This window comes from Amycolatopsis sp. VC5-11 (assembly GCF_037034185.1).
GTDB classification, from domain to species: Bacteria; Actinomycetota; Actinomycetes; order Mycobacteriales; family Pseudonocardiaceae; genus Amycolatopsis; species Amycolatopsis nivea.
The window spans coordinates 114,151-171,821 of record NZ_JBAGKF010000010.1; the positions used below are offsets into that span (position 1 = coordinate 114,151).

Here is a 57,671-nt window from a genome sequence, read left to right on the forward strand (position 1 = left end):
CGTCGCCACGGGCTCGGGCATCGGCCTCGCCTCCACCAAGCAGTTCGGCACCGACCAGGTCGGCCAGGAAACCGAGAACGGCCTGACCATCTCCAGCGACCAGTACCTCAAGCCGATCGGCGAGCGGCTGGTCCTGCCGAACGGCAAGATCATGTCCTCGACGGTCAGCCCGGACGGCAGTCACCTCGCCGCGCTGACCACCGACGGCGGCATCGCGCTGACCATCGTCGATCTGAAGTCCTGGAAGGTCCAGCAGCTCGTCGGCAAGGACAAGAAGGCCGACCTGCAGCTGCCGGGCAACGACGTCGGCCAGGAAGGCCCGTCGTACTCGCCGGACGGTAAAACGCTGTGGCTGGGCCAGATCGACGGCTACCGCAAGTTCGCCGTGAACCCGGACGGCACCGTCGCCAACCCCACGTGGGTCCCGATCCCGGCCGACGGTTCCAAGCATTCCCTTGCCGCGGGCGCGATCTTCTCCGCGGACGGGTCCACTGTGTACTCCGCGGTGAACGGCCAGAACCGCGTCGTCGCGATCGACGCGGCCAGCGGACAGATCAAGCAGAGCTGGACCGTCGGCAACGCACCGCGTGCACTGGTGCGGATCGGCAACCGGATCTACGTCAGCAACGAGGGCGGCCGCGCGGCCAAACCGGGTGACACCACGATCAACTCGTACGGCACCGACATCGTCGCCGACCCGAAGACCGGGGCCGCGACCACCGGCACGGTCAGCGTGATCGACCTGGCGAACCCGTCCGCTCCGGTCAAGAGCATCGACGTCGGCCTGCACCCGACCGCGTTGCGCGCCAAGAACAACACCCTGTTCGTGGCGAACACCGGCGGCGACAGCGTTTCGGTGATCGACGCCCAGCGCAACGTCGTGGTGCAGACCATCGCGACGCAGCCGTGGCCGGAAGCGCAGGTCGGCTACGAGCCGACCGACATCGCGCTCACCGACGATGGCCACCTCCTGGTGACCCTCGGCCGGGCCAACGCGGTCGCGGTCTACCGCTACTGGTTCCCGCAGGCCCCCGCCGCCTTCATCGGACTGCTGCCGACGGACTACTTCCCGTCTGGTATCTCAGCGTCGGGCAACAACATCCTGGTCGCCAACACCCGCGGCATCGACGCCCGCCGCCCGACCACCGCGGCCGGGCACGCCACGCACGACACCACGTCGAGCCTCCAGCGGTTCACCCTGCCGACCGACTGGCAGACCTGGGCGCAGACGCGTCAGGTGTTCAAGCAGAACGGCTGGACGCCCGGTTCGGTGCAGACGGGCAACCGCGACGTCAAGCCGGTCCCGGTGCCCCGTCGGCTCGGCGACCCGTCGACGATCAAGCACGTTTTCCTGCTGGTGAAGGAAAACCGGACGTACGACCAGCTCTTCGGCGACATGAAGAAGGGCAACGGCGACCCGGCGCTCGCGCAGTTCGGCCAGGCGGTCACGCCGAACCAGCACGCGCTGGCCACCCAGTTCGGCTTGTACGACAACACTTACGACATCGGCACGAACTCGGCCGAGGGTCACAACTGGCTGATGCAGGCCGACAACCCGGAGTACACCGAGTCGTCGGCAGGCGAGTACAAGCGCAGCTACGACACCGAGGACGACGCGCTGGGCCACCAGCGCAGCGGCTTCCTGTGGACCGGGGCGCAGGCGGCGGGCAAGACCGTGCGCGACTTCGGCGAGTTCCACCAGTTCCTGGCCAAGCCCGCGGACGCGAGCTGGCAGAACCTGTACTGCGACTCGAAGAACATGGCCGCGACCGGAGAGCCGACCGCGTACCCGCTGGTCTCGTCGTCGCCGATCCCGTCGCTGAACAGCGTTTCGGTGCCGGGCTTCCCGAAGTTCGACACCGCGGTGCCGGACCAGTACCGGTACGAGATCTGGAAGAACGACTTCGAGAAGAACGGCCCGGCGGACCTGAACATGTTCTGGCTGTCGAGCGACCACACCGGCGGGCCGCCGAGCCCGGCCGCGCAGGTCGCCGACAACGACCTGGCCGTCGGCAAGATCGTCGACAAGATCTCGCACAGCCAGTACTGGAAGGACTCGGCGATCTTCGTCGTCGAGGACGACTCCCAGGCCGGGCTGGACCACGTCGACGGGCACCGGGCCCCGGTCCAGATCATCAGCCCGTACGCGCAGCGCGGCGTGACCGACAGCCGGTACTACTCGCAGATCACCATGATCCGCACCATCGAGCAGATCCTCGGGGTCCACCCGATGAACCAGAAGGACAGCGCGGCCACCCCGATGGCGACCGCGTTCACGCCGAAGCCGGACAACACGCCGTTCACCGCGGTGCCGAACCAGACGTCGCTGACCGCGGGCCTGAAGACCCCGCCGTCGTGCGGCACGGACAACGTCCCGACGGCCTCCACTGCGGCGGCGTCGGCGGCGGTGCCCGCGGACAAGCAGCAGCTGGCTCAGCAGTGGCAGCAGTGGCAGTCCCAGCAGAAGCTGACCGGCCCGAACGCCACGGCGGACTACGCCAACCCCGCGCAGATGGACCACTTCACGTGGTACCAGGTGCACGGATGGACCCAGCCGTATCCGGGCGAGGACAAGATCTTCGCCCCGGACCAGGTGCCGGGCGCGTTCATCCCGTCGGCCGATTCGGACGGCTGATCCGTTAGCTGCCAAGGGAAGGCCCCTGCCCGCCGTTGAGCGGACAGGGGCTTTTCAGCGAGTGCGGACGGGCAGCGATCACCAGCCGATCGGCATCCGGCGCGGGCCGCGCACCGGCATGTCGACCTTCCACTCGATCTCTCCGGCGATCCGCAGCCCCGGCAGCTTGGTCAGCAGCGCGCGGAGGCCTTCCTGGAGTTCGACCCTGGCGAGGTTCGCGCCGAGGCAGTGGTGCACGCCGTGCCCGAAAGCCAGGTGCGAGTTCGCCTTCCGGTCGAAGCGCAGCACGTCGGGATTTTCGAACCGCCGGGGATCCCGGTTGGCCGAGGCGAAGTCGGTCACCACGGGCTCCCCCGCGCGCACCAGCGAACCGCCCACCTCGACGTCCTCCGTCGCGTAACGGGGAAAGCCCTCCCAATGGCTCAGCGGGACGAACCGCAGGAGTTCCTCGGCCGCGGCGGGCAACAGGCTGAGATCGGCCCGCAGCTCGGCCAGCCGCTCGGGGCGCTCCAGGAGGACGAAGACCGAGCTGGCGATCAGGGACGCGGAGGTTTCGTGGCCGGCCACCAGAAGCCCGTCGCACAAATCGATCAGCTCCGCCTCGGAGAGCCGGTCGTGCTCGTGGCGGGCCTCGACCAGCGCGGTCATCAGGTCGTCGGCGGGCTCCGCGCGCCGGGCGGCGATCAGCCCGCGCATGTACTCCTGGAGTTCCGCCTCGTTGGCCTCGTACTCCTCGGCAGTGGTCTCGCTCGTGGACAGGATCCCGTCGCTCCAGACCCGGAACTTGGGCCAGTCGGCCATGGGCACCCCGAGCAGCTCGCAGATCACCGACACCGGCAGCGGCAACGAGAAATTCTCCACCAGGTCCGCCGGCGCGCCGCCGGCCGCCATCGCGTCCACGAGGTCCTCAGCCAGCTGCCGGACCCGCCCGCGCAACCGCTGCACCCGGTTCTGGGTGAAGGCTTGGGCCACCAGCTTGCGCAGCCGGCTGTGTTCCGGCGGGTCCATCATGACGATCCCGCCGTCGAGCTTGTGCGGCGTCATCCTCGGCACGTCGGCATCGGCGGCCATGGCCCGGCTGAACCGCCGGTCGCCGAACACCATGCGAACGTCGTCGTAGCGAGTGGCCAGCCACGCCGGCTCGCCGTAGAGCAGCTTGATCCGGATCATCCCCGGCGCGTCGCGTGCCTCCGTGTAGGCCGGGTCGAGGTCGACCCCCTCCGCTGAGCCGAAGGGATATCTGATGGGCTCGATCTGCACATCACTGGTCATTCTTCGTGTGTATCGAGTCCCCCGGGAGGAGAGCACCCCTAACGCGACGCCCCTATGCACACTGGGCACGCCTGGGCAAGCCCCTTTCGGGCCCGCCCAGGCGTTGCGGCATCAGCCTCTCAAGACCCGGCGTGCTGCTCCGGCGCCAGCGAGTTCCCCGCCCCGATGTGCCCGCAGCTGGACGGCGCGGCCTTGCCCGCGAACCGGTCGTTGAGCCAGGCGATCGCGGTCGGCGCCCACACCGGGAGGGCGGTGGCGTGGCTGAGCGCGTCGTACTGCGTGTACTTGATCGAGGTGTTTCCGGTGTCGCAGTACTGATTCGCGAGCGCGCGGACGTCCCCGGCCACCATCACGCCGTCTCCGCCGCCGATGCCCGGTTCGTTGCTGACAGTGCCTTCGAGCGCGCCGTTGCTGGCCTGCCCGATGAACCCGGGGATCGAGGGCGTCGCCGCCGAGCCGATGTTCACCTTGTTGACCGCGTCGACGTACGGGGCCACCGAATTCGGGTTCGCGTACTCCGGTTTGACCAGCTTCTGCCAGGTCAGCCCGGGGTAGCGGCCGAGCGCGTTGGCGATCGACGCGTGCTCGAGCTCGGCGAGCACCTTGAGGCCGTACTCGCTGGCGTACGGCTTGAGGTCGATGCCGTAGCTGCGCGAGACGCCGATCAGCGCCATCGGGATCACGCCGGACCAGACCGGGCTGCCGCCGACGTATTTGAGGTTGTGCGCGGGGTCGACGAGCACCCCGCCCTCGGCGAACCCGACGAGGTTCTTCTCGACCTCGGGCGCGTAACTCCCGGCGATCGCCGACGCCCAGCCGGTCGCGATCGCCCCGCCGGAATAGCCGAGAAGGCCGAATTTCGTGGACTCCGTCATTCCGGTCCCGGACGCGTGCGTCGCGGCGCGAATCGAGTCCAAAGTGGTCTTGCCGTATTCCGGACCGGCCGCGAAATCGGCGGTCGGGCCTTCGGTGTCCGGGATGACGACGCTGTACCCGAGGGCGAGCGCCGGCGCGATGAGCACCGACTCGGCGTTCGGCAGCACGCCGCCGAGCCGGACGTCGCCCGCGATCGCGCGCGACGGTGCGTCCGCGGGATCGAGCGAGTCGTACGCGGACTGGTACGAGATGGCTTTCCCGTTGCCGCCCAACGGATTGCGGACGACCGAGGTGACGTTCGCGGTGGGATTTCCCTGTGCGTCGGTAGTCCGGTAGAGCAGCTGGGTAGCCTGCACTGGAGTCGGGAAGCCGAAGACGTGATAGCTCAACGTCCGGCTCTTGAGGACGGTGCCCGGAGCGTACGACGAGAGCGGCGTGCTGCCGTCGTAGCTGTAGAAGGAATCGGCCGAAGCCGCGGCGGGCAGCGCGACGGCGGACGTGATCGCGAGAGCGGCGGCGGCGATCAGCGCACGAACGGGTTTCCGGATCATGACTCCCCTTTGAACCATGAAGTGGATCACGACTGGCGGGTAACTTACCAGCGAGTAGGTATCCGCACAACTACGGAAGGTGCAGGCAGTGCCGGTGTCGGGGGCTCAGGCGGGCCCGGCGTAGGTCGCGGCGATCGCCGTGGCGCGCCGGTGCAAGGCGGTACGCAACGCTTGCGGCGCAAGGACTTCCGCGGCTGTGGCGAGCTGCCACAGCGCCCATTCGGCGTGCCGGGAATCCTGGAAAGCCGCCTCCAGCTGTAACCATCCGTTCGTCCTGATTTCTTCAGCGCGAATGGCGAGCGCGGTGCGGGCCAATTCTTCCCGCCGTTCCGGACGAATTCGGACTAGCGCGACGATCTGGTCGCCGCCGGTCCGGAACCGCGTGCTGCGTTCCTGTCAGGCCCGGCCCAGGTCCACGCGATCCGGCCGCTGCGCGGGTTCGTCGAGTTCCTCGGCGGCCAGCACCCGGGACAGCCGGTAAGTCCGGTCCTCGCCTTCGCGGGTCGCCAGCAAATATCCCAGCTCCCGCACGGTGACCAGTCCAATCGGGTGCACTGTGCGCCACTTCGGGGCTTGGCTGACCGCCTGGTAGCGGATGCGCACCTGGTGTCCGGCGAACACCGCGCGCCGGATCTCGGCGACCACGGCGTCGGGCGCCTCCTCGGTGACCGAGCGGCGCGAGAGGAGGTCGATCTCGGGGTCGATGAGCAACCGCTCGGCCACGCCCGCGGCCGTGGTCCGATGGCTTTCCGGCAGTGCGTCGACCACCTTGAGCATGGCCGAAGCGAGCGCCGAACCGAGACCGAACGCCTGCGCGCCGCGCCGCGATCCGGCGACCAGCAGAGCGAGCGCTTCGTCGTGGTTCAACCCGGTGAGTTCGGTCTGAAATCCGGGCAGCAGCGCGAAACCGCCGTTCCGTCCGCGCTCGGCGTAGACCGGGACGCCCGCCGCGGACAGCGCGTCGATGTCGCGCAACACGGTGCGCGTGGACACCTCGAGTTCGCGGGCGAGGGTGGCCGCGGACAGCCGGCCGCGCTGGCGCAGCAGCAGGACCAGCGAGACCAACCGGTCGGCGCGCATGCCGAAAACCCTACCGAATACACGACACAGGATGTCGCGTATTGCTTGCGAGGCTGCTCCGCGTACTGCTGAAAACGCGAACAGGAGCGAATGGTGGAGAGAACGACGGTCAACCCGTGGGCGTGGTCGACGGCGATGGGTTACCACCAGGGTGAACTGGTGTCCGGACCGGTCCGGACCCTGTACTGCTCGGGGCAGACCGCGATGAACGCTGACGGCGAACCCCAGCACGCCGGGGACATGGCGAAGCAGGTGGCGCTGAGCCTCGACAACCTGGAGGCAGTCCTCGCCGAAGCGGGCATGTCGCTGGAGAACCTGGTCCGGCTCAACGTCTACACGACCGACGTCGACCTGCTTTTCCGGCACTACGGCGTCCTCGCCGGCCGTCTGGCCGCGGCCGGCGCCGCCCCGTCGACCACGATGCTCGGCGTGACGCGGCTGGCGATCCCGACGCTGCTGGTCGAACTGGAGGGGACCGCGGTCGCTGACGAGTAGGTTCCTTGCTTCGGCCATCAGTATGTATCGCGACGTGATATATATGGACGGGTGACCGAACGAGGCATGTCGGAGCAGGTCTTCCTGATCCTCACCGCGCTCGCCGACGAGCCGAAGCACGGCTACGGCATCGTCCAGGCCGTCGAAAAACTGTCCGAAAACCGGGTCCGGCTGCGGGTCGGCACGTTGTACGGCGTGCTGGACCGGCTGGTCGCGGACGGATGGGCGGAGCGGGACAAGGAGGAGATCCACCAGGGGCGGCTCCGCCGGTACTACCGGCTGACCGACCTCGGCGGCCGCACTTTGGCCGAGCAGACCCGGCGGCTGGCCGCGAACGCCGCTGCCGCGGAGTCGGTGTTGCGTGCGCGGGGCTGGGCGCTCGGGGGTGGGGCATGAGCGCCCCTCGGTGGGCCAGGCAGTTGTTTGCGGAGGCCGCGGGATGACCGCGCCGGAGCTGCGATACCGCCGGATAGTGCGGATTCTTCCCCGCTGGTACCGCGCCGACCGCGAGGACGAGATGGTCGGCACCCTGCTGGACGCGCGGGAAGCCGGTCGTCTCGCGGAAGGGCGCGAACTGCTCGCGATGCTGGGGCTGGGCCTGCGCGCCCGGCTGGCTGCTGGTTCAGCCCCGGCTCGCGTGGTCGCTTTCGGCGACACTGTCCGGCTGGTTGCCCTGCTCGGACTCCTCTGGGGCGTGATGAAGGGCGCTTTCTCCCTCGGTCACGACTTGTGCGACGCGCTCGGCTACCCGCGAGCGACCGGTCTGTATTCCTCGACCGGCGAGGCCAGCCTGTCGCTTTACGCTGCCGCGTCGGCCCAGCAGTTGGGGCAGGACGTCGCGCTGGTCGCCGCCGCGGTCGTCCCTCTCGCGCTCCTTTTCGCCGGACGCCGCCGAGCCGCGCGTTGCGTCGCCGGGGTCGTGCTGGTCGCCGGATTCGCCACGTTCCTGTATCAGTATTCGTTCAGTTTCAGCCCTGATCTGCTCGGCTATTTCATCCCGCAATGGCTGCCGCTGCTGCTCCTGATCGCCGGATTCCACCTCGGCGCACCGCTTCCGTCCGCGCGAAAGTGGTGGATTGCCTTGACCGGGGTCGTGGCTGCCGCTTTTTACTTCGGCTCTTTCGTTGATTCGGATCTGCGCGGGCTTTCCTGGTTCACGTGGGCGGCCGCGCTTTTCATTCTCGCCTATTTCGCCTTACGGCGACGCACGCCTGCGTGGTCGTTCTCGCTCGCCGTGTGCTGTTCGCTGGTGTTGATTCAGCCGCTGGTCCTCCTCTCAACCATGGCCGCGGGCGTCGTCGAGCCGCTGGTTCTCGTGCAGGTCTTCCTGGTGGGCGCGGGCATCGCAGCGCTGACCGCGACCGGAATCGTTGATTACCGGCGGCAAACCGCTTAGCGCTCTTTCCGCAAGGAGTTTAATTGGACACCATGCCCAGGGCGCTTCCGCGCGCCTTAAATCAGCCTGATTTCACGCTTAAGAACAGACGAAGGAACAGCTGGATAATCGCGGTATCTGTCCTCCTGATCGCCATTCTCGGCTACGTCACCCGCTGGATCTGCGACGACGCCCTGATCTTCACCAGAATCGTCGAGCAAATCCTCGCCGGGAACGGTCCGGTCTACAATCTCGGCGAACGGGCCGAGGCTTCAACGAGCACGCTGTGGCAATGGCTGCTGGCGTTCGCCGGATTCGTGTTCGGCCAGTCGGACACCTCGACGCTGTCCTGGATGCTCGGCCTCCTCCTCACCGCCGCCGGGTTCGGCTTCGCGGTCAGCGCGACGATCCGGTTGCACGGCGGGCGCGTCGCGGCGATGGTGCCGTGCGGCGTCCTCGTGCTGCTGGGCGTGCGGCCGGTGTGGCAGTACGCGACGTCCGGGCTGGAGACCGGGCTGAACACGTTCTGGATGGCGCTCTGCTGGTGGCTGCTGGTCCGCTTCCGAGGCAGCACCTCGGCCAAACACGTTGTCACCGCGGCGTTCGTGATGGGATTGGGCCCGCTCGTCCGTCCAGAACAGGCACTGGTCGCAGCGGTATTCCTGGTCGCGTTGTGGCTGGTGACCAAGCCGAACTGGCGGGTCGTCTGCGCCGCGGTCGCGGCGGCCGGAGCGCTGCCGGTCGGGTACGAGATCTTCCGCATGGGTTTCTACGGCATCCTCGTGCCGATGCCCGCGCTCACCAAAAACGCGAGCGAATCCTTCTGGGGCCGCGGATTCGGGTACGTCGGCGATTTCGCGAACCCGTACCTGCTGTGGTTGCCGCTGGTGCTCTGCACGGTCCTGCTCGCCGGGGTCCTACGGCGGCAAAGCACCGATCGGATCGTCACCCTCACCCCGGTGGTCGCCGGTGTGCTGTCGCTGGGATATCTGCTGAAGGTCGGCGGCGACTACATGCACGCGCGCATGGCGCTGCCGATCTTCTTCCTGCTGATGCTGCCGGTGCTGGTGCTCCCGGCGGCGAAGAAGACGCGCGTGCTCGGCGCCGTCCTGCTGGCGTGGGCGGTTCTCTGCGCCTGCATCGGCCAGTTCGTCCCGCAAGACGGCAAGCTCATCGACGACGAGCGCGGCTACTACCACGCGTGGACCGGCCAGTCGTATCCCACCGAGTCGGCGGATTTCACCCCGAGGATGAAATATCTCAACGACGCCGTCAGTCCGCGCACCCTGACCTACGAAGGCCCGCGGCAGCAGATTCTGACGACACCACTGCGCGCGGACGTCCCGTCGAAGTCCATGATCATCGGGGTGTACCTGGGGACAGTCGGGGTCATGTCGCCGGTGGACGTCGGCATCGTCGACTTCTGGGGCCTCGCCAACCCGATCGGCGCGCGGTTCGACTTCCCCACGGTAAAACCTGGGCACTCGAAACCGCTGAGCAACGCCTGGCTGCTGGCGGATTACGCGGACCCGGCGGCCCCGGTCCTCAGCCCCGGCAACTTCGCCCTGCGCGCCGACATCACCGCCGACCAGGTCGCCGCCGCCCGGCACGCGCTGAGCTGCGGAGACCTGGCGGAGATCCAGCGGTCCACCCGCGAACCGATGTCGCCGGGCCGGTTCTGGGCCAACCTCACCGGAGCCGTGCACCGGACCGGGGTGACTGTCCCGCCGGACCCGTTCGAGGCGGAGCGAACGTTCTGCGGAAGCCCGTGATCCGTCCGGTGGAACTGCTCTTGCCCAGGTCAGAGCGGTAGCGCATGCTGGAGTCCGCAGCGACGCGGAGGTGAGGGGATGGCGGCAGAGCCGACCTTGATCGGGTCCGTGCAGCGCGCCCTGCACCTGCTCGACGCGGTCGGCGCGAGCGAGCGGCCGGTGCCCGCCAAGGTGCTCGCGCGGACGGTCGGGTTGCCGCTGCCCACGACGTATCACCTGCTGCGCACCCTCGTCCACGAGGGATACCTGTGCAAACTCGACGACGGCTACGCGCTCGGCAGCCAGGTGAGCGAACTGCGCCAGCACACGTCGCTGCACGCACTGCTGCCGAAGATCCGCCCGGTGCTGCGAGCCCTGCGAGACGAGGTGCACGGCGCGGCGTACCTCTCGCTGTACTCCGACGGCGACATCAAACTCATCGACATCGCCGACGGCCCGACCGCCCCGTCGGTCGACCTGTGGGTCGGCGTCCACGAATCGGCCCACGCGACGGCGTTCGGCAAGTGCATCCTGTCCGGCCTCGACACCGAAGGCCGCCGCGACTACCTGTCGCGGCACCAGCTGGCGGACCTCACCCCGCACACCATCACCGACAGCCGGGTTTTGGAGCAGCGGCTGTCGCAGAGCGGGGATGTGTTCAACGATCGTGAGGAGTATTTGCTGGGCACGGCATGCCTGGCGACGACGGTCCGCACGCCGGGCGCGTTGGGCGCGGTGGCGATCTCGTTGCCTGCGCGCCGACTGGGTTCGGCACCGTTGCAATCCCTGCGCCGAGCAGCCCAACGAGTGTCTCGCGCCCTAGCCATCACACCCTGAACCCGCCAGTTATCACCATCTGAAATCCCGCCCGTTGTCCGGCGGACCGCGCCCGGCGAAAGTGGCCTCCAGAGCGAATGGGAGGTCCCATGGAAGCGCAGGACAGGCTCGACCTGTACCGCACGATGGTCCTGATCCGCACCTACGAGGAGGCCATCCTCCGCGAGTACCACGCCGACAAGAAACCCGTCTTCGACATCGGGGCCGGTCTCGTCCCCGGCGAGATGCACCTGTCCGCGGGGCAGGAACCGGTGGCGGCGGGCGTCTGTGCGCATCTCACCGGTGACGACGCGGTCACCGCGACGCACCGGCCGCACCATTTCGCCATCGCGCACGGCGTCGACCTGAACCGGATGACCGCTGAGATCTTTGGCCGGACAACTGGACTGGGCAGAGGACGCGGCGGGCATATGCATCTGTTCGACCCCGCCGTGCACTTCTCCTGCTCCGGCATCATCGCCGAGGGCTACCCGCCCGCGCTCGGGCAGGCGCTCGCGTTCCAGCGGAGCGGGACCGACCGGGTCGCCGTCGCGGTCACCGGCGAGGGCGCGGCTAACCAAGGGGCGTTCCACGAATCGCTCAACCTCGCGGCGTTGTGGCAGCTCCCGGTGATATTCCTGGTGGAGGACAACGACTGGGGCATCTCGGTACCGCGCAGCGCGTCCACCTGCGTCACGTCGAACGCGGACCGCGCTGCCGGATACGGGATCCCGGGCGTGCGCGTCGAGGACAACTCGGTCGAGGCGGTCCACGAAGCGGCGGGCAAGGCGGTCGCGCGGGCTCGGGCCGGGGGAGGGCCCAGCCTGATCGAGGTGCACACGTTGCGGCTGTGGGGGCATTTCGAGGGCGACGCGCAGGGCTATCGGTCCGATTTGGACGGTGTGCCGGGCCGGGATCCGTTGCCCACCTACGAGAACCAGCTGCGCGCCGACGGAGATCTCGACGACGCGAAGGTCGCGGAATGCAAAACAGCGGCCAGCGAGCGGGTCGAAGCGGCGATCGCGTTCGCCAAAGAGAGCCCCGAGCCGGATCCCGCCACCGCGCTGGATTTCGTGTTCGCGCGAGCCTGACGACACAGCGAGGAGAAGCAGCAATGACGCTCACCGAACCCTCCGCGCCCGCCGGGCGGAAACTCAGCACCGCGAAGGCGATGGTCGAGGCCATCGCCCAGGAAATGGACCGCGACGAGCGGGTGTTCGTGCTCGGCGAGGACGTCGGGTCCTACGGCGGGATCTTCAGCTCCACCACCGGATTGCTCGACCGGTTCGGCCCGCGCCGGGTGCTCGACACACCGATTTCCGAGACCGCCTTCATCGGCACCGCGATCGGCGCGGCGGTCGAGGGCATGCGACCGGTGGTCGAGCTGATGTTCGTCGACTTCTTCGGCGTCTGCATGGACCAGATCTACAACCACATGGCGAAAATCCACTACGAATCCGGCGGCAACGTGTCGGTGCCGATGGTGCTGACCGCGGCGGTCGGCGGCGGGTACTCGGACGGGGCGCAGCATTCCCAGTGCCTGTGGGGAACGTTCGCGCATCTGCCGGGGATGAAGGTCGTCGTGCCGAGCAATCCCGCTGACGCCAAGGGATTGATGACCTCCGCGATCCGCGACGACAACCCGGTGGTGTACCTGTTCCACAAGGGAGTCATGGGCCTGCCGTGGATGGCGAAGAACCGCCGGTCGATCGGCCCGGTGCCGGAAGGCGACCACGAGGTCCCGATCGGCAAGGCGAACGTCGTGCGCCCGGGCAGCGACGTCACCGTCGTGACGCTGTCGCTGTCGGTGCACCACGCCCTCGACGTCGCCGACGATCTCGCCGGACAGGGCGTCGACTGCGAGGTCGTGGACCTGCGCAGCCTGGTGCCGCTGGACACCGACACGATCCTCGATTCGGTCGGCAAAACCGGCCGGTTGCTCGTGGTCGACGAGGACTACCTGTCGTTCGGCCTGTCCGGCGAGGTGATCGCCCGCGTGGTGGAGCGGGACCCGAGCCTGCTGCGCGCCCCGGCCGCGCGCGTAGCGGTGCCGGACGTGCCGATTCCGTACGCGCGTCCGCTGGAGTACGCGGTGCTGCCGACGCCGGCGCGGATCCGCCAAGCCGTCCTCACCCTGGTGGGCGCATGACCGACGTCCCGTTCCCCGTCCTGTCCGAGAACGACCCGGACGGCGAGGGAGTCCTCGCCACCTGGTTCGCGACGGACGGCGCGACCGTCCGCGAGGGCGAGCTGATCGCGGAGGTCGCCGTGGACAAGGTCGACGCGGAGGTCCCGGCCCCCGCGACCGGCGTGGTGAGGTTCCTGGTGGGGGAGGGCGACGTGGTGAAGCAGGGCGCGCCGATCGCCCGCATCGAGTAAGCGCACGGGTCGCCCCGTGCTGGAACGGGCCGCCGCCGGGTCCCACCGTTGCCCGGCGGCGGCCCGCGCTCGTGTCAGCTGACCGTCGCGAACTGCCCCGGCTGGTACAGCCCCGCCGGCATGCGGACGATGACGTTCATCCGGTTCGCCGCGTTGATCAGCCCGATCAGACATACCAACGCAGCGAGCTGGTCGTCGTCGTAGTGTTCGCGAGCCTGCGCCCACGTCTCGTCGGAAACGCCGCCGCCGTCCGCGATCCGGGTGCCTTCCTCGGCCAGCGCGAGCGCGGCCCGCTCGGCGGGGGTGAACACGGTCGCCTCGCGCCAGACGGCGACCAGGTGGAGCCGTTCCGCGGTCTCGCCGGCCGCGGTCGCGTCCTTGGTGTGCATGTCGACGCAGAAGCCGCAGCCGTTGATCTGGCTGGCCCGCAACGAAACCAGCTCCTGCGTCGCCTTCGGCAGCGCCGTGTTGTTCAGCAGCATCGCCAGCCCCGCGAACCGCTTGCCCAGCGACTTGCCGAGGTCGTTGTTCATCAGGTCGAACCGTGCGCTCATCAGATCCTCCAGTGGTGTGTAGCGGATGCCCATGAGATGCCGGCCGTCCGCCGGATGTGACAACCCTGGATGTGACCCGCGTCGCACCCGGCCAGCCCGCTGCGCGAGAGGTACGTGAGGGCGCTGCCGAGGCGGGGGCTGCGGAAAACCGGTGGCCCGGCCGCCGCGCCGGGCCGCAGAATGCGGAGATGGCCGACCAGGGCGGTACCGCGCGGGCGACCGGGCTGAGCCTGGTCTCCTGGGCGCTGTTCGCGAGTTCCGGTCCGCTCGCCAAGGCGGTGCTGGACGCGGGATGGAGCCCGGCCGCGGTCACCGCGGTGCGGATCGGTCTCGCCGCGGTTCTGCTGGCGCCCGGCGTCGCGCTGCTGCGGCCGCGGGCGCTGCGGTTCCGCCGCGCTGAACTGTGGCTGCCGCTCGGCTACGGACTGCTCGGCGTCGCGGGCGTGCAACTGTTCTTTTTCGTTGCGGTGTCCCGGATTCCGGTCGCGGTGGCGATGGTGCTGGTGAACCTGTCGCCGGTGCTGGTCGCACTGTGGGTGCGCGTCGTCCGGCGGACGCGGCTGCCCGCGGCGGTGTGGCTGGGCATCGCGCTGGCGATCGCCGGACTGGTGCTGATCGCCGGTCTCGGACCGGGGGCGCAGCTGGATTTCCTCGGCGTCGCAGCAGGATTGGCGTCGGCGGTCTGTTCCGCCGGATACTTCCTGCTCGGCGAACGCGGTGCGCGACGGCACGATCCGCTCGGAATGACCGCCGCGGGACTGGCGATCGGAGCGGTGGCGACCCTCGCGGTAAGTCCATTGTGGACTCTAGCGATCGCCGCGAATCCGGTATCGCTGGGCGGCGCGACGATCCCGGTCTGGCTGGCCCTACTGATTCTGGCCGTCTTCGGCACCGTGCTGCCGTACCTGGCCGGGCTGCACGCGTTAAGCGGTTTGCCGGTCGCCCTGGCCGGAGTCCTGGCGCTGGCCGAACCTCTGGTCGCCGCCCTGCTCGCGTGGTTGCTGCTGGGCCAGGCCTTGGGGCCGGTGCAGCTCATCGGAGTGGCAGTGCTGCTCGGCGGCGGAACGCTGGTACAGACGGGAAAACTTGCCCCGCAACCGGAATCGGCTGCGGGGCAAGCGAACCCGGTCACATCTTCGCGGCGCCGGCCTTGATCGCCTCGCGGATCCGCGAGTACGTGCCGCAGCGGCAGACGTTGCGGATCTCGTCCAGGTCGGCGTCGTTGATCTCGCGGCCCTTCGCCTTGGCCTCCTTGACCTTCGCGACCGCCGCCATGATCTGGCCGGGCTGGCAGTAGCCGCACTGCGCGACGTCGTTCTCCAGCCAGGCTTCCTGCATCGGGTGCAGGTCGGCCTTCACGGTGTCCGGCAGGCCCTCGATCGTGGTGATCTCGTCCGTGGCCTTGATGTCGGCCACCCGCACCGAACACGGGTTGAACGCCTTGCCGTTGAAGTGCGACGTGCAGGCCTTGCACACGTTGATGCCGCAGCCGTACTTCGGGCCGCGGACGCCGAGCACGTCGCGCAGGACCCACAGGAGCCGCACATTGTCGTCGACGTCGACGGACACCGGCTTCCCGTTGAGGATGAAGGTGTGCTTGCTCATCGTGCTCCTCAGTAGGTGTGGCTCAGGCCGTCGGTCGGCGATTCGGGAACGGGCGGGACGAACGACTTGACCTCGAAGGCGATCGGGTCGTCGTGGTTGATCGGGAACCGCTTCGGGACCTTCCCGGTCGCGCGGGCGTACGCGCACGCGACGGCCGCGACGGAGCAGGCGACGCCCGCCTCGCCGGCGCCGCCCGGCTGCTCCCCGTTGGACGGCATCGCGATCGCGGTGAAGTCCTGCGGGATGTTCCACTGCCGGGTGTAGAAGTAGTTGTCCCAGCTGGCTTCCAGGAAGTGCCCGTCCTTCAGGTGGACACTGCTGGTCAGCGCGAGCGCGAGCCCGTCGGCGAAACCGCCCATGATCTGCGCCTCGATGCCGCGCGGGTTGATCACGAGCCCGGCGTCGAGGGCGATGACCGCCTTGGTCACGCGCGGGCCGGCGACGCCGTCGCGGATCTTGCGGTTCACCGTCTCCGGGCGGCAGTCGATTTCCACCAGGCAGGCGCTCGCGCCCTTGTATTCCTTGTGGATCGCGATGCCCTGCGCGGTGCCCGGGGCCATCTTCTTGCCCCAGCCGCCGACCTCGGCGACCTTGCGCAGCACGCCCTTCACCTTGTCGTTCTTGAGGAACTCCATCCGGAAGTCGTACGGGTCCTTGCCCATCGCCTTGGCGAGCATGTCCACGACGAGCTCGTTGGCGCAGCCGACGTCGGGCGAGTAGACGTTGCGCATCGACCCGGTGTTGAACCGCTGGTCGGTCTCGGTGAGCGTCTGGTCGACGACCCCGAAGTTGTACGGCATTTCCTGGCTCAGCACGAAAACCGCCTCGGCGACGCCGAGGTTGCCCAGCCCGGTCGGGAGTTTCGTCGCGACCGAGGTCAGCATTTCGCCGAGCCCGTGCCGGAACGACGTTTCGACCGAGGTGTGCCGCTGCTCGAAGGTGAGCACGTTCCCGGCGAGCACGGTCGCCCGGATCCGCGACGTCGCCATCGGGTGCAGCCTGCCTTGCCGCGGCTCGTCGGCGCGGTGCCACATCAGGCGCACCGGCTTGCCGAACGCCTTCGACGCCTGCGCCGCTTCGACGGCGTGGTTGCCGAACAGCTTGTGGCCGAAGGAACCGCCGCCGGTGACGACGTGGACCTTCACCTTGCCCTGCGGCAATCCGATCGCCTGCGCGACCTCGCCCTGCGCCACGATCGGCGACTTCAGCCCGGCCCAGATCTCGGCGCTGCCGTCGCGGACGTCGGCGACCGCGCAGTACGGCTCCAGCGCGGCGCTCGAGCGGAACATGAACTCGAAGTCCGCCTCGACCGTCTTGGCCAGCACCGGAACCTTCGGCACCGCCAGCGGAAGCTCGGCGCGGCGCAGGTTGGCGAGCACGGATTCGTCGTTCTGGCCCTCGACGCTGCCGGGGCCCCAGTCGACCTGCAGCGCGCGCACGCCGTCGATGCACTGGCCGAACGTCTCCGCGCGGACCGCGACGCCGGTCGGGATGATCGCGATGTCGGTGACGCCGGGCAGCTTCATCACGTCGGCCTTGTTGCGGACGGCCTTCGGCGTGCCGTTGAGCGTCGGCGGACGGCAGATCATCGTCGGCAGCGCGCCGGGGATGTCCAGGTCCATCGCGAACTGCTTCTTGCCGGTCACGATGTCGTGGGCGTCGAGGCGGTTCTGCGGCTTGCCGAGCACCTTGAACTCGCTGGAGCCCTTGAGCTTGCTCGGGTCCAGCTGCACCTGCTTGGTGGTGCTGGACGCGGCCTTCGTCGCCAGTTCGCCGTACGTCGCGGTCTTGCCGTTCGGCGCGGTCACGACGCCGCCCTTGACGATGAACCGTTCCGCGGTCCCGCCGAGCAGGATGGCCGCCGCTTCGAGCAGCTGCTGCTTGGCGATCGCGGCGGCGACGCGGATCGGGGTGTAGGTCGAGACCGTGGTGTTCGACCCGCCGGTGAGCTGGTTGAACAGCAGTTCCGGACGCGCCGGCGCGAGCGTGACGTGCACCTTCTCGACCGGGAGGTCCAGTTCCTCGGCGATGATCATCGCGGTCGAGGTGGTGATGCCCTGGCCGACCTCGGCGCGCGGGATCTCGAACGAGGCGCTGCCGTCCTTGTTGATGGTGACGGTGATGAGCTGCGACGTCGGGAGCGCCGCGTCGGTGAGCGCGTCGTTGAGGTCGTACAGCTCGGGCGGCTGCGGAGCGGAGGGCACGGCGGCGGACGCGGAGGAGGCGAGCCCGACGTCCGCGGCCACGACGAGGGTCCCGGCCGCGACGACGTACCCGAGGAAACCGCGCCGGGAAACGCCCGGGCGCTCCTTCCCGGTGTCCGGCTCGGAGTGACTGAGAGTCACGCTGATTCCCCTTTCGAGGTAAGGACCGCGTGCCGGATGGCAACACGTGCACGCGGGTGGTGGTGATGGACCACCTTGCCGGGTGAATCGGGGCTTGAGTGTTCAAGTTCTGTACAGCGTCAGCGGAGAGCGATGGTTATCCTGCTGCGCGTCACCAACGAAGGTGGAGATCGCGTGAGCTCGATGACGTCCTCGCGCAGCGTGGTGCTGCGGGAACCGATCGCCCAGTCCTGGCGGCGCGCCTCGCTCGCCGGTGTGCGCCCCGAAACCGCGCTGCTCGACCTGCGGTTCGACGAGGTCGACCCGGCCAGCAGGCTCCTGTCGGCGGCGGCGCCGGTGCTGGAGGACCTCGACGAGCGTCTCGCCGGGACCGCGATGTCCACTGTGCTCGTCGACCACGACGGCAGGCTCGTGCACCGCTGGAGCGCCGACCGCGCCGTCGAAGACTGCCTGGACCAGCTGGGCATCGGCGTCGGCACCTGCCTGCTGGAGGACGAGGTCGGGACCACCGGCCCGGGCACCGCGCTGGAAACCCGGTCGAGCATCGTGGTGCACGGGGAGGAGCACTACGCCGAGGCGCTGCGCGGGTTCAGCTGTTACGGGCACCCGATTTTCCACCCGGTCACGCGCAGGCTGGAGGGCGCGCTCGACATCACGCTGCTGGCCGCCGAGGCGAATCCGCTGCTCGCGCCGCTGGTCGCGAAGGCGGTGGAGGAGATCGAACGGCAGCTGCTGGAAGGCAGCCGGGTGTCGGAGCGTTCGCTGCTCGCTGCGTTCCAGTCGGCGTCCCGCCCGACCCGGCCGGTGGTCGCGATCGGCCCGGACCTGTTGCTGTGCAACCAAGCCGCCGCGGACCTGCTGGAAGGCGCGGACGTCGCGCTGCTGTGGAACCTGGCGGGCGAGGCGGCCGGACCGTCCGAAATGGAGACCGAACTGCGCTCCGGCCAGCGCGCCAGGGTCCGGGCCGAACCGGTGCCCGGCGCCCGGGGCGGGATGCTGGTCGAGATCCGCCCGCTGAGCCCGTCCGAGGCCCGGCGGACGCGCCGCCGTGGTGCTGTCGCGCCCGGTCCGGTGGCCGGGCACGTGCACATCTCGGGCCCGCCCGGGACCGGCCGCACCACTGAAGCCCGGCTGCGGGTGCCCGAGGAACCGTGCACCACGTTGACCGGATCGGAAGCCGTGCTCGGCGGATCCGCAGCCTGGGCCGCGAGGTTCACTGCTGCGGTCGAGACCGGCTCCGGCAGCATTTGCGTGGACGGTGCGGATCTCTTGCCCGCTGAACTGGTCGACCTCGTCGCGAGGCATGCCGCCCGCGGCGTCGGCCCGCACCTCGTGCTGACGACCGGCCCGCGCGAGGGGCTGACCGGTCCGGAGCGGGCGCTGATCGCGTCGTGCGGGGAGAACGTCGAACTGCTGCCGCTGGCGCACCGGCCGGACTTTCCCGAGGTCGCGGCCCGGATGCTGGCCGAACTCGGCGCCGCGCGCACGCACAACATCACGCCGGGCGCGCTGCGCATCCTCGGCTCGTACGACTGGCCTGGGAACCTGCCTGAACTGCGCGGCGTGCTGAGCCAGGCGATCCGCAAACGGTCGGTGGGCGCGATCGGCCCGGGGGATTTGCCGCCCGCGCTGGTGGCGGACGCTTCGGGGCAGGAGCTGGCTCCGATCGAACGGGCGGAACGGAACGCGATCGTCGCGGCGTTGCGGTCGGCCGGCGGGAACAAGGTGCGGGCTGCCAGCACGCTCGGGATTTCGCGGACGACGTTGTACGCGCGGATGCGGGCGTTGAAGGTGCCGGGTTAGCGGAAGTCTCCGGGCGATCGCCCGGTCCACCGGCGAAACGCTCGCCGGAAGGCGCTGGCTTCGGAGAAACCCAGTCGCCGCGCCAATTTCTCGATGGGTTCGTCGCCGCGGCCGAGACTGGCTATCGCGGCGTCCCGGCGGACCGCGTCCCGGATTTCGCTGATGGACGTTTTCTCTGTGCGCAACAACCGCCGCAAGTGCTGGGCGCTGATCCCGAGCCGTCCGGCGATGTCGTCCGGCGCGGTAATGCCCTGCTCGACCACGGCGCGGACCTGGTCCGCGTGGGCCGAGCCGTAGTCGCGGGTGGCGAGCCAGACGTCCGGCTGGTCGTCCAGGAACGCGGCCAGTTCGGCTTCGCCGCGGATCACCGGGGCGGACAGGAGCCCGCGGTCGAAGACGAGGACCAGCGAGTCCGCGTCGAACCGCGGATGGCGGCCGAAAACCGCCTCGTAGTGCGGCGCGTGGTCCGGTTCCGGCCACGGCAGCCGAAGTTCGCGCAGGGCGATGCGCTGTCCGGTGAGCCAGCTCAGCAGCCGGTGGACGACGATGGCGACCAGTTCCGCCGCGACGTGCTCCGGGTCGTTGAGCTGGCGGACGTCGATGTCCACCTCGACCAGCGGATCTGCCGCCCGAACCGCCACCGCGGGCATCCCGGGCAGGACCTCGGCGGCTTCCTCCAGGCGACGCAGCGCGGTGCGCAGGTCGGGCGCGGGGGCGACCGATCGGATCACCAGCCGGAACAGTCCGCGCGGGGCTCGCGGGCCGAGAGCGAAGAGTTCGTCGTCGGTCTGAAGCCACAGCTCGCGGGTGAGTTCCGAGACCTGCCTGCGGGTGACGCCGGTGCGGTCCGGCCGGATCCCGAGGCGGTGCAGCAGCGCGGGGACGTCGAGGTTCCGGCGTTCGCCGATCCGCGCCAGCCGCCGGGCCAAGGTGTCCAGAACCGCCGGGTCGTCCACGGTTCAAGGCTAGCGGGCGGTTAACGGGCGATTTTCTACCCGATCGGGTGACGGGGCTCGGTCGTGAATCGCGCGCCGAGCAGCCGCTCGGTCTCCGTCCACAGCCACGCGCCCAGCTCCGGATCCCGGCTTGTCGGCACCGGCTGCTGCACCTCCGCGGCGGCGCTCCGATGCGGACCGAGGTACTCGCCGCCGCGCAGGCCCGGCGAAGCGACCGCGGCCACGACCGGTCGAGCCGCCTGATCTTTTCCCAGCACGATCCCTCGGGCCGCCGCACGCAGCACCCGCGCACCGGGCCGTCCCGGCGTGAGCGCGTCGATCGCCGAGCCGGGGTGGACCACAATCGACTGCGCTGAGATCTCAGCCAGCCGCCGCTGGGATTCGAAGCCGAAGATCTCCACCGCGTGCTTGGACATCGCGTACGCGACCCGCGCCCGGTAATCCCTTTCGGACAGCCAATTCTCGCGGTCGAAGGGGATCTTGCGGGTCAGCGCGCTCCCGAGACTGACCACTCGCCGGACCGCGGGCAGCGCGCGGCGCAGCAGTTCCGCGTGCGCGAGATGGTTGATCCCGACGATTTCCTCCACCCCGAACACCCCGATCCGGTGCGCTGGTCCCGGACCGAACGCTCCGGCGACGACACCCGCGTTCAGCACGAGCGCGTCCAGCCGCGGCAAGGCGCCGAGCCGGTCGCCGGCCCGGCCGATCGACGTGCGGTCAGCGAGATCCAGCGGGACGAACTCGTGCAGTTGCGGGTCGGGGAGCGCGGAAATCGCCGCGCGGCCCCGGGTTTCCGACCGCCCGAGCACCAGCACTCGCGCGCCCAGTTCGGCGAGCTGCGCGGCAGCGAAGAAACCGATCCCGGAGGTGGCCCCGGTGATCGCGACGACCTGGCCGTCGATCCGTTCGGGTTGAGCTATTTTCGACACAGCAGCGACGTTAGGTTCGCCGCTGGTGTCCGCACCAGGACCGGGGTTCGCAGGTTTCGGGACCGTTCCGCGCATTCCACGCTCGTCACGGCTTTCCGGCGAGCGCGGCCAGCCGGTCGGCGATGCGGTCGATGTCGGCTTCGGTGGTGCGGTAGTTCGCGACGCACGCGCGGATCGCGGTCTGCCCGCGCAACCGGGCCGGGCCCAGCAGTGCAGTGCCTTCGTCGGCGAGTTGGGCCAGCAGCGCCGGGTATTCCTCGCCGCGACGGCCATTGATACGCACGCAGACGGCGGTCAGCGCGACCGGGTTCAGCAGCTCCAAGCCGGGTTCGGCGGCGACGCGTTCCCCGAGTCGCGCGGCCAGTCGCAGGCAGCGTTCGGCGGCTTCGCGGAAGGCGTCCACGCCGAACGTCCGCAGTGCGGCCCACACCTTCAATGCCTTGAAACTACGGGAAAGCTGCGGGCCGTAGTCCATGAAGTCGAGCATCAGGTCGTCCTCGGCGACGGTGAGATACGACGACGAGAACGCGAAGGCCGCCCGCAGTTTCGCAGCGTCTTTCACCACCAGCGCCCCGGCTTCGAGCGGCGTGAACAGCATCTTGTGCGGATCCAGTGCGATGGAATCCGCGCGGGACAGCGGGGCGAACGTTTCCCGCGCGGAGTCGGCGAGGACGAACAGTGCGCCGTACGCGCCATCCACGTGCAGCCAAAGGTTTTCTCGCTCGCACAGGTCGGCAATGGGGACGATGGGATCGATCGAGCCGCTGGTGACCGTGCCAGCGGTGGCGACGACGCAGAACGGCTCGAGCCCAGCGGCCCGGTCCGCGGCGATCGCGTCGGCGAGGAGGTCGACTCGCAGCCGGAATTCGTCGTCAGTCGGGATGTGCCGGACGTGGTCCAGTCCGATGCCGAGAGTGGCGGCGGCCTTGTCGACGCACCGGTGTGCCTCCCCCGAGGTGTACAACACCAGCGGCGGAGCACCGGATTGCAAGCCGCGCTCACGGAAATCCGGCCGGCGGTCGGTGAGGGCGGTGGTGATCGCGTCCTTGGTCGCGCCGGAACCGCCGTTGGTGAGAATGCCGCCCGCGCTGGGGCCGAGGTGGAAAAGACCGGCGAGCCACTGCACCACCGACCGTTCGACAACACTCGCCGCGGGGGAGAGTTGCCAGAAGTTGCAGTTTTGGTTGAGCACCGCGGAAATCGCGTCGGCGTACGGCGCGATCCCGTTGGGCGGCCCCTGCACGTACGCGAGGAACCGCGGGTGCGCGATGGTGGTCGAGTTGGGCACGATGCGGTCGCGGAGGTCGGCGAAAAACCCTTCCACGCCAATGCCTTCCGCGGGAAACGGCTCGGCAAGAAGCTTGGCCAGCGTGTCGCGGTCGACGTCCGGCAGGATCGGCCTCGTGGGCAGGGATTCCTCGTAGCTGTCGACGAACCGGGCCAGTGCGTCGGCGGCTTGCGCGCGTTCCGCGGGGGAGAGGACGAGAGGGTGCACGGTGCTGCCTTCCGGGAGATCGAGTGCCGGAATCGACGGTAGTGCGGACGGCAGGGCAGCCGATGCTGAATATGGCGCTTTCTGGCGGCTTGATTAGCATCCTGTGCCATGGATAAGACTGATCACGCAATCGTCCGCCAGCTGATGGCCGACGGACGGCTACCGAACAACGAACTCGCCGACCGTGTCGGGCTGTCCCCGTCGCCGTGCCTCCGCCGGGTCCGCGCCCTCGAAGCGGCCGGGGTGATCACCGGGTACCACGCGTCAGTCGACCCAGCCGCGCTCGGCCGCGGGCTCGGAGTGCTGCTGCATGTCGAGATGGCGGATCAGCGCAGCGAGGTCATCGAGGCTTTCGAGAACACCGCTCTGGGGCTGGACGACGTGGTGTCGTGTCGCCGGATGTTCGGCGCTCCGGACTATCTAATGCAGATCGCGGTGCCTGATATGGCAGCGTATGAGCAGCTGTATATGACGGAGCTGACGCGGATGCCGGGCGTGGCAAGGACGAATTCGCAGTTCGCGATGAAGACAGTGAAGACGACGCCAGGTCATCATTGGTGATCCGCGGCCGACGCCGACCGCTCGGGCGCTGCTTTGGCGACCGCCACAATGCCCGGCCCGAACCTCCGGGCTCTCGTCCAGGGCCGCCGCGATCCGGCCGGAACCGGGCCGTGGCAGGAGACCGCCGTCCACCTCATCGCCGCGACCCGAGCCGTCCGCCGTCGGTGAACGCCGAGAAGTCGTTCACCAGCCGAGCTGGTCCCCGAGCCGCAACCGCAGCCACAGCACCAGCCGCTCGTCCGGATCCGCCAGATCGAATCCGAAGATCTCCTCCGCTCGCGAAAGCCGGTACCGGATCGTGTTCGGGTGCACCGACAACCGCGCCGACGCGGCTGCGATGTCGCCGTTCGTGTCGAGGTAAGCGAGGATCGTCGGCGCGTACGTCGTCCCGTGCTCGACGTCGTGCGCCCGCACCGCCGGGCCCAAACGCCGCGGCAAAGACGTGTCACCGGCCAGCAACTGCGCCAGAACGGACAACGTCGCCCCGGCCCACACCTCCTCAATGGCCGCCACCTGGCACGGTTCCGGCGAGGTGCGCTGTTCCGCCAGCGTCCGCAGGACGAGGTCCGCGTCGGCCCGCGAGGAAGCGATCGACCGGAGCCCGGGGACCGTCGACCCGAGCCCGGCCTGCACCGGCATCCGCAGCGCGGCGTGCGCTCGCCGGGCGATGTCGGCGACCAGTTCGCGGTGCGCGGGGCCCTCGGGGAGCAGCGCGTAGACCGTTCCGTCGATCAGCGCGCAGCCGTGCCTGCCGTAGTGCGCCTCGCAGTGCAGGCTCACCAAATCGGCCAGCCGCGTTGCCGCGTGGGCGGCCAGGACGTCTTCCGGATCGGCGACGGTGAACGCGGCGACCGCGACGGGCGCGTCCGGGTCCAAACCGAGCTGCGGGGCGACGGCGGTGACGCTGCTCGGGTCGGCGAGCAGGCGTTGCAGCAGGTCAGCGCGCCGCCGACGGACCACGTCGACCGCGGTGCGCGCGGCCAGCAGGTGCAGTGCGGCGATCTCGGCGGCGTCGAACAGGGCTTGCTCGGCGGTCTCGTCGAGGCTGTCGTCGGCGTCGACCACCCAGATCGACCCGAGCATCTCGCTGCCCGCCCGCACCGCGACGCCCAGCCGGGGCAGCCCGCCCGGCAGCGACGGGAACCGGCAGGTCCGCCGTGTCCGCGCGAGTTCGCGGTACTGGTCGTCGTAGAACACCGGCCCCTCCGGCACCTGCAGGCCGAGGATGCCCTGGCGGCGGCCGTCGTCGATGGGCTGGCCGGGCAGCGTCGAATACGCCAGGATCCGCCGGTTGAGGTCCTCGATCGTGGTCGCGCCGCCGACCATCCCGCCGATGGCGTTGGCCAGCGCGAACAGATCGCCGGCCGCGGGTGCGCCGGGCGTGCGGACGGCGGGTGCGAGCGCCGAGGAGATCATCGCTTCGAGGTGGTGCCACGGCACGGCTTCGTCGGCGGCGAGCAGCACCACCCCGGCGTCCTGCGCGGCGTCCGAAAGCTCGGTGAGGGGTTCGCCGAAGCTTTTCACCACCAGCGCCGCGTATCCCACCGCCGCGTTGATGAGATCTTTCGCCTCGGCCGGATCTGCCCCGACCGCGAGCAGGATCGTGTCCTGCCCCGGCGGCACACCGCCGCGGCGCTCGTGGATGAGCACGCCGGACACCGGCACCGGCCGGTCCGGCAGCGGGGTGACCGGCCGCAGCAGCGACGCGCCGAGCGCGGCGAGGACCTGCCCGAGATCGGGCGCCACCGGATCGAGCATCGTCACCTCTTTAGCCAGACGCACAAAACATCCGCGGAATCTCTGGACCAGCACTGCACGCACCCGGACGATCCGGCCGCGAGGCTGTCAGCATGCACGTTCCACCAGGCGCACCAGCGACCGTACTCCCTCCGGCCCAGGACACAGCCGTCTCGACCGCCCTGCGCGCCGCGAACCGGGCGGGCGTCCGGATCCGGCTCGCCGACGACGTCCGGACGCTCGAAGCGGTGTCGCGGTTCCTCGCCCAGGTCTGGCAGACGCCGGAATCCCACGCCCCGTTCGGCGCGGACGCCCTGCGCGCCGTCGTCCACGCGGGCGGCGCGGTGCATTACGCGGCGGACGACGACGGCATTGTCGCCGCCTCCGGCCTCATTTTCTGTCCGCCGGTGACCCGCGCGGTCTATTCGCTGATCGCCGCCGCGCGCGCGAGCGACCGCGGAGTGGGCTTCGCGCTGAAGCAGGCGCAGCGGGTGTGGGCACTGGATCAGGACGCGGAAACCATGGTCTGGACCTTCGATCCGCTGGTGAGCCGCAACGCGCATTTCAACCTGGCGAAACTAGGCGCGCGCGGAACCGAGTACACAGTGGACTTCTACGGCCAGATCGAAGACGGCGTCAACGGCGCGGACGAAACCGACCGCTTCACCGCGGTGTGGCCGCTCCGGGACCCGAATCCAGTCCAGCTTCCAGGTCCGGACTTGACCACTGTGGACGTCGACCCGCGCCGCGCCCCCGACGGCGAACCGTTCCTGGCCCGCGACGGTTCCGGCTATTGGTGCCGGGTCCCGTCCGACATCGTGGGCCTCCGCCGGTTGAACGCGCGCCTGGGCGCGGAGTGGCGCTACGCGATCCGCGACGTGCTCGTCCCATTGTTCGCCGACGGCTACACAGCCACCGGGTTCAGCCGGTCCGGGTGGTACCACCTGACCGAAGGGAAGCGGGCGTGAAAATCGAACGGATCGACCTGATCGAAGTCAGCCTCCCGCTTGTCCGTCCATTCCGGACTTCGTGCTCAGTGGACACCGAACGCAACACCCTTCTGTTGCACGTGGTGACCGACGTCAGCGAGGGCTGGGCAGAATTCGGCGGCGACCCGGAACCGGTGTACAGCCCGGAGTTCGCCGCCGGAGCCGAACGGATCCTGCGCGACCATCTCGTCCCGCGCGTCACCGCCTTGCCGCAGCTGACCGCATCCCGGGTCGCGGGCGCGATGGCTCCGGTCAAGGGAAACCCGCTGGCGAAAGCCCTGCTCGAAACCGCCATCCTCGACGCGGAATGCCGCGCCTATGCGATGCCGTTGTCGACCTACCTCGGCGGCGTGCGCGACCGGATCCCGGCCGGAGTTTCCGTCGGAATCACCGACACCGTACCGGAATTGATCGACACCGTTGCCGGTTATCTGGCCGAGGGATACGTCCGGATCAAGCTGAAGATCGAACCCGGCTGGGACCTAGAACCAGTACGCGCCGTGCGCGCCGAGTTCGGCCCAGACCTGCTGCTACAGGCCGACGCGAACACCGCCTACTCCCTGTCCGACGCCGACCATCTGCGCCGCCTGGACGAGTTCAGCCTGGTCCAGCTAGAACAACCACTCGCCGCGGACGACCTCGGCGGACACGTCGAACTCGCGAAACTCCTGCGGACCCCGATCTGCCTGGACGAGTCGATCTGCTCCGCCCGCGACGCCGCGTTCGCGATCCGGTTGGGCGCGTGCCGGATCATCAACATCAAACCCAGCCGCGTCGGCGGATACCTCGAAGCACGACGAATCCACGACGTGTGTGCCGCACACGGAATCCCGGTGTGGTGCGGCGGAATGCTGGAAACCGGCATCGGCCGCGCGCAGAACCTCGCCCTAGCCGCACTGCCGGGCTTTGTGCTGCCGAATGATATCTCAGCGTCGAGCCGTTACTATGCCACCGATCTCACCGCGCCGTTCGAGCTAGAAGACGGTTGCCTGTCCATTCCAGACGGACCGGGCGGCGGCGTCGCTGTCGATCCGCTCGCGCTGCGCAAGCACACCGTCGCTTCGCAAACCCTCTTCGCAGGCTGACGATTCCAGCAGACCGTCTAACAGGCCCTTTCCGTCGCCCCACCGGACCGCGCCCGGTCCGGTTTCACCGAACGGATCATCAACCCGCTCTGCCTGCACGAAACCTACTGACCCGGCGGGGAACCACCATCGAAGAACCGGATCTGCGGTCCTGCACCGACGGCGTCGACACAGCGGAATGGAACGTCGCCGAAGCCGATGCCTCCGGCGAACTGATCTCCACCGGCACGGACACACAAAGTTCTGGACTTCGTTGCTGAGCGGGAAACTGCTGCCACTCGCACTGATGACGGAAAAAGACCGTCCTGGATGACGGCGGTAAGGGATACGGCCTTGGCGTCCAACGATACGAACTGACCCCGAACTTCCCAACATGGGGCCACAGCGGCAGCGTGGCCAGCGGCCACGACTTCCGCAACGCGGTGACAGGGGACGGAAAACGCTCGGTCACCGTGTTCATCGACACGGCAGGCTATTCGAAGGCCCAGTCAGACCGGATAGACGCGATCGTGGGCGCACTGGTCCGCGACCTCCGCTAAAACCTCCGGGCGGTTGCGGCGTCCCCCAGCGCGGCAACCGCCCGGACCCCACGGGCAGCGTGTCGTGCTTACTCGCCTTCCGCGATCCTGCGGGCGAGTGGAGCGATCGAGTCGAAGAGCTCCTGCACCCGCTTCGTAAGGGTCTTCAACCCCAACTCGGCCAGGACTGCCCGGTAGAGAATCCGCTCGTCCCATCCTTCGCTTTCCGCTACCGCGGCGAGAAGAGAAGCGAGTTCGCGAGGAGGAACGTCGGAGAGCTGACGCGGCCCCAGCTCGCGGATCCGCACCCGCGGCTGGTCTGGCAGATGGTACGTCCGTTCCTTGATCCGGCCCTGTTCTGTCGGGTTGTCGACGAGCAGGTCGCCGCGGCGCACCGCTTGGGTCAGCACCGCATCGAGCTCGTTCGCGATCAGCCGGCCGACCCGGCTGCCCTTGGCAGCCTCCACGTAGGCCCGGTGGACTCGTTGTCCCAGTACCGGTCCTTCAGCCTGAACGATCGCGAGCACGCCCTCGGTCATTTGCTTCCGGGAGGCCTCGGAAGTCGGAATGAGCGCACCGGCGAAGGTCGTATAGGAAGACAAGTCGCCGGCCGTCGAGGCAACCCCCGGCTCGCTGGGCTCAGGTTCCAGCACCAGCTCGCCGGTTGCCGGACGGAACTCCTCTTCGACAGCGACGACGGCGGCGACAGCGGCCGTCTCCTGAGGCGAAGACGCGGGTTCCAGCGCAGGAGCCTCCGGCATCGGTGCCGGAGCTGTCCGCACCGGAGACCAGCCTGCCGGATAGATCTCCTCCTCGTTCAGGATCTCCCACAGCTGCGCGAGGGCCTCGTCCGGATCGACGTCGAACGAGGAGCCGCTGATCCGGAAGAACCGCCAGCCGCATCGTTCAAGGTCGCGCTGCCGGGCGAGATCGCGCTCGTAGACGTCCGGTCCGTGCCAGCGGTCGCCGTCGCATTCCACGGCAAGCCTGGCCCGGCCGCCGACTACCACGAGGTCGATCCGGTAACCAAGCGCTTCGAATTGCGGTTCGACGGTGTAGCCGCGTGCGACGACGCGGTTGTACACCCGTTGCTCGAAAAGGGAATCGAACGGTTCGACGCGCTCGTTGTCCGGTACCGCCGACGAGCGTCCGGTCGCGCCCGCGGGCCGGTCGCGCAGGCCATAGCAGTAATCGAGCAGCTGGTACCGCATGCACTCGCTGTTGGGCAATTCGTCTTGCCGGACCGAGTGGAACACCCACACCTGGTCTTTGGCCCGGGAGACCGCGACGTTGAACCGCTGCACGTACTGGTCCTGGGTCAGCGCGATCATGCGCCGCTCCGGGTCGGGCGCGGCGACCATGGACAGGAAAATGACGTCGCGCTCCGAACCCTGGAAGTCGGCGGCGTCGCCGCACCGGAGGTCGCGGCTCTGCCAGTCCTCCCGGGAGAGCCGGGCGAGCAACTCGTCTTCGATGCGTTTCGCCTGGGCCTTGCCGAGGAGGGACACGACGCCGAAGGTCTTCCCGTCGTAGGCAGGGTCCGAAAGGCATTTCTCGATCTGCTCGACGATCGCGTCGGCTTCGACGGGATTGATCTTGTTGGTGGCGCCCCGCTCGTAGCCGTCCTCGAGGTAGACGGCTTTGACCGGATCGAGCCGGTCCGCGCCGTACTGCCGGACCGGCAGCAGCCTGATGCCGTCCGGTTCGTAGGCGATCCGGTTGGAGAAACCGATGATCTCCGGGACGCAGCGGCGGTGTTCTACCAGGGTGATCGGCCGGCCGTAGCGCATCTTGGCCTCGTCGAACAAACTGCGCTTCGGGTCGTGCCACGAGTCGCGATAGCGGTCGTCGGCAAGGTACTGCCGGGCCAGGTCCCGCAGTTCCTGCTGGTCGGTGCCGACCGCGGACGGGGAGACCTGCTTGTCGTCGCCGATGACCACGATCTTGCGCGCCAGGTACTGGAGGAAGACCGCTTCGGTTCCGGCTTGTGATGCCTCGTCGATCACCACGACGTCGAACATGTCGGGACGGACCCGCAACTGCTCGGCGATCCGGTAGATCGGCATGATCCACACCGGAACCGACGGCCGGCACCGGTCCATCGCCTTGCGGATCTCGGCGCGCCGCTGGTTGCGGTAGATGCCGGTGTTCTTGCCCGCGCGCTGCACCAGTTGTGCGTACTGGGTGAGGTCTGCGCGAGCGGTCCCGGTGAGCCGGCTCGGGGACGCCGCGTGATCCCAAGCCCGGCGCGCGGCGACGGCCTCGGCTTCCTTGCGGATATCCGCTTCGATCCGGGAAATCCGGCGCTGGACGTCGTTGACGTCGATCGCCTCCTGATCGACCACCCACGCCCGGGTCGCCGCCCAGCTCCACGCTTCCTGAAACCGGTCGATCCGCTCCTGCCAGAACGCAGCTCCAGGGTCAGCCTCGACCGCCGCGCGGAAGCCCGGCGCCGCAGTGCCGAGCACGGAGCTGACGTGGTCTCGTCGAGAGATGCGCTGCCGGACCTCCCACAGCCGTTCGAGCCGCTGGCGTGCGCTCGCGTAGAGCTCGTGATCGCGGGTCTTCGCGCCGGACATCAGATTCGCGACACACGGTGCCGCGTCTGTCCATTGCGCAGTCTCGCGAAGGACGGCTTCGAGGTCGCTGAGCGGCTGCGTCGCCGTGACTCGCGCTTCCTCGGCGCCGCATGCGTCCGCCAAGTTGGCATACCTGCGGACGTCGCTGAGATCTTGCCAGTTCGGCACTGGAACCTGGAGCCAGCGCAGCTGGTTTTCTTCCTGGACCAACAGGTCCGCCAGCGTCAGCACATGTTGCAGTTGCGCGAGCTCGGTCGTGTGCCATTGGAGCCGTTCCTGCAGCGTGTCCTCGGGCGGGATCTCCACGTCCTCCGGCCAAGCCCGGTCGAGCGCGGCCAGCACCCGCATTCCCTCGGCCCACGCCAGGAATGTCTGGAGCTGCGCGGAGGAGGTCGGAGGGACGCCGTCGACCCGGACCCTCTCGAACAACGGCTGCGCCTGCTTCAGCACTTTGCCCGCGAACGCGCCGATCTTCGGGGTTCCGTCGGCCTGCGTCTTGATCACGCCGCCGTCGCCGAGATAGCGGGCGACCTCGCCGGCGAGCGTGGCCAAGGTTCCGAGATCGCCCTCGCGGACCACGACTTCCGTCAGCGCGCCAAGGTGGGCGACCGGACGGGCGCACGCTTCGACGAGACCGGCGATCGTGCCGGCACGGGCCCGCCACTGATCGGCTCGTCCGGACCGGACGTCGCGCAGCGCGGCGTCGAGCCACTGTTCCCGGCGGCTCACGAGCTGATCGGTCTCGTCGGCGATGTGCTGCAAGCGCTGCCGCAACTCTGCCCGTTGCTGCGGCGCGAGGCGGAGCACGGCCCCGAAAGCCGGGTGCTGCTTGAGCGGCGCGTATCGCGAGTCTGCCTCGAACGCGGCACGTTCCCTGGCGGCGAGGTTCGCGAAGGCCGCTGCGTCGCTCACCGAGTCAAGGGCGAGCAAACGCAGCCGGGACTCCGCCTCGTCGGCGAGGAGCTGGTCGTCAAGCAGGTCTCGGTGCCAGCTTCGCACCTCCGCGGCGGACAGCGGTACCGGTGCGTCGGGAGCGATAGTGTCCAACATGGACAGCCAGCTGAGCTCTTCCTCCGCGGCCAACTGCTGCGCAATGCGCGACAGCGTGCCGCGATAGCCCTGATGGGTTCGTTCCCGGACTTCGGCTTCCCGCGCCTCGATCAGGCGGCTGTGCAGGGCCGAGCGCTCCCGGCTCAACCGGTCGACCGCGTCGAGGTTGCGCTGGACGGCCCGGGCGTTCTCCGCTCCGTCGTGGTCTCCGGCCGCGGCGGCGATCTCCTGCACCGCGATCTTGAGATCGGCCATGTCCTCGCGCGAGGTGCCGACGACGGCGACCGCGAGCGGTTTGATCTGCTCCGGGAGCTTGTCCCGCACCTCGCGAAGCGCGCGGTCGGTCTGGGCGGTCACCAGAACCCGCTTGCCCTGGGCGAGCAGATGGGAGATCAGCGCGGCCGCGGTGTGGGTCTTGCCGGTGCCGGGCGGGCCTTGAACGAGCACCTGCGAGCTGGAGTCAACGCGCCGGATGACCTCGAGCTGTTTCTCGTTGACCGGCATGGGGAGGAACGGCTCGTCGTCGACGGCGAGAATCGCGCCTGCGTCGCCGGCCTGCTCCGCGACTGGGACGTAGTCGGGATCGAGCAGCGGCACCAGCCCGGCCGGGACCTCGCCGGTTTCCTCGATCTGGCGCAGGATCGCGTCGAAAATCTCGATCAGACCGTGAAAGGTGCGCTTCCGGAGGATCACGGCGGGGGCGAACGTCGCGACCGCGTTGCGGGCCGGCACCGCGGCTTCGTCCTCGTCGCGGTATTCACCGTCCGGGTCGATGCTGTGCACGATGCGCTGGACGAATTCTCGCGCCGCCGCGCGGTCCAGTGCGGACCCGTCGTGGGCTTTGACATCCTCCCGGACCTCGGTGACCTTGTCCGGTGTCGTGATCAGGCGGAGGTCCACCATGTCGAGTTCGAGCCGGGCTGGCTCGGCCGACTCGACGGTCCGCACCTCGATGACGCCGGTGCGGTCGTCGAAGTGGATGCTGACCTCGCTGGTGAGCGCGTGCCGCCGGATCCGGGGGCTGTTGACCGGCTGCCAGCTCAGGCATCCGGTTCCGGCGAGCAGTTCCAGCTCTTCCGGGCTTTCGGTCGCCCGGACGTACATGAGGTAGAGGCGTTGGTAAAGGTCTCGTGCCGGCCGGTCGACGAGTTCCTGGTCGGCCCAGCGCTGCCAGCGGGCGAGCCAGCTCGGGAACGCCGCTTCGACGGAGGGGAAGTCGTTCAGGGACAGGTACTCCGGCGCGCGCTCGGCACCGGGTCCTTCCTGGTCGAGGGCCCAGTCTTCGGCGGGTGTTTCGACTATCCGCTTGCGCAGCGCGGGCGCCTGCTCCGGGTCGTCGAGCGGGCTGCTCAGCCAGCGGGCCAGATCGGCGTCCGGTTCGGGCGCCGGGACGACCGGGACCCGTTCGATCGCGAGCACCGGGCCGTCCGGGTCGCCCGGCTCCGCCGTCCGCACGGAGACGGCGGGATGTCGGGGTGCTTGGCTCAGCCAGACCACGTCGCCGTCGCGCTGGTAGGTGTCGGTGGTGCGGACCGGACTGGCCTTGAGGTGCTGCGCACCTCGCAGAAACTCGAAAAGCCTGCGTGCGCGATCCACCAGTGACGTATCCATTCCACCTGCCAGCCGTACCCCGTGCGCAGTGATTCCGCGCCTCTCCTCAATCGGATTCCGGACTGAAACGTGACAGACGGTTACCGAATCGTGAGCTGCGGGACGGCGCCGGCCAGGCTGCGGGCAATCCGTGCAAATGGCCAGTAACGGCCCGATGCGGGACAGCGATCGTCAGGAGGACGCCGCGGGAAGGTCTCTCGCGCGCAGGGGGAAGGCATCGGAAGTGGCTCTGTTCGGCAACCGGGAGAACCCAGAGGTGATTGCGCTGCAGCAGCAGCTGGCCGCGGCGCACGCGACGATCACCGAACTGCGCGGATGGGTCGGCCACTTGCGCGGTGCGGGGACGGCTGGCCTCGAAGCGGAATTGCGAGACCTGCGGTCGGCGGTCGAGCGGACGAAGCGCGAGGCAGCGCAATTGGCCGCGACGCGCGATCAGGTCAGCGCGGAGACCGTGAAGTGGCAATCGACTCTGGTCGAGACCCGGGAACTGGCGCTGCTCCAGGAAGCCGGAGTCTACGAGTACGCGCACCCGCCGACGACTCGGTCGAGTACAAGGACGAACTGAAACTGCTCCGGGACCGGATCAAGCTCGAAGCGCGGGCTGATGCGGTCACCTGTCAGGTCGACTGGGCGGTGAACGGCTCGGTCAAGGAAGGCCAGCGGCTCGGCCGCGACATGGCCAAGCTGATGTTGCGCGCGTACAACGCCGAAGCGGACAACGCGGTCCGCGTGGTGAAGCCGCACACCCGCGAGTCAGTGAAGAAACGGCTGACGACCACGCGGAATACGATCGGGCGGCTGGGCGTCCTCATGCGGATCGCCGTTTCGGACAGCTATCACCGGCTCCGGCTCCGCGAGATCGACCTGACCGCGGATTACCTGGCGAAGGTCGAAGCCGAGCGCGAGCAGGCGCGGGCCGAACGCGAACGGCTTCGCGAAGAAGCCAAGGTCATGAAGGAGATCGAGCGCGAACGAACCCGGCTCGCGAAGGAACGCGCGCACTACGCGGCCGCTCTGGCCAAATTGGAGGCGAAGGGCGATTCGGAGGGCCTGGCCCGGGCGCGAGAACAGATGACGGCCGTCGACGAAGCCATCGCCGGAGTCGAGGCGCGCGCGGCCAACATCCGGGTCGGGCACGTCTACGTGATTTCCAACGTCGGCGCGTTCGGCCCGGGCGTGGTCAAAATCGGCATGACCCGGCGGCTCGAACCGCTCGACCGCGTCCGCGAACTCGGCGATGCCTCAGTGCCGTTCCGGTTCGACGTCCATGCGCTGGTCTTCTCCGAGGATGCCGTCGCGCTGGAAACCGTTCTGCACCAACGGCTGAGCCACAAGCGAGTGAATCTGGTCAACCTGCGGCGGGAATTCTTCTACGCGACTCCGGCGGAAGTGAAGGAGCACTTGATCGCCGTCGGCGACGCGCACGTCCTGGAATACACCGATGTCCCAGAGGCAATCGAGTGGCGGGCATCGGATCCGGGACGGCGCGATGCGCGTGACGAATTGGTGCCGGTCGGCCCGTGGGCTTCCGCTGACGGCGATCTCAGCGACGACGGTGGTGAATGAGGCGTGACTCGCCCGCAGGTACCGTCGCGCCCGCCGGCCTGGCTGCCGGATCCTCTCGACGACGCCTTGGTCCGATATTGGGACGGCTGGCACTGGACCTTCCACACCGCTGTGCGCCAGGCAGCGGCCCAGCCCGAGGCGGCGTCGATCGCCCCGGAGCGGGCACCGGAACTGCGTCCGGACATCGCCAGAGCGGTCAGCAGAGTCAGCGGCCTGCTCGCGGGAGCCAGGAAGGAGATCGCTCTCCTCGCGGACTATCTCCGGCCGGAGGAAGAGGTTCTGGCTCTGAGCGGGGCACAGGGCGACGGGCTCGGCGTTCTGGCCTGCACGAACCAGCGGCTGCTCTTCCTCTTCGTCGGGATCGTGCGGCGCCAGCTCCTTGAAGTGAGCTGGAACGAAGCCAAAGCCGCGATTTACAACCGGTCGACGAAGAACCTCGCGGTGTATACGACGAAGCCCACCAAACGCGCGGTTCCTGCGATGTCTGTCCGCGTGGCCAACGTTTCGGATGCTGCTGCGCTGGTCGAGGCGGCTGAGGCTGCTTCGGCAGCGCCTCGGCTCGACGTCGTTTAGGGCTCGCACAGGCACTGGTGCGGCCTGCTCCCGCGTCCCGGCGAAGATTGGGCGCTGTCGAGCCTTGTCCCGCCTATCCGACCCCCGGTGCCGTAACACGTCGTTCGGTGGATCGGCGCTCGATCGCTTCCGCGACGCCGTCGATCGCCTGGCGGATCATCGCGCCATATCCGTCGTCGGCCAGTGCGTCATGACATGCTCGCGCTGCGGCGAGCTGTTCCGCCGCTGCGGAGAATGAGCCCAGGCGGCGGAAGTTGTCGGCCAAGTTCAGGTGCAGTGACGGGTAGAAGCCCGCGATCCGGAGCCCAGCGTCGTGGGCTTGGACGTGCTCGTCGGTGACCGTCGCGGCGGCGTCCAGGGCTCTGACATCCCAGACCAGTGCCTCTGCCGGGTCAGCGAACAGATCTGCTTGGTAGTGCGCGAGAACGCAGCGGTAGAACGGATCGCCGCCCGGGCCGAGTTCGTCCCACAGTTCCTGCAGACGCGCTCGCGCTACGTCCGGCGCGCCCGCTCGGCCTTGCGTCACCGCGGCGGTGATCTCGGCCATCGTGTCCGTCATTCGGCAGTTCCTTTCACTGGCATGGCAAGGGTGGTCAGGTCGCCGTCGTCGGCAGAGCGCACGACGACTGGCAGGTGCGGGCCCGCGACGTCCAGCATCACGTCCGGGCCGACGGCGGTGCTGATCGCCGGGTGCAGCGTGCTCGCGGCGAAGGAGAGCGAGATCGGCGGGCCGGTGACGTCTGCGGGGATTGCTTCGGTGCCGACTATGACGGCGGTGGCGGAGAGGTCCAACTGGATCTGCGGGGTGTATTGGCGCTCCAGACATGCCACGAGTGCGTTGCGAGATATCACTGCCCGCGTAAGGACTTCTGGCAGTGACGCGAGCATCAGGCGGTAGTCGGGGAAGTCGTCGGTGAGCGTGCGGCACGTTCGTACGGCGTCGCCCTGGAAGGAGATCTCGTCGGCGTGGAGGCTCAGGTGGAGTTCGTGTTGCCGGCGCGTCCACGGCATTGCTAGCCGCAGGTCGTCGGCGTCGACGGTCGCGGTCCAGGTGGAGGTGCTTGGTACGGCTGGGACCAGGGTGCGGGTCGAGAGGCGGTATCGGTCGGTGGCGGTGAGCACGATCGCCTCTGGGAAGACCTCGAGGTGCACGCCATTCAACGCGGGGAGGTCCTGCGTCGTCGCGGTCAGCACCTGCTCGACGGCGGCGGTGAACACAGGGCCAGTGAGCCGGGCCGACGGGGTCGGTGCTGGGGTGCCCAGCGTGGCTTTCACCGCCGCGGCGGTTTTCCGAGCCTGGTGCACCTGAGATACCAACCCGGCGACGTGGTCGTCGATGATCCGCGACGCTTCGGCCGGGTCGGCGGTGAGGACCGCGCTGACTCGCTCCAGTGGCAGCCCGATCTCCCGCAACCGCCGGACGAGCAGTGCGGCCGAGACCTGGCCGGGGGAGTAGTAGCGGTAGCCGGATTCCTCGTCGACCCGGATCGGGCGCACGAGTCCGGAATCGGCGTAGAAGCGCAGCGCGCTGGCGGTGAGGCCGCAGCGGCGGGCGAACGCTCCGATGGTCAGCAGGTCGGGCACCCGCCCATCATCGGGGTTCAAGCAGCTTGAAGGTCAACCGCAGCACGGTGACCACGGGATCGTGCTAGTACAGACGGGTGACCGACCCGATCGAGGAGGCGGCGCTGTCCGGTGGGCGCGGTTGCTCGGTCTGGCTGCTCGGCGACCAGCCAGCGCAGGCAGAAAGGATGCCCGGCCGGATCGGCGTAGTCCTGGGAGGGCTTCCTTCGGCCTCCTTCAGCACGGTGGCGCCGACCGCGCTCAGACCCGGTCCAGAAGATCGCGCAGCCGCACGATGTCCTCGGTTCGCGTGCGCCAGCTGATGACGCACACCCGCAACGCCGGTCGTCCCGCGACGCGGACTGGGCTCACCCACGCGGAGCCGGTGGCGTTGACCCGGTCCGCGAGGTCGCTGTGCCACTGCCAGGATTCCGCCGGATCGGCCGGTGCGTCCGCGCGCGTCACGCAGACGATCGGCAGCGGCGTGTCGTTGATGGCGAGCCAACCCGCGCCCGTGAGCTGATCCCGCAACTCCTGCCCGAGCGCCGCGTCGTGTTCGATCTGGGCGCCGTAGCCGGAAACTCCGTATGCCAGCAGACTCAGCCACAGCTTCAGTCCGATGAACCGCCGCGACCATTGATTGCTCGTCGTGTACGGGTCTGCAGTGTCGTCCACTTGGCCCGGCATATACGAGGTCGACACGGTGAACGACGAACTCAGCTCGGCTCGGTCGCGGGTGAAGAACATCCCCGCGCCCATCGGCACTGACAGCCACTTATGCGCGTCGACGGTGATCGTGTCCGCGCGTTCGATGCCGGTCAGCACGCCGCGCAGCCGATCCGACAGGCAGACGGCTCCGCCCCATGCCGCGTCTACATGGAACCGCAGACCGGCGTCGTGTGCGAGGTCGGCGATGCGCGGCAACGGGTCGAGCATTCCGGCCCCGGTAGTCCCGGCCGTGGCGACGACGAGGAACGGCGCCTTGCCGTCCCGCCGGTCTTCGGCGAGCAAGGCTTCGAGCGCGGCGACATCCATCCGGCCGCTTGCGTCGGACGGCACCAGTCGGCACGCGTCGCGGCCGAGACCGGCGGCGTGGGCGATTTTCAGCCAGGCCAGATGGGAATCCGCACCGGCGTAGAACACTGGCGCGGCGTCGAGGGCGCGCAGGCCGCCGGTGCTGTACTCGGGAAACGCGTGGGTGAGGGCGGTCAGCACCGCGGTCGCGTTGGCCTCCGCGCCGCCGCTCGTGAAGTGGCCGCCCGCGGTGGCCGGGAGGCCGAGCCGCGCGGAGAACAGGTCGATGCACCGCTGTTCCGCCTCGACCGCGAACGGTGCGTGGCTCCACGCAGCGAGCTGCGGATTCACCGCCGCGGTGATGAGATCTCCGGCGACGCCTGCCCAGGTCGCGGACGGGTTGAACAGCCCGAAATACCCCGGATGATCGGTGTGCACGGTCCAGCGATCGAGCGCGGCGAGCACCTCCGGGACGGCCTGTTCAAGGTCTTCCGGCTTCTCGAGCGGGTACTTGTCGAGCCAGGCGCGGATCTCCGCGGCGTCGGCGGTCACCGGGCTCGCTGGGTGCTCCGGCCGCGTGCGCCATCCCTCGACCAGTTGATCTACGACACCGTGCAGCAGTTTTGCCGCCGATTCCGCGTCCGTCGCCACCCCGCCGCGGTCCTGCTCGCTCGTCATCAGCCCTCTCCCCAGATTGTGCTAGCACGTAACAGGTTCTGTACTAGCTTGAGACGAGGCTAGGTGGCCACGAACAGCGCCGCAAGGAAGTAAATCCGGCCATTGCTGGCCCGATTCGTGCGCTAGGCCAGGGTGAGTGCGTCGTCGATGGTGGCGTCCAGGAACGCGAGCGTGTCGCGTCGCCGGGCCAGGGGATTCCGATAGCTGCGCCGCCCTTCCGCGCCGCCGGTGCGCAGGCTCAAGCTTTCGGCGATGATGCGCTGCCAGCGAGGGTCGAATTGCCTTGCTGCATAACGTCCTGCGCCAGTTTTGGAGGTCGGCTCCCCGGTGGCGACGAGATGGTGAAGACGGCTCACCCCGAGCACCGCCCACACCGGGAACAGCGGGCTCATCCCGAGCGCGAGCGACAACGCACTGGTGCGCCGGTTCTTCTCCCACCACGGCCGCCAGTAGCTGCTCAGGTTGTCGACAGTGAACGCGCGCAAGGCATCCTGATCCGCCCACACGTCCACATCGGACGGCTCCGGTCCGCGCAGCGCGATCCCGCGCCTGGCGAGTTCGCAGAACGTCACCGGGTTGAGACCGTCTCGTCCCGCCTCGGTGAAACGGCTTTCCTGCGCGCACGGAACGTCCGGGCAGTTGTCGGGTCCGGCAGCGAGATCGGCCCAGGTGAGCACGGAGCCGTCGAAATGCGGTTTCGGAAACCGGGTGACTGTCGTGGCATGAGCCTGCGCCAGCGCTGAGATCTCAACCCGATCCGGACGTCGATCAGTGACCGCGACGAAATCGATGTCGCTGGCCGTGTTCAGCCGTCCGCGCCCGGCGCCGCGGGCGTGGAAGTCGCCGAAGCAGACCGAACCGACCAGGTAAAAACCGGTCACCAGCCCGGGTGCGGCTCGGTCCACTGTGGACAGAAACAGTGTGGTGCTCCGGCGGACTTCCTCAGGTATCTCACTCGGCACGCCTGCCACGTTACCGAGTTACGCGAGTTCGGCGGCGGCCCTCGCCAGGTCGTCGACGCTGCCGGACATGACCGTGCGGACGTGCTTGGTGAGGTGGTCCAACGGCCAGTCCCACCACGCGATCGCCAGGAGGCGTTCGACGTCCTCGTCGCGATACCGGCGGCGGATCAGCTTGGCCGGGTTGCCGCCGACGATGCCGTAGTCGGGCACGTCGTCGACCACGACCGCCCCGGACGCGACGATCGCGCCGTGCCCGATGCGGACGCCCGGCATGACCATCGCCCGGTAGCCGAGCCAGACGTCGTTGCCCAGCACCGTGTCGCCGCGGCCGGGCAGGCCGGTGATGGCGTCGAAGTGCTCGGCCCAGTCGCCGCCCATGATCGGGAACGGGAACGTCGACGGCCCGTCCATCCGGTGGTTCGCGCCGTTCATGATGAACCGCACGCCCTCGCCGAGCGCGCAGTACTTGCCGATCACGAGCTTCTCCGGCCCGTAGTGGTACAGCACGTTGCGAGTCTCGAAGGCGGTCGGCTCGTCCGGGTCGTCGTAGTAGGAGAACTCGCCGACGTCAATCAGCGGCGACGTGACCAGCGGTTTCAGCAGCACCACTCGCGGCTGCTCGGGCATCGGGTGCAGGACGTTCGGATCGGGGGAAATGGGTTTTCTCCTCGCGGTGACAGGCTCGGCGGCGGGTTCAACGGCGGGCTCGGCAGGGGTGGCGGGTTCAGCAACGAGCGATGGCTGGTTCGGCGGTGGGCGATGGCCTGGCTTAGCGGCGAGCAACGGCGGGATTCAATGGCGGACGGCGGCAGGTTCGGCAGCGGACGGTGATGGATGCGGCGGTGGGCGGCGGGTTCAGCGGCGGACGGTGAGGGGCTCGGCAGTGGGGGCGGCGGGCGGTGGGCGGTGACAGGTTCGGCGGAGGGCTTAGCGGCGAACGGCGACAGGTGCGGCGGTGGGCTGGCTTAGTTGCGAGCAGCGGCGGATTCATCGGCGGACGGTGGCAGGTTCGGCAGCGCGCGGTGACGGGTTCGGCGGCGGACGGTGAGGGGCTCGGCGGTGGGCGGCGGGTTAGGCGTGGGCGGTGACAGGCTCGGCGGAGGTCGGCGGGTTCAGCGGCGAACAGCGGCGGGTTCGGCGGCGGACGATGGGTTCAGCGGCGGACGGTGACAGGCTCGGCGGAGGGTTGAGCGGCGAACAGCGGCGATTCAGCGGAAGGCTCGGCAACGAACAACGGGCTCAGCAACGCGCGGCAGCAGACCCGAAACCCAGCCACGTGTGCCGGTTGCCCCACCAGCACCAGCCAACCTTCGGGGCGTTGCGGCGTTCGCTGCCGTCGCGGCCGGTGCCGTTGCTGATCCACAGTGCCGGCGTGCGGGCGTCGAACTTGCCGTTCTCCTTGCGCGGCCGGGAGCCGATGGTCATGAAGCAATGGTTGCGCTCGAGCGCCGACGGCTGCTGGAGCACCCAGTGAATCCCCTCGGTGAGCAGCAGCGGACTGCGCCCAGCCTTGGTGATCGCGGGCAGGGCTTCCTCGGGGCTCCAGTTGGCCATCTCGTCGCCGCGGTCGAGGCCGGTGACGAGGTACAGCGGCGCGTCGGGCAGGTCGATGTCACGCGGCGCGAACTGGTCGACGTCCGGCATGTCCGTGACGACGAATCCGGCCTTTCCTTCGCGCCGGAGCAGCGGCGAGAGCGCCGACGCGGGTGCCCGGTCCTGGTGGACCGCCAGCAGCGCACCGGCCGCGGCGTGGTGCTCCGCGGCGAAAGCACGCAGGTCGTCGGCGGAAAGCTGGGCGATCTCGGGCACTACCAGCGCGATGAGGTGGTCTGCCTGGTCCGCGAGCGACGGGAGGGCAGCGATCGACAAGTGGTTCTCCTTCGGGCTATATTTACGTCGGTAGTAAAAGTATGCCGAGTCTCCACATGGGTGTCAAGGTAAATTTACGTCGGAGGTAAGTTTTCGATGGATGTGGGCCTGCGGGAAGCCAAGAAGCAGGAGACGCGCCAGCTGATCTCCGACCACGCGACGCGGCTGTTCCTGGAGCAGGGCTTCGAGGAGACGACGATCGCGCAGGTCGCGGCGGCCGCGCGGGTCGCGAAGAAGACGGTGACCAACTACTTCGCCCGCAAGGAAGACCTGGTCCTCGACCATCAGGACGAGTTCGTCGCGACCCTGGCGGCGGCGGTGTGGGCGCGCGAACCGGGGGAGTCGGCGCTCGCGGCGCTGCGGCGGGCGTTCGAGGCGGCGGTCGCGACGAGGGACCCGGTCGTCGGGTTCGCCGGGCTGGAGTTCAGCCGGATGATCGCCGAGAGCCCGACGCTGTCCGCCTGCCTGCGCGGCCTGCACGAACAGCGGGAACGGGCGCTGGCCCAGGCACTGGCCGACGCAGTCGGCAGCCCCCGGACGGACATCACCGTCCGCACGGCAGCCGCGGTGCTGGGGGCCGTGCACCACAGCCTGTTCCAGCGGATCGAGGAGCTGACGCTGGCCGGACGGCCCGCCGACGAGGTCGCGGAGACGGTCGCGGCGGAGGCGGCGCGGGCGTTCGACCTGCTGGAACCTGCGCTGGGGGACTACGCGGTGGCCTGATCCGGGGAGCCTCCGCAGACAGTGTTCGAGCAGCCGCCTCCCCGCCGTCCGAAGAAGTTTTCCCGGTGATGTCGATCCGCGTGCACCCCGATCGTCGCTTCAGTGAGACGACTGGAAAGACACGCAGGGGAGACAGAAATGAGCGCCGGACGACGCGAGTGGCTGGGCCTGGCAGTACTGGCCTTGCCGACCGTGCTGTTGTCGCTGGACATGAGCGTGCTGCACCTCGCGGTTCCGCACCTCGCCGCGGATCTGCGGCCGTCCAGCACGCAATTGCTGTGGATCATCGATATTTACGGCTTCATGATCGCCGGATTCCTCGTCACGATGGGCACGCTCGGCGACCGGATCGGCAGGCGGAAGCTGCTGATGATCGGCGGCGGCGCATTCGGGCTCGCGTCGGTCGCGGCGGCGTTCTCGACCACTCCGGAGATGCTGATCGCGGCGCGGGCCGTGCTCGGGATCGCCGGGGCGACGCTCATGCCGTCGACGCTCGCGTTGATCAGCAACATGTTCCCGAACCCCAAACAGCGCGGCACCGCGATCGCGGTGTGGATGAGCTGTTTCATGGGCGGCATGGTGGTCGGCCCGGTCGCGGGCGGGTTCCTGCTGGAGCATTTCCGCTGGGGTTCGGTGTTCCTGATGGGCGTGCCGGTGATGGTCCTGCTGCTCGCGACCGCGCCGAAGCTGGTTCCCGAATACCGCGACAACGCCGCCGGGCGCCTCGACCTCGCCAGCGTCGCCCTGTCGCTCGCCGCGATCCTGCCGGTCATCTACGCGCTCAAGGAAATCGCCAAGAACGGCTTGTCCCTGACCGAAATCGTCGTGCTCGTCGCGGGGCTCGCGGTCGGCGTGGTGTTCGTCCGGCGGCAGCGGCGGCTCGAGCATCCGCTGCTGGACCTGCAGTTGTTCCGGGTGCGCGCGTTCAGTGCGGCGGTGGCGATCATGCTCGTCGGCGCGGTCACCATGGGCGGCGTGTTCATGCTGGTCAGCCAGTATCTGCAGATGGTCGCCGGGCTGAGCACGGTCGACGCGGGGCTGCTGCTGGTTCCGCAGGCGCTCGCGGTGGTCGCCGGGTCGATGATCGCGCCGCGGCTGGCGCGCCGGTTCCGGCCGGAATTCGTACTGGGCTTCGGAATGCTGATCGCGGCGGGCGGAATCCTGTTGTTCACGCTCGCCAATGGGGCAGGCGGGGTGGCTTTCGTGGTGCTGGGCATGTCGGTCGCCAGCTTCGGCATGGGGCCGCAGGGCGTGCTGTGCACCGAAATGGTGGTCGGCTCGGTCCCGCCGCAGCGGGCCGGCGCGGCTTCGGCGATGTCGGAGACCAGCGCGGAATTCGGGATCGCCATGGGGATCGCGGTGTTCGGCAGCGTCGCGACGGCGGTGTACCGCGACCAGATCGCGGTACCAGCCCACGTGCCCGCCGCGGCGGCTGCCCAGGCGACCGACAGCATGGCCGGTGCGATGGAGGCGTCGGCGACGCTGCCCGGTGCGACCGGCGAACAGCTGCTGGCCACGGCACGGGACGCGTTCAGCTCGGGGCTGCACACGGTCGCCGGGATCGGCGCGGCGATTGTCGTGGTGTTCGCGGTGGTGGGGATGGCCGCACTGCGGCGATCCCCGGCGGCGAAGGCAGCGGAACCGGTGCCGGTCGCGTCGTAACCTGTTGTGCGGTCAGAGGTTTCCCCGTGACAAGAGGGCCGGTGGTCCAGCCGAGCGTTCAGCCCGGCCGGACCACCGGCCCGCAGTCGTAAGATCTCAGGGTTTCCGCGCGACCCCGACCGCCACGATCCGCTGAGCGACCGTCGGCTCGCCCAGCAGCGGGCCGTCCGGCCACCATTCGACCACCGGCACGATTTCCGCGGGTTTGTTCGGACCGCTCGGGATCAGCTCCATGTCGTGGAACAGTTCCTTGATTTCGGCGCGGGTGCGGGACGAGACGTCCTTCATCGATCCGTTGTGGACCGATTCGATGATGCCCTGCACCGCTTCGTCGTCCTCGGAACCGTCGTGCGGGTCGAGCAGGTGCGAGATCGCCACGTACGAACCGGACGGGAGCCGGTCGATGAATTCCTTCGTCACCTTTCCCGGAAGCTCGCGGTCGCCGGTCTGGTGGTGCAGGGCCAGCAGGAACAGCACCGCGATCGGCTCGTTCCAGTCGAGGTGCTCGGTGACCGTCGGGTGGTCGAGAATGCTCGGCGGGTCGAAGAAATCCGCCTGGATGTATTCGGTGAATTCGTTCTCGTCGAGCAGCGCCCGCCCGTGGCTGGCCACCACCGGGTCGTAGTCGACGTAGACGACTTTCGTCTGCGGGTCCGCGCGCTGGACGATCTGGTGCACGTTCTCCGCGGTCGGCATGCCGGAACCGCAGTCGATGTACTGGCGGATGCCCGCGTGGTAGGCGAGGAACCGGCAGATCCGGGTCATCAGGTGCCGGTTGACCCGCGCGGTTTCCGCGATGTCCGGCATCACCCGGGCGGCTTCCCTGGCGACCTGCCGGTCGATCTCGTAGTTGTCTTTCCCGCCCAGCAGATAGTCGTAAACGCGGGCGGCGCTCGACTCGTTCGGGTTGACCCCCGGCGGTGCGTTGACGGCGTCGGTCACGACGCGTACCTCCCGCGTGTTGACACGGTGATAGATGCCACACCGAGAGTAGCGGACTTCGGGGACGCCGCGAAACCGGTGCGGCTAAGACTCCAGCAGGGCTCGTTTCAGCGCGCTGACCAGCTCCTCCAGCACGGGTTCCGGTGCGCCGAAGGTGAGCCGGACGTGCGTGTCCGGAGCATGCAGGTCGGCGCCGCGGATCGCGGTGACTCCGTTGCGCAGCAAGGCTCGGTCGATGTCTTCCGGGGCAGCGCCGAGCCGGCCGCAATCGGCGAGCAGGAACGCGCCGCCGCCGGGGCGCACTGGTGCGGGGAGCCCGCTGGCCGCGATGCCGTCGCACACGAGGTCGCGCTTCCGCTGGTACGTCACGAGTTCGCGGTCGAGCCACTCGCGCGGTCCGGTGAGGGCGGCGGCCGCCGCGTGCTGTGCGACCGCGCCGCAGCAGACGGCTTCCCATTGCAGGCGGCGTTCCATCGCGTCGATGATTTCCGGCGGGGCCAGCACATAGCCGATCCGCCAGGTCGCCAGCGCGTAGTACTTGCTGAGGCTGGTGACGGTGATCAGGTGCGGCCACTCCCCGGCCGCTCCCTCGATCGGATGGTGTTCGTTCCGGTCATAGGCGAAGTGCCGCCACGAATCGTCGGAGATCACGACAAGGCCGTGGCGGGCGGCGAGGCCGACCACCGCGGCGATGGTTGCGGCATTGGGGAGGTAGCCGGTGGGATTGACCGGATTGCACAGGAGAATGGCGCGGCTGCGCGGGGTGACCGCGGCGGCCATGCGGTCGAGATCGAAGGTCCAGTCCTCTCGGGAGGGGACGTACGCGGGCACGGCGCCGGATTCGCGGATCGCCCCGTCGAAGAAGTACGCCGGGGTCGGCACGATCACCTCGTCGCCCGGCTCGAGGACGGTGCGCAGCACAAGGGAAAGCCCGTGCTGCGCGCCGTGTGTCACCAGCAGCCTTCGTTCGGGATCGATGCCGGGACCGAGTTCCGCGGCGATGGCCGACCGGAGTTCGGGAAGGCCCCGGCTGTCGCGCGGGTCGGGTTTGTCCATCGCCAGCCGGACGGCCTCGCGGACGTGTTCGGGCATCGGCAGGACCGGGGCTCCCACGAGCGGGAGCATCCGGACGCCGGTGCGGCGGGCCCGGTCGCGAGCGCTCAGCGCGCCCAGTGCCGGGACATCGCGAGAGGCGGGGAGAGTCCAGGAGGTCGAACTGCTTCGCGGCATACGAGCAGCTTCGCACATTGAGATATCAGTATCAACGGTAGATATCTTTGGAGGTCTCTGAAGATGTACCCGTGCCATATCAACCAGCAATACTGGTATTCTGAGTGGGTGTCCGACATCCACGACGTTCTCACCGGCACGCCGCACATCCCCGCGCTGCTGCTGGTCGGCCAGGACGAATCCGGCCTCGACCGGACCAGCCAGGCGTACCGGGCGATCCGCCGGCAGATCATCGATCTGACGCTGCGTCCCGGCAGCAGTTTCACCGAGACCTCGCTCGCGCAGCAGTGGCAGATCAGCAAGACGCCGGTGCGCGAGGCGCTGGCCCGGCTGCGCCGAGACGGTCTGGTCAGCGCGCTTCCGCGCGCGGGCTACCTCGTCAGCTCGATCACGTTGCAGGACACCGACGATCTCTGCGGCCTGCGTACGCTGCTGGCCGCAGAGGCGGCTGCCGAAGCGGCCCGCAACGGCATCTCGGTGCCCGCGATCGAGCGGCTCGAAGTGCTGTCGAAAATCGCATCGGACTACGTCCCGGGCGAGACGGCGCTCGACGACTGGCTGCCGGTCGGGATCGAATTCGAGGCCATCATGGCCCACTTCAGCGGCAACAGCCGGCTCGTCAAATCGCTCGTCGACGTCCTCGACGAACTGGAACGGGTGCTGCGGATGGTGTTGATGATCGCTCCGGACGTCGCGAGCCCGCCGGGCGAACTGCACGCGATTTTCGAGAGCCTGCGCGACCGTGACGCGGAGGGTGCGCGCTTCTCGATGCGGGCCCGGTGCGAGCGGGTGCGCCGTGACGTGCTCCAAGTGCTGACCAAGAGCACTTCGGTCAGCAGGGCGAACATCGAAATACCGCTGAATTGACCGGTGCGGTCCGGGGAGCACGGTCTCCCCGGACCGCACCGCTCAGACCGCGGTCGGGAAGTGCAGGCTCGCCTCCTCGGGTGCCTCCGGCCAGCGGCTGGTCACCGCCTTGGCGCGGGTGTAGAAGGCGACGCCTTCGGGGCCGTGCATGTGGTGCGCGCCGAACAGGGAGTGTTTCCAGCCGCCGAACGAGTAGAACGCCATCGGCACCGGGATCGGGACGTTCACGCCGATCATCCCGACCTGCACCGACCGCTGGAACTGCCGCGCCGCGCGGCCGCTTCCGGTGAAAATCGCGGTGCCGTTGGCCCAGTCGCTCGCGTTGATCAGGTCGATCGCCTCGGTCAGCGAATCGACGCGCACGACCACGAGCACCGGGCCGAAGATCTCGTCGCGGTAGACGCTCATCTCGGGGGTGACGCCGTCGAAAAGCGTTGGCCCGACGAAGAATCCGCTGTCCTCGACGGTGATATCTCTCCCGTCGACGACGAGTTCCGCACCCGCCGCGACCCCGGCGTCGAGGTAGCCCCGGACGCGCTCGAGTGCTTCCGGCGACACGACAGGTCCCATCTCAGACCCTGGTGCCAGCCCCGGACCGACCTTGATCGCACGGGCCTTTTCGCCGATCAGCTTGACCAGCGGCTCGGCCACGTCACCGACCGCGACGGCCACCGAAATCGCCATGCACCGCTGGCCCGCAGATCCGTACGCGGCGGAAACCAGGTGCTCGGCCGCGTTTTCGAGATCGGCGTCGGGCAGGACGACGGCGTGGTTCTTCGCGCCGCCGAGCGCCTGCACGCGCTTGCCGCTCGCGGTCGCGCGCTCGTGCACGTACCGCGCGATCGGGGTCGAGCCGACGAACGACACCGCGGCGACGTCCGGATGGTCCAGCAACGCGTCCACCGCGACCTTGTCGCCGTGCACGACGTTGAAGACGCCGTCGGGCAAACCGGCCTCGGCGTAGAGTTCGGCGACGAAGTTGGCCGCGGAAGGGTCGCGTTCGGACGGTTTGAGCACGAACGTATTGCCGGTCGCGATGGCGATCGGATGCATCCACATCGGGACCATGGCGGGAAAGTTGAAGGGCGTGATGCCCGCGCACACGCCGAGCGGCTGCCGGAAGGAAAACAGGTCGACGCCGGTCGAGACCTGGTCGGAGTACTCGCCTTTGAGCAGCTGCGGGATCCCGCAGGCGAAATCGATCACCTCCAGGCCGCGGACGAGTTCGCCCTTCGCGTCCTCGAAAACCTTGCCGTGTTCGGCGGAAACGATCCGTGCCAGGTCGTCGAGTCGGCTTTCGACCAACGTGCGGAACGCGAACATGAGCCGCGCCCGGCGCATGACCGAGGTGTCGGCCCAGTCCGGCGCCGCGATGCGCGCGGCTCGCACCGCGGCGTTGACGTCGGCCGGTTCGGCGAGCAGGACGTCGGCTTGGCGCTCGCCGGTCGCCGGGTTCCACACCGGCGCGGTCCGGGTCGAATGACCGGTGGTTTCCCGGCCGCCGATGCGGTGTCGGATGGTGGGGTGCACGAGGGAACTCGCCTTCTGGTCAGGGTTTCGGGCAGCACCGGACCCCGGTGCTGTGATCTGGCAAGGGTTTTCGCCGAGGTGAAGCTCAGACGATGAGGTCGCCGCCGTTGATGTCGATCGCGGCGCCGGTGATGTAGGCCGCTCGGTCGGACGCGAGGAACGCGACGAGTTCCGCGACCTCCCAGGGCATCCCGGCGCGCGGCACCGGGAACGAGCGGGTGGCTTCGCCGAGCGCGGCGGCGGAAAGCAGGCCGCGGACCATCGGGGTGTCGATCAGGCCGGGACAGACGGCGTTGACCGTGATCCCGTCCGGTCCGTAGTTCTTCGCGAGGTGCCGGGTGAGGCCGAGGACGCCGTGCTTGGCTGTCGTGTAGTGCGCGCCGCCCGCGGTGCTGATGGTTTTTCCCGCGGTGGAGGAGAAATTGACGATCCGGCCCCATCCGCCGGCTCGCATCGCGGGCAGCGCGCGCTGGCAGCACAGGAACGTGCCGTGCACGCTGACCGCGAGCACCCGATTCCACTCGGCCTCGGTGATATCTTCAAATGCCGTCGGTGGTGCGATACCCGCCGCGTTGACGAGGATGTCGAGCCGGGTTTGTTCGGCCAGCACCGCGTCGAACGCACGGCCGACCCGAGCGGCATCCGTGACGTCCACCGCGATCGACCGGATCCGCTCCGCCGGAACCGCCAGCGTCGCCGCCAGTTCCTCGGCGGCTGGCGCGGCGGGGTCGAACACCGTGACGGTCGCGCCCCGGCTGGCCAGCGCGTGCACTGTGGCCAGACCCATGCCGCTCGCGCCGCCGGTCACGATCGCGACCCGTCCGGCGAGTTCCCGGCTGTCCGTGCTGGTAGGAGCGCGGAGATCCTCGACGGCGGTCATGCGGCCGCCAGCAGACCGCGGACCCGGCCGAAAGCCGCGGACGCCTGTTCGAGGTGCTCCCGCGTGTGCGAGGCCGAGACCTGCACGCGGATCCGCTCTTCACCCGCCGGGACGACCGGGTGCGAGAGCGCGAAGACCAGGACGCCTTCCCGTCGCAGTGCCGCTGCCATATCAACGGCGAGCGTTCCGCCTCGCAGCATCACCGGGACGATCGGATGTTCGCCGGGCAGAACCTCGTACCCGAGATCCCGCAAGGCGCTGCGCAGCCAGGAAGTGTTGGCGGCCAGGCGTTCCCGCAGTTCTGGGCGGTGAATAGCGAGCCGGATCGCGGTCAGTGCGGCGGCCGCGAGCGGAGGCGCCATCGCGTTGGTGAAGACGTACGGCCGCGAAACCTGGCGCAGGGTTTCGGTGACCGCGCGCGGCCCGGCGACGAAGCCTCCGGCCGCGCCGCCGAGCGCCTTGCCGAGTGTTCCGGTGACGAGGTCGACCTCGCCGACCAGGCCGAAGTGCTCGGCAGTGCCGCCGCCGAGCACCCCGGTCGCGTGCGAATCGTCGACCAGCAGCACCGCGTCGTACCGTCGCGCCAGCTCGGCGAGCCGGGGGAGCGCGGCGAGGTCGCCGTCCATGCTGAACACGCCGTCGGTCACGATCAACCGGTGCCGTGCCTCCGTGCTCTCGGTGAGATATCGCTCCAGCTCGTTGAGATCCGAGTGGGCGTAGACGCGCCGCTGGGCCTGCGACAGCCGGATGCCGTCGATCAGGCTGGCATGGTTGAGCGCGTCGCTGAAGATCACGTCGTCCGGGCCGAGCAGGGCGGCGAAGACACCGAGGTTCGCGTCGAAGCACGAGCCGTACAACACGGCGTCCTCGGTGCCGACCAGTTCGGCGATGGCCGTCTCGAGTGCACTGTGGACACTTCGGGTACCGCAGAGCACCCGGCCGGCGGCCACGCCGAGTCCTTGATCGCGCATCGCTTCCCGGGCCGCGGCAAGGACTTCCGGGGATCCGGCGAGGCCGAGATAGTCGTTCGAAGCGAGATTGACCAGGGTCTCGCCGTCCAAGCTCAACGTCGGTCCCTGCGCACCGGAGACCACTAGGTCGAGCCGAGGTGGGCGGCCCGCGAGTTCGGTGCGGAGCCGGTCCAGCAACGCGGTGTTCACGCGGTGTCTCCGATCCATCCGGCGCAGGACACGACCTCGAATCCTCGGCTGGGAAAGACTTTGTCCAGCAGGAAGTCGTTGACCGCCGGATCGCTGTCGGCGCATCCGTCGCGCAGCACGGTCACCGGGTAACCGCGATCCGCCGCGTCGTAGCACGTGGCGGTGACCATCGCGCTGGTTGCCACTCCGGCGATCGCGAGGTCGCGGACGCCCCGAGCGCGGAGCACGAGGTCGAGGTCGGTGCCCGCGAACGCGCTGGCGCGGCGCTTCAGGACGACGACGTCCTCTTCGGACACCGGCAACGCCAGTTCGGTGCCCGGCGAGCCTTCGTGGAACGCGTCGCGGGCGTCGAAGAACGACCGGTAGAGCGCGCCGTCGGGCAGGTCGGTCCCGTTGTCCCGCATGGCGAAGTGCACGAAGACGACGAGCGCCCCGGCTTTCCGGGCGCGCGGCAGCAGCCCGGTGAGCGGTGCCACGACCTGGCGGGCGAACGGGTAGCCGTCCGTGATGCCCCGCTGGATGTCGCCGACGATCAGTGCAGTGGTCATGAAAGGTTCCCGTCCAGTCGTTCCATCCGCCGCCCCGTGGTGAGCAGGGCGGTCAGTCCTGCCGTCATGATGATCGCGATCGCCAGCAGCGCATAGGTGAAACTGCCGGTCGCCGACGCGACCGCGCCGGTGAAGTACGGCCCGATGAACCCGCTGAGATTGCTGACCGAGTTGATGAGCGCGATCCCGGACGCGGCGGCCGCGCCGGTCAGCCCGATCGCCGGGATCCGCCAGAACTGCGGCATCGCGGTGAGAATCCCGGAAACGCTCAGGCAGACCGCGATGACGAACAGCGTGCCGCTGCTGGTGAACGTCGCCAGCAACAATCCGACAATACCGAGCGCCATTGGTATGGCAGTGGCCGTCACTGCAGTACGCCGGGCCGCGAAACGAGCCCATACCAGCAGCGCCAGCAATGCCACCGCGTACGGAATCGCGGACAACAGCACGCTGCTGACATCTCCCGCGCCGCCGATGCTGTGCGTGATGGACCGCAGCATCGTCGGCAGGAAGAACTGGAGCGGGTAGAGCCCGAACGCGATGGCGAACCAGGTCACGGCCATGATCCAGACGCGGCGGCTGGTCAGTGCCTCGCGCAGGCCGGAAAGCGCGCCGTGGGCCCGGTGTTCCTCGGCTTCCGCGGCGAGCGTCGCCTCGATCGCTGCCTTCTCGTCGTCGTCGAGCCAGCGCGCGGTCGCGGGGCGGTCGGGAAGGAAGACGAAGACCAGGATGCTGACCACCACCGTCAGCAGGCCCTCGACCAGGAACAGCGAGCGCCAGCCCGCGATGCCGAACAGTTGCTGGCCCCATTCGAGCAGCGCGGCGGCCAGCGGCGAGCCGATGATCGAGGACACTGGTGTCATCAGGAAGAACGCCGACAACGCCCAGGAACGCTGGCGGCGCGGGAACCACAAGGTCAGGTAGAGCAGGATCCCGGCGGCGAGCCCGGCCTCGGCGAACCCGAGCAGCAGCCGGGCCAGGTACAGCGTCGCGGCCGAGTTCACCGCCGAGGTGGCCGCGGTGACCAGGCCCCAGGTGATCATGATGCGCGCGATCCATTTGCGCGCGCCGAACCGCCGCAGCGCCAGGTTGCTCGGCACCTCGACCAGGATGTAGCCGATGAAGAACAGTCCGGCGGCGAGCCCGATCTGGCCGGTGCTCAAGTGCAGGTCGCGGGACATCGGGGCGGCGAGGTAGCCGACGTTGGCGCGGTCGATGTAGCTCGCCACGTAGGCGAGGCCGACCAGCGGGATGATCCGGATGCCCGCTTTCCGCCAGGTGCGCGGAGCGACGGTGCTCCGGCCGGCGGCGACATGGGAACTCATGGCGAAGTCCGATCTGTCGGGGAATGGGAGTGGTGGTGCGTCAGCGCGCCTTGCCGCGTGCGGCGGCGGTAGCGGCCAGGTCGATCCCCCCGTCGTCGATGACGACGCCGTAGTCCCGTTCGGCCCCTTCGCGGGTGACCTTGCCGTCCAGGACGTCCTCGAGTACCCGCTCCGGTTCACGGCCGAACGGGTGTCCGTGACCGCCCCCGCCTGCGGTCACGTGCCGGTGCCGGGTTCCGGCGGTCATGGCGAAATGCGGTTTGGACTCCAGCACGCGTTCGCCCGGACCGCCTTGGTCGAGGACGTTGAGCGACGGAGTCCCCGGCGCACCGCCGGACAGCCCGTACGGCAGGAACCTCCGCCGGTCGGACCGGATCTGCACGCTGGCCTCGGGAGCCAGCAGCGTCATGTCGCGGAACGTCGCGAGGCCGCCGCGCCAGCGGCCCGCGCCGCCGCTGTCGGGCAGGTAGCCGTAGCCGTCGATGCGGAGATGGCCGGAGCGTTCGAGTTCCTCGACCGGGGTGTTGGTCAGGTTCGCGCCCAGCGAGCTGATCCCGTCGACGCCGTCGCGGTCGGGCCGGGCGCCCCACGCGCCGGCGAGTGGGTCCCACAGCACCATGGATTCGCCGTCCGGGCCGACGAGCCCGATCGCGATGCCGTCCGGACCTCCCTCGCCCGCGGCGGGCACCCGGTCCGGGAACACCGGTGCGAGCGCGCCGAGCACCGCGTCGATGATCCGGAAGCCGACCAGTCCGCGTGCCCCGCGAGCGGCCGGGCGCTGTCCATTGAGGATGGACGCTGGCGGGATGACGAAAGTGAACGGCCGGTAGAAGCCGCTGTTCGCCGGGATGTCGGAGGCGAGGACGCCTTGCAGCGCGGCGTAGGCGGCGGAGCGGGTGAACGATTCGGTCGCGTTGAGCGCGGAGCCGACCTGCGGCGAGGAACCGGTGAAGTCGAGTTCGATTCCGGACTCCGACAGGGTCGCCTTGACGCGGATCGGGATCGGCCCGGAGCCGAGGCCGTCGTCGTCGATGTGATCGGTGAACTCGTACGTGCCGGGAACGGCTTCGGCGAGTGCGGCGCGCAGGAGGGTTTCGGAGTAGTCGAGCAGTTCGTCGATCAGCTCGGAGAGCCGTTCGACGCCGTGGCGAGCGGCGAGGGCGCGCAGTCCTTCGGCTCCGGTGTGGCAGGCGGCCAGCTGGGATTCCAGGTCGCCGCGCAGGAGTTCTGGTTCGCGGACGTTGCGCAGCAGCACGCGCAGGAAGGTTTCGTTCGTGGTGCCCGCGTCGATCAGCCGCGAGGGTGGGATCTGAATTCCCTCGGCAAAGATATTAGTGGACTGGACTGCCATCGACCCGGCCGCCCAGCCGCCGACATCGGTGTGGTTGACGACGGTGACCGCGAACCCGAGCAGCGTTTCCCCGCCGAACACCGGGGAAACCGCGAAGATGTCCGGCAGGTGCATGCCGCCGAGCGACGGGTCGTTGAGCAGGTAAAGGTCGCCGGGCGCCACCGAATCGCCGAACTCGGCGAGGATCGCTTCCATCGCGTCCGGAATGGACCCGAGGTGCACCGGAAGCGTGTTCGCCTGGGCGATCACCCGGCCGCGGGCGTCGCACAGCGCGGCGGAGAAGTCCATGCTGGACGCGACGAGCTGCGAATGCGCGGTGCGCAGGACGGTGATCGCCATTTCGTCGGCGATCCCGGTGACGGCGTTGCGGAAGACCTCGAACGTCACGGCGTCGCGGATCATGCGGCACTCCAGGTGATCACGATGTTGTTGAACCGGTCGCGGTGCGCCTGCGCACCGGGCGGGACGAGGGTGGTGGCGTCCATGTCCTCGATGATCATCGGTCCGGGCGCCGGGGTGGAGCCGAGCGCGGCGCGGGTGATGACAGGAGCGGAAACTGTTTCGGCGAAACGACATTCCCGGGTCGATGGTGCCTTGCTCTCGGACTCGGGGAGAGCCAGCACGTCCGAAATGGACACTGGAGTGGGCTGCCTTCCGCGCACCCGGAGGTTCACCGGCTCGACCAGGTCGTCGGTGCCAGCTCGGCCGTAGGTGCGCTTGTGTTCGGCGTGGAACCGGGCGCGGGTCTCGGCGAGCAGGTCCTCGGTGAGCTCGCCGTCGGGAACACGGATGCGTAGTTCGAAGCGCTGTCCGCGGTAGCGCATGTCCAGCAGGCGGTCCACGATCGCGTCCTCGCCGAGTTCCTCGCGGACCTTTTCGGACAGTCGCGCGAATTCCTCGGCGAGCGCTGGTATCTCAGCGAATTCGGCGCGGTACGGGGAGAGCTCGTGTCGTTCGGTGTCGGCGACGAGCAGGCCGAGGCTGCTGAAGAGTCCGGGGTGCACCGGTACGAGCACAGTGTCGATGCCCAGTTCGCGGGCCAGCGCGGCGGCGTACAGCGGGCCGGCGCCGCCGAACGCGACCATCGTGGCTTCGCGCGGATCCCTGCCCCGTTCGCTGGTGACCGCTTTGACCGCGGTTGTCATACTAGAGACGGCTACCTGATATGCCCCGCGTGCGGCCCCTGGGATGTCTTCGCCGAGCTGTTCGGCCACTGTGGACAGTGCTTTTTCGGCGAGGTCCGGATGGATCGCGACGCGCCCGCCGGCCAGGGACTGCGGGCTGAGATATCCGAGCGTGACGTTGGCATCCGTCAGGGTCGGCAGTTCGCCGCCCTGGCCATAGCAGGCCGGCCCCGGCCGGGACCCGGCGCTCGCCGGTCCGACGTGGAGCGCGCCCGCGGAGTCGACGGAGATGATGCTGCCGCCGCCGGACCCGACCTCGGCGATGTCGATCGACGGCGCCCGCACCGGGTAGCCCGCCCCGGAACTGAGCCCGCGCGCCACGTTCATCCCGCCGCCGACCTCGTAGTCCGCCGAGACGAACGGTTCCCCGTGCTCGATCAGCGAGGCCTTCGCCGTGGTGCCGCCCATGTCGAAGGCGACCACTGTGGACAGTCCGATCAGCTGCCCGAGCTTCTGCACGGCGGTGACCCCGGCGGCAGGGCCGGACTCGATGATCTGCACCGGCCGTCGCACGACCGAAGCGGCATCGAGCAGGCCCCCGCTGGACTGCATGACCAGCAGTGGCGCACGGACGTTCTCGGCGCGCAGTCCCGCTTCCAGCCGGGTGAGGTAACCGTGCACCGCCGGGCCGACGTAAGCGTTGACGGCCGCGGTGCTGGTGCGTTCGAATTCGTGCGGCTGAGGGGATACGTCGACTGATGCGGTGACGTAGACCTCGGGCAGTTCGGCACGCAGCAACTCGGCGACCCGCCGTTCCTCGTCCGGCCGGATGTAGGAATTGAGCAGGCACACGGCGACTGCTTCGATGCCGTCCGCGCGCAATCGCCCGGCCAGCGCACGGACCTCGTCCGCGTCGGCCGAGGGGGAGAGCTGCCCGTCGGCGGTGATGCGCTGGTCGAGCTCGTAGCGATTCCTCCGGCGCGCCAACGGTTCCGGCTTCGACCAGGACAGGTCGTAGAGCGACGGACGCCGCAGCCGCCCGATCTCCAGCACGTCGCGGAAGCCGCGGGTGGTGACCACCGCGGTCCGGACTCCGCTCATCGACAGAATCGCGTTGGTGGCCACCGTGGTGCCGTGCAGCATCGCGACGACTGACTCCGCCTCCGTCCCGGCGGCCGACAGCACCGCCGTCGTCGCCGTCACCACGCCCTCGCCGTACTCGGGCGGGGTCGACGGCACCTTCATCGGGACGACCTCGCCTGCCGGGCCCAGCGCGATGACGTCGGTGAACGTACCGCCGATGTCGGCGCCGACCCGCCAGCCGGCCGGTTGAGGATCGTGACTGCGAGGCACTGCGATCTCCTTCGTTCAGCGAGCGACTGGGATCACAGTAAGTGTGCGTTGAGATATCAGCAAGGAGCAGTTGCCATTTTTTAATTCAGAACTGGTAGTAACAGGAAGCGGTGAGGCGGGGGTTTGCGGTGCGGTTCAGTGCGTGGACCTGCGGGTTCGGCAGGGCTGGATGGTGCGGGAGAGGTGATGTCCGGGTTTCGGCCGCGGCAGGCGCCCGACGCGAGGTGCGGCGCGGCTGGGATGCGAGGGGGTTCGGCGGTGTGAGGTGGGGCCCGGCGAGGACGTGCGGTGGGGCTCGGCGGGGAAGCGAGGGGGTGCGGCGGGGATGCGGTGCGGAGGCGAGGTGGGGTGCGACGAGGTCGCGATGTGGCGTGCGGCGGGGAGGTGCGGTGGGGCGCGACAGGGATGTGAGGCGGGGGTCGGACGGGGTGCGAGGTGCGGCTCGGCGGAGACCTGAGGGTGGGTTCGGTGGGTTGCGAGGTGGGTTCGGCGGGGTCGCGATGTGGCGTGCGGCGGGGAGGCGCGGTGGGGCGCGACAGGGATGTGAGGTGGGGTGCGGCGGGGGTCGCGAGGCGGGGCGCGGCGAGGTCGTCGGGTGCGACTCGGCGGGGCGCGAGGTGCGGCGCGATACGGCCGGGTAGCGCGGAGCTGGCGGAAGAATTCGGTCGGCGGAGGGCGTGCTCTGCCTGTGCTCTGCCTGTGCCGAGCGTGCTTCCGCGCGGCCTTGGTCGCGGGAGACTTTAGGGGGGTCGCCGGACGGTACGTGCCAGGCGGTGCACCACGCCGTTTCTTCCGCGGGGCCGTACTCGTTCGCCAGTCGCGCGGCGGGCATCTGCCGCCGGACGCGGCGCAAAGTGGGTCGGAGTTCTGGTTCCCCGCGGGTTGTCGTGGTTATGCGTCAAGGGCGAGCAGCGCGCCGAGCAGTTCCTCCGGCGTTTCGACCTGCGGCAAATGCCCGGTACGAGGAAGCACAGTAAAGGTCGAACCCGGGATCGCCGCGGCATAGGCCTCGCCGTACCCAGGATCGGCGATGCGGTCGCTTTCGCCCCACAGGACGTGGACGGGGATGTCCGCTTTGCCCAGTCGCTCGGCCAGTGTCGGGTCGGTCATCGCCGGGCCGGTGTAACCCACCAGTGCCAGCACGTCGGGGCTCGGGCCGGTGCTCCCGGCGGGCGGTACCGGGGCCTTTGACGGGTCGTGGAACGAGAACTGCTGGATTTCGGCGACGGTCTTGCCGCGGACGTCGGCCAGCGGGTGTCCGGCGGCTTCGATGCCGATGCCGTCCACGATCACTGCGCGGCTGACGCGCGGGCTGTGCAGCAGGGCGATTTCCGCGGCCAGCCAGCCGCCGAAGGAGTTGCCGATCACGGTCACGTTCGAGGCGTCTAGGTGGTCTAGCAGGGCGACGTAAGCCTTGGCCAGTGCGGTGACGTTGGTGAGTTCAGCCGCTTTCGGGGTGCCGTTGAAACCGGGGTGGGTGGGGAGCAGGACGCGCGAGTGGGTGCGTTCCGCCAGCAGGTCGGCGAAACCGGTCATCGTCGCGACGCCGCCTCCGCCGTGCAGCAGCAGGAACGTCCGGGTGCGGTCGTGGACGGTGAGCTCGACCGGTCCGGCCGAGGGGATCTGGAGTGTCTCCGAGGAAGTCATATCAGAAACCTTATATAAGGAAGCTTAGATAAGCAACCTGTTTCGGAACGGGGTAGG

At 69.0% G+C, this 57,671-nt stretch carries 46 protein-coding genes and 1 pseudogene (1 of these 47 running past the window's edge); 20 read left to right on the forward strand and 27 right to left on the reverse strand.

Going from position 1 to position 57,671, the window contains the following annotated elements:
- On the forward strand, positions 1–2,635 hold the 3' portion of the coding sequence (locus WA670_RS27570) for a bifunctional YncE family protein/alkaline phosphatase family protein (RefSeq protein ID WP_336159272.1). 89 nt of this gene lie to the left of the window's left edge; the window shows 2,635 of its 2,724 coding nt (coding positions 90–2,724); its start codon lies off the left edge, out of view; the stop codon is at positions 2,633–2,635.
- A 78-nt stretch (positions 2,636–2,713) separates the two neighbouring features.
- Here the strand turns inward: WA670_RS27570 and WA670_RS27575 are convergent, their stop codons facing one another.
- From WA670_RS27575 to WA670_RS27585, 3 genes and pseudogenes are all read right to left on the reverse strand, one after another.
- The gene (locus tag WA670_RS27575) at positions 2,714–3,907 is read right to left on the reverse strand and encodes a cytochrome P450 (RefSeq protein WP_336159273.1); all 1,194 of its coding nucleotides are present in this window, start codon (positions 3,905–3,907) and stop codon (positions 2,714–2,716) included.
- A 119-nt stretch (positions 3,908–4,026) separates the two neighbouring features.
- The gene (locus tag WA670_RS27580) at positions 4,027–5,334 is read right to left on the reverse strand and encodes a lipase family protein (protein ID WP_336159274.1); all 1,308 of its coding nucleotides are present in this window, start codon (positions 5,332–5,334) and stop codon (positions 4,027–4,029) included.
- 105 nt (positions 5,335–5,439) lie between these two features.
- Positions 5,440–6,414: pseudogene (locus WA670_RS27585) on the reverse strand (helix-turn-helix transcriptional regulator).
- 93 nt (positions 6,415–6,507) lie between these two features.
- Here WA670_RS27585 and WA670_RS27590 point away from each other — a divergent pair.
- The 8 genes from WA670_RS27590 (at position 6,508) to WA670_RS27625 (ending at position 13,230) form a co-directional block, all read left to right on the forward strand.
- Positions 6,508–6,909, forward strand: coding sequence for a RidA family protein (locus WA670_RS27590; RefSeq protein WP_336159275.1), 402 nt, complete (start codon positions 6,508–6,510; stop codon positions 6,907–6,909).
- A gap of 51 nt (positions 6,910–6,960) precedes the next feature.
- Positions 6,961–7,305, forward strand: a complete 345-nt coding sequence (locus WA670_RS27595; protein ID WP_199818003.1) for a PadR family transcriptional regulator — start codon at positions 6,961–6,963, stop codon at positions 7,303–7,305.
- Positions 7,306–7,348: 43 nt separating this feature from the next.
- On the forward strand, positions 7,349–8,305 hold the full coding sequence (locus WA670_RS27600; RefSeq protein WP_336159276.1) for a hypothetical protein: 957 nt from the start codon (positions 7,349–7,351) through the stop codon (positions 8,303–8,305).
- A 23-nt stretch (positions 8,306–8,328) separates the two neighbouring features.
- Positions 8,329–10,056, forward strand: coding sequence for an ArnT family glycosyltransferase (locus WA670_RS27605; protein ID WP_336159277.1), 1,728 nt, complete (start codon positions 8,329–8,331; stop codon positions 10,054–10,056).
- 78 nt (positions 10,057–10,134) lie between these two features.
- Positions 10,135–10,872, forward strand: coding sequence for an IclR family transcriptional regulator (locus WA670_RS27610; RefSeq protein ID WP_336159278.1), 738 nt, complete (start codon positions 10,135–10,137; stop codon positions 10,870–10,872).
- Between the two features lie 89 nt (positions 10,873–10,961).
- On the forward strand, positions 10,962–11,942 hold the full coding sequence (locus WA670_RS27615; protein WP_336159279.1) for a thiamine pyrophosphate-dependent dehydrogenase E1 component subunit alpha: 981 nt from the start codon (positions 10,962–10,964) through the stop codon (positions 11,940–11,942).
- A 23-nt stretch (positions 11,943–11,965) separates the two neighbouring features.
- Entirely contained in the window at positions 11,966–13,000 is a 1,035-nt protein-coding gene (locus tag WA670_RS27620; protein WP_134664887.1) for an alpha-ketoacid dehydrogenase subunit beta, read from the forward strand.
- Entirely contained in the window at positions 12,997–13,230 is a 234-nt protein-coding gene (locus WA670_RS27625) for a lipoyl domain-containing protein (protein ID WP_336159280.1), read from the forward strand. The genes WA670_RS27620 and WA670_RS27625 overlap by 4 nt, the downstream gene beginning before the upstream one ends.
- A gap of 74 nt (positions 13,231–13,304) precedes the next feature.
- Here the strand turns inward: WA670_RS27625 and WA670_RS27630 are convergent, their stop codons facing one another.
- A complete protein-coding gene (locus WA670_RS27630; RefSeq protein ID WP_037818008.1) occupies positions 13,305–13,784 on the reverse strand; it encodes a carboxymuconolactone decarboxylase family protein in 480 nt (159 codons plus the stop codon).
- A 188-nt stretch (positions 13,785–13,972) separates the two neighbouring features.
- Here WA670_RS27630 and WA670_RS27635 point away from each other — a divergent pair, with 188 nt between their 5' ends.
- Positions 13,973–14,938 carry an EamA family transporter gene (locus WA670_RS27635; RefSeq protein WP_336159281.1) on the forward strand — a complete coding sequence of 322 codons (966 nt, stop codon included), beginning with the start codon at positions 13,973–13,975 and terminating at the stop codon, positions 14,936–14,938.
- On the opposite strand, the gene WA670_RS27640 is transcribed toward WA670_RS27635, so the two are convergent.
- Both WA670_RS27640 and WA670_RS27645 read right to left on the reverse strand, forming a co-directional pair.
- Positions 14,913–15,389, reverse strand: coding sequence for a (2Fe-2S)-binding protein (locus tag WA670_RS27640; protein WP_037817840.1), 477 nt, complete (start codon positions 15,387–15,389; stop codon positions 14,913–14,915). The genes WA670_RS27635 and WA670_RS27640 overlap by 26 nt on opposite strands.
- A gap of 8 nt (positions 15,390–15,397) precedes the next feature.
- On the reverse strand, positions 15,398–17,734 hold the full coding sequence (locus WA670_RS27645; RefSeq protein ID WP_134664883.1) for a molybdopterin cofactor-binding domain-containing protein: 2,337 nt from the start codon (positions 17,732–17,734) through the stop codon (positions 15,398–15,400).
- A gap of 183 nt (positions 17,735–17,917) precedes the next feature.
- Here WA670_RS27645 and WA670_RS27650 point away from each other — a divergent pair, with 183 nt between their 5' ends.
- Positions 17,918–19,537: a sigma-54-dependent Fis family transcriptional regulator gene (locus WA670_RS27650; RefSeq protein WP_336159368.1), complete on the forward strand. Its 1,620-nt coding sequence runs from the start codon at positions 17,918–17,920 to the stop codon at positions 19,535–19,537.
- On the opposite strand, the gene WA670_RS27655 is transcribed toward WA670_RS27650, so the two are convergent.
- The 3 genes from WA670_RS27655 to WA670_RS27665 all read right to left on the reverse strand — a co-directional run bounded on the left by WA670_RS27655 (position 19,534) and on the right by WA670_RS27665 (position 22,917).
- Positions 19,534–20,493 (reverse strand): AraC family transcriptional regulator, encoded by a 960-nt coding sequence (locus tag WA670_RS27655; RefSeq protein WP_336159282.1) that lies wholly within the window; start codon positions 20,491–20,493, stop codon positions 19,534–19,536. The genes WA670_RS27650 and WA670_RS27655 overlap by 4 nt on opposite strands.
- A gap of 35 nt (positions 20,494–20,528) precedes the next feature.
- Positions 20,529–21,422 (reverse strand): SDR family NAD(P)-dependent oxidoreductase, encoded by an 894-nt coding sequence (locus WA670_RS27660; protein ID WP_336159283.1) that lies wholly within the window; start codon positions 21,420–21,422, stop codon positions 20,529–20,531.
- A gap of 85 nt (positions 21,423–21,507) precedes the next feature.
- A complete protein-coding gene (locus tag WA670_RS27665) occupies positions 21,508–22,917 on the reverse strand; it encodes a pyridoxal phosphate-dependent decarboxylase family protein (RefSeq protein WP_336159284.1) in 1,410 nt (469 codons plus the stop codon).
- A gap of 108 nt (positions 22,918–23,025) precedes the next feature.
- On the opposite strand from WA670_RS27665, the gene WA670_RS27670 reads away from it, so the two are divergent.
- On the forward strand, positions 23,026–23,478 hold the full coding sequence (locus WA670_RS27670; protein ID WP_037817843.1) for an Lrp/AsnC family transcriptional regulator: 453 nt from the start codon (positions 23,026–23,028) through the stop codon (positions 23,476–23,478).
- Between the two features lie 183 nt (positions 23,479–23,661).
- On the opposite strand, the gene WA670_RS27675 is transcribed toward WA670_RS27670, so the two are convergent.
- The gene (locus WA670_RS27675) at positions 23,662–25,236 is read right to left on the reverse strand and encodes a PucR family transcriptional regulator (protein ID WP_336159285.1); all 1,575 of its coding nucleotides are present in this window, start codon (positions 25,234–25,236) and stop codon (positions 23,662–23,664) included.
- A 92-nt stretch (positions 25,237–25,328) separates the two neighbouring features.
- Here WA670_RS27675 and WA670_RS27680 point away from each other — a divergent pair, with 92 nt between their 5' ends.
- Positions 25,329–26,183 carry a hypothetical protein gene (locus WA670_RS27680; RefSeq protein WP_336159286.1) on the forward strand — a complete coding sequence of 285 codons (855 nt, stop codon included), beginning with the start codon at positions 25,329–25,331 and terminating at the stop codon, positions 26,181–26,183.
- Positions 26,180–27,289 (forward strand): o-succinylbenzoate synthase, encoded by a 1,110-nt coding sequence (menC, locus tag WA670_RS27685; RefSeq protein ID WP_037817846.1) that lies wholly within the window; start codon positions 26,180–26,182, stop codon positions 27,287–27,289. Before WA670_RS27680 ends, menC begins: the two co-directional genes overlap by 4 nt.
- A gap of 607 nt (positions 27,290–27,896) precedes the next feature.
- On the opposite strand, the gene WA670_RS27690 is transcribed toward menC, so the two are convergent.
- Positions 27,897–33,047 (reverse strand): AAA domain-containing protein, encoded by a 5,151-nt coding sequence (locus WA670_RS27690; protein ID WP_336159287.1) that lies wholly within the window; start codon positions 33,045–33,047, stop codon positions 27,897–27,899.
- 223 nt (positions 33,048–33,270) lie between these two features.
- Here WA670_RS27690 and WA670_RS27695 point away from each other — a divergent pair, with 223 nt between their 5' ends.
- From WA670_RS27695 to WA670_RS27705, 3 genes are read left to right on the forward strand one after another with little or no spacing between them, the layout of a single operon-like run.
- Complete coding sequence (locus WA670_RS27695; protein WP_238604690.1) at positions 33,271–33,612, forward strand: hypothetical protein; 342 nt, start codon at positions 33,271–33,273, stop codon at positions 33,610–33,612.
- Positions 33,504–34,613 carry a DUF4041 domain-containing protein gene (locus WA670_RS27700; protein WP_238604691.1) on the forward strand — a complete coding sequence of 370 codons (1,110 nt, stop codon included), beginning with the start codon at positions 33,504–33,506 and terminating at the stop codon, positions 34,611–34,613. Before WA670_RS27695 ends, WA670_RS27700 begins: the two co-directional genes overlap by 109 nt.
- 3 nt (positions 34,614–34,616) lie before the next feature.
- Positions 34,617–35,186 (forward strand): DUF2510 domain-containing protein, encoded by a 570-nt coding sequence (locus tag WA670_RS27705; protein WP_238604692.1) that lies wholly within the window; start codon positions 34,617–34,619, stop codon positions 35,184–35,186.
- 73 nt (positions 35,187–35,259) lie between these two features.
- On the opposite strand, the gene WA670_RS27710 is transcribed toward WA670_RS27705, so the two are convergent.
- The 6 genes from WA670_RS27710 to WA670_RS27735 all read right to left on the reverse strand — a co-directional run bounded on the left by WA670_RS27710 (position 35,260) and on the right by WA670_RS27735 (position 41,272).
- Complete coding sequence (locus WA670_RS27710) at positions 35,260–35,745, reverse strand: hypothetical protein (RefSeq protein ID WP_336159288.1); 486 nt, start codon at positions 35,743–35,745, stop codon at positions 35,260–35,262.
- The gene (locus WA670_RS27715) at positions 35,742–36,770 is read right to left on the reverse strand and encodes a DNA polymerase III subunit beta family protein (RefSeq protein ID WP_336159289.1); all 1,029 of its coding nucleotides are present in this window, start codon (positions 36,768–36,770) and stop codon (positions 35,742–35,744) included. Before WA670_RS27715 ends, WA670_RS27710 begins: the two co-directional genes overlap by 4 nt.
- Before the next feature lie 240 nt (positions 36,771–37,010).
- Positions 37,011–38,441 (reverse strand): pyridoxal phosphate-dependent decarboxylase family protein, encoded by a 1,431-nt coding sequence (locus tag WA670_RS27720; RefSeq protein WP_336159290.1) that lies wholly within the window; start codon positions 38,439–38,441, stop codon positions 37,011–37,013.
- Between the two features lie 122 nt (positions 38,442–38,563).
- Positions 38,564–39,403 (reverse strand): hypothetical protein, encoded by an 840-nt coding sequence (locus WA670_RS27725; RefSeq protein ID WP_336159291.1) that lies wholly within the window; start codon positions 39,401–39,403, stop codon positions 38,564–38,566.
- A gap of 18 nt (positions 39,404–39,421) precedes the next feature.
- Positions 39,422–40,030, reverse strand: coding sequence for a CatB-related O-acetyltransferase (locus tag WA670_RS27730; protein ID WP_240014197.1), 609 nt, complete (start codon positions 40,028–40,030; stop codon positions 39,422–39,424).
- 612 nt (positions 40,031–40,642) lie between these two features.
- Positions 40,643–41,272, reverse strand: coding sequence for a DUF5701 family protein (locus WA670_RS27735; protein ID WP_336159292.1), 630 nt, complete (start codon positions 41,270–41,272; stop codon positions 40,643–40,645).
- Positions 41,273–41,368: 96 nt separating this feature from the next.
- On the opposite strand from WA670_RS27735, the gene WA670_RS27740 reads away from it, so the two are divergent.
- Together WA670_RS27740 and WA670_RS27745 are read left to right on the forward strand one after the other, a co-directional pair.
- Entirely contained in the window at positions 41,369–41,995 is a 627-nt protein-coding gene (locus tag WA670_RS27740) for a TetR/AcrR family transcriptional regulator (protein WP_134664851.1), read from the forward strand.
- 138 nt (positions 41,996–42,133) lie between these two features.
- Positions 42,134–43,657 carry an MFS transporter gene (locus WA670_RS27745; RefSeq protein WP_336159293.1) on the forward strand — a complete coding sequence of 508 codons (1,524 nt, stop codon included), beginning with the start codon at positions 42,134–42,136 and terminating at the stop codon, positions 43,655–43,657.
- A gap of 96 nt (positions 43,658–43,753) precedes the next feature.
- Here WA670_RS27745 and WA670_RS27750 read toward each other — a convergent pair whose 3' ends face one another.
- Both WA670_RS27750 and WA670_RS27755 read right to left on the reverse strand, forming a co-directional pair.
- On the reverse strand, positions 43,754–44,599 hold the full coding sequence (locus WA670_RS27750; protein WP_037817855.1) for an SAM-dependent methyltransferase: 846 nt from the start codon (positions 44,597–44,599) through the stop codon (positions 43,754–43,756).
- Between the two features lie 84 nt (positions 44,600–44,683).
- Positions 44,684–45,712, reverse strand: a complete 1,029-nt coding sequence (locus WA670_RS27755; protein WP_205670044.1) for a pyridoxal phosphate-dependent aminotransferase — start codon at positions 45,710–45,712, stop codon at positions 44,684–44,686.
- Between the two features lie 225 nt (positions 45,713–45,937).
- Between WA670_RS27755 and WA670_RS27760 the strand changes: the two genes are divergently transcribed.
- A complete protein-coding gene (locus tag WA670_RS27760) occupies positions 45,938–46,696 on the forward strand; it encodes a GntR family transcriptional regulator (protein ID WP_037817858.1) in 759 nt (252 codons plus the stop codon).
- A gap of 42 nt (positions 46,697–46,738) precedes the next feature.
- Here the strand turns inward: WA670_RS27760 and WA670_RS27765 are convergent, their stop codons facing one another.
- The 8 genes from WA670_RS27765 to WA670_RS27800 form a co-directional block, all read right to left on the reverse strand.
- Positions 46,739–48,226, reverse strand: coding sequence for a CoA-acylating methylmalonate-semialdehyde dehydrogenase (locus tag WA670_RS27765; protein ID WP_336159294.1), 1,488 nt, complete (start codon positions 48,224–48,226; stop codon positions 46,739–46,741).
- A gap of 85 nt (positions 48,227–48,311) precedes the next feature.
- Entirely contained in the window at positions 48,312–49,106 is a 795-nt protein-coding gene (locus tag WA670_RS27770; protein WP_238604699.1) for an SDR family oxidoreductase, read from the reverse strand.
- Positions 49,103–50,284: a glycine C-acetyltransferase gene (locus tag WA670_RS27775; RefSeq protein ID WP_336159295.1), complete on the reverse strand. Its 1,182-nt coding sequence runs from the start codon at positions 50,282–50,284 to the stop codon at positions 49,103–49,105. Before WA670_RS27775 ends, WA670_RS27770 begins: the two co-directional genes overlap by 4 nt.
- Positions 50,263–50,814: a cysteine hydrolase family protein gene (locus tag WA670_RS27780; RefSeq protein WP_037817864.1), complete on the reverse strand. Its 552-nt coding sequence runs from the start codon at positions 50,812–50,814 to the stop codon at positions 50,263–50,265. Before WA670_RS27780 ends, WA670_RS27775 begins: the two co-directional genes overlap by 22 nt.
- On the reverse strand, positions 50,811–52,139 hold the full coding sequence (locus WA670_RS27785; protein WP_037817867.1) for an MFS transporter: 1,329 nt from the start codon (positions 52,137–52,139) through the stop codon (positions 50,811–50,813). Before WA670_RS27785 ends, WA670_RS27780 begins: the two co-directional genes overlap by 4 nt.
- A gap of 40 nt (positions 52,140–52,179) precedes the next feature.
- A complete protein-coding gene (locus WA670_RS27790; RefSeq protein WP_037817869.1) occupies positions 52,180–53,892 on the reverse strand; it encodes a hydantoinase B/oxoprolinase family protein in 1,713 nt (570 codons plus the stop codon).
- Positions 53,889–55,967, reverse strand: coding sequence for a hydantoinase/oxoprolinase family protein (locus WA670_RS27795; protein WP_134664843.1), 2,079 nt, complete (start codon positions 55,965–55,967; stop codon positions 53,889–53,891). The genes WA670_RS27790 and WA670_RS27795 overlap by 4 nt, the downstream gene beginning before the upstream one ends.
- An 891-nt stretch (positions 55,968–56,858) precedes the next feature.
- Positions 56,859–57,614 carry an alpha/beta fold hydrolase gene (locus WA670_RS27800; protein WP_037817878.1) on the reverse strand — a complete coding sequence of 252 codons (756 nt, stop codon included), beginning with the start codon at positions 57,612–57,614 and terminating at the stop codon, positions 56,859–56,861.
- Positions 57,615–57,671: the final 57 nt, after the last annotated feature.

What these genes read in the sequence shown, in the direction of transcription:
- WA670_RS27710 (WP_336159288.1), bottom strand. Translation starts at nt 35,745, where the DNA reads ATGACGGACACGATGGCCGAGATCACCGCCGCGGTGACGCAAGGCCGA.
- WA670_RS27785 (WP_037817867.1), bottom strand. Translation starts at nt 52,139, where the DNA reads ATGAGTTCCCATGTCGCCGCCGGCCGGAGCACCGTCGCTCCGCGCACC.
- WA670_RS27610 (WP_336159278.1), top strand. Translation starts at nt 10,135, where the DNA reads ATGGCGGCAGAGCCGACCTTGATCGGGTCCGTGCAGCGCGCCCTGCAC.
- WA670_RS27775 (WP_336159295.1), bottom strand. Translation starts at nt 50,284, where the DNA reads ATGGATCGGAGACACCGCGTGAACACCGCGTTGCTGGACCGGCTCCGC.
- WA670_RS27600 (WP_336159276.1), top strand. Translation starts at nt 7,349, where the DNA reads ATGACCGCGCCGGAGCTGCGATACCGCCGGATAGTGCGGATTCTTCCC.
- WA670_RS27780 (WP_037817864.1), bottom strand. Translation starts at nt 50,814, where the DNA reads ATGACCACTGCACTGATCGTCGGCGACATCCAGCGGGGCATCACGGAC.
- WA670_RS27745 (WP_336159293.1), top strand. Translation starts at nt 42,134, where the DNA reads ATGAGCGCCGGACGACGCGAGTGGCTGGGCCTGGCAGTACTGGCCTTG.
- WA670_RS27800 (WP_037817878.1), bottom strand. Translation starts at nt 57,614, where the DNA reads ATGACTTCCTCGGAGACACTCCAGATCCCCTCGGCCGGACCGGTCGAG.
- WA670_RS27630 (WP_037818008.1), bottom strand. Translation starts at nt 13,784, where the DNA reads ATGAGCGCACGGTTCGACCTGATGAACAACGACCTCGGCAAGTCGCTG.
- WA670_RS27650 (WP_336159368.1), top strand. Translation starts at nt 17,918, where the DNA reads ATGACGTCCTCGCGCAGCGTGGTGCTGCGGGAACCGATCGCCCAGTCC.
- WA670_RS27720 (WP_336159290.1), bottom strand. Translation starts at nt 38,441, where the DNA reads ATGACGAGCGAGCAGGACCGCGGCGGGGTGGCGACGGACGCGGAATCG.
- WA670_RS27740 (WP_134664851.1), top strand. Translation starts at nt 41,369, where the DNA reads ATGGATGTGGGCCTGCGGGAAGCCAAGAAGCAGGAGACGCGCCAGCTG.
- WA670_RS27790 (WP_037817869.1), bottom strand. Translation starts at nt 53,892, where the DNA reads ATGATCCGCGACGCCGTGACGTTCGAGGTCTTCCGCAACGCCGTCACC.
- WA670_RS27615 (WP_336159279.1), top strand. Translation starts at nt 10,962, where the DNA reads ATGGAAGCGCAGGACAGGCTCGACCTGTACCGCACGATGGTCCTGATC.
- WA670_RS27620 (WP_134664887.1), top strand. Translation starts at nt 11,966, where the DNA reads ATGACGCTCACCGAACCCTCCGCGCCCGCCGGGCGGAAACTCAGCACC.
- WA670_RS27675 (WP_336159285.1), bottom strand. Translation starts at nt 25,236, where the DNA reads ATGCTCGATCCGGTGGCGCCCGATCTCGGGCAGGTCCTCGCCGCGCTC.
- WA670_RS27580 (WP_336159274.1), bottom strand. Translation starts at nt 5,334, where the DNA reads ATGATCCGGAAACCCGTTCGTGCGCTGATCGCCGCCGCCGCTCTCGCG.
- WA670_RS27690 (WP_336159287.1), bottom strand. Translation starts at nt 33,047, where the DNA reads ATGGATACGTCACTGGTGGATCGCGCACGCAGGCTTTTCGAGTTTCTG.
- WA670_RS27575 (WP_336159273.1), bottom strand. Translation starts at nt 3,907, where the DNA reads ATGACCAGTGATGTGCAGATCGAGCCCATCAGATATCCCTTCGGCTCA.
- WA670_RS27640 (WP_037817840.1), bottom strand. Translation starts at nt 15,389, where the DNA reads ATGAGCAAGCACACCTTCATCCTCAACGGGAAGCCGGTGTCCGTCGAC.
- WA670_RS27730 (WP_240014197.1), bottom strand. Translation starts at nt 40,030, where the DNA reads ATGCCCGAGCAGCCGCGAGTGGTGCTGCTGAAACCGCTGGTCACGTCG.
- WA670_RS27670 (WP_037817843.1), top strand. Translation starts at nt 23,026, where the DNA reads ATGGATAAGACTGATCACGCAATCGTCCGCCAGCTGATGGCCGACGGA.
- WA670_RS27770 (WP_238604699.1), bottom strand. Translation starts at nt 49,106, where the DNA reads ATGACCGCCGTCGAGGATCTCCGCGCTCCTACCAGCACGGACAGCCGG.
- WA670_RS27625 (WP_336159280.1), top strand. Translation starts at nt 12,997, where the DNA reads ATGACCGACGTCCCGTTCCCCGTCCTGTCCGAGAACGACCCGGACGGC.
- WA670_RS27680 (WP_336159286.1), top strand. Translation starts at nt 25,329, where the DNA reads ATGCACGTTCCACCAGGCGCACCAGCGACCGTACTCCCTCCGGCCCAG.
- WA670_RS27635 (WP_336159281.1), top strand. Translation starts at nt 13,973, where the DNA reads ATGGCCGACCAGGGCGGTACCGCGCGGGCGACCGGGCTGAGCCTGGTC.